This is a genomic window from Nakamurella sp. UYEF19 (assembly GCF_040546275.1).
Lineage (GTDB): Bacteria > Actinomycetota > Actinomycetes > Mycobacteriales > Nakamurellaceae > Nakamurella.
This window is the reverse complement of record NZ_JBEPNO010000003.1, coordinates 400,334-456,833: the sequence shown is the minus strand read 5'-3', so window position 1 is coordinate 456,833 and position 56,500 is coordinate 400,334. Positions and strand designations below refer to the sequence as shown.

The following is a 56,500-nucleotide window of genomic DNA, read 5'->3' as shown; positions in this document are numbered from 1 at the left end:
GGGCCCGAATCCGGCGACCACCGGGCTTCCGGTGGTCAATGCCAGCGAGCGCACCGACAGGGCCGCGTCGTACGGATGGCGGAAGGGCATCAGGGCGACACCGAGACCGACCGGTACCCGAAGTCCCAGCGCCGCGAGGTGTGCGAACGTCAGATACGGGTCGAGCAGCAGCGCCTGCCCCTGCCAGAGGGCGTGCGCCGGACCATGCTGGACGAAGGCGGCCAGCGGGACGACCTGCTCGGACCGCGTCGGCATGAACGGGATCAGTACGGAGATCTTCACCGGGCACCGGCCAGGACGGGATCGACGTCACCGTCGAGCATCTGCCACCGGACCAGCTGGGCGTACTCGGGAGAATGCGACAGCAGACTCTGATGGTTGCCACTGGCCTGGATGGTCCCGCCCTCGAGCAGCAGCACCTGATCGGCGTGCTGCACGGTGGACATCCGGTGCGCGACCACGACGACTGCCCTTGTCCGGGCCAGCTCTCCGACCACCTCGCGCAGGATGTGCTCGTTCCCGCCGTCCAGCTGGGAGGTCGGTTCGTCAAGCAACACGAGATCGGCGTCGGCCAACAGCACTCTGGCGAGTGCGAGCCGCTGACGTTGGCCGCCCGAGAGGTCCTGGCCCATACCGAGTGTCGTGTCGAGGCCGAGGGGAAGAGAGGCGATCACGTCGTCCAGACGTACCTGGGCGAGGGCCCGCCACAGCTGTCCATCGGTGATCGGATCCGTCCGCCCCAGGATCAGATTACGTCGGACCGTGTCCAACAGGAGGGTGGACGATTGGTCGAGCATGGCCACTCCCGTCCGCGCGTCGTGCACGGACCGACCGGCCAGATCGCGGCCGAAGAGCTCGATGCGTCCGGCATCAGGAGTGATCAGGCGGTCCAGCAGCATGAGCACGGTCGATTTCCCGGCTCCTGACGAACCGACCAGTGCGGTCATCCCGCGCGCAGGAACCTGGAGGGATAGTCCGTCCACGACGGTCTCGGTGCCGTAGGCGAAGTGGACGTCGGTCAGCCGGACCGCGGGCGGTCGCACTGTCCCTGTCTCCGCGACCTCGGGATGCCCGACACCGGAGCCGTTCTCGGTGGCTACTGTGTTCTCGGTGTTCTCGGTGTTCTCGGTGTTCTCGGTGTTCTCGGTGTTCTCGGTGTTCTCGGTGTTCCCGGTGGCTTCGGTGGCTTCGGCTGGCACGGCGAACACGTCGTCGAATCGGCCACGGGCCACCAGACCGGCCTGGATGGCCGAGACCCCGGAGGTCGCCATCACCAGCGGTGCGGTGAGCTGCAGCAGGTAGAGCAGGAAGGCCACGAACTCTGCGAGGGTCAGCCGGCCGTCCACCAGACGCGCACCGCCGCCCACCAGGACTGCGAGCAACGCCACCTGTTGGCCGAGCGTCACGACCGGGACCATCAGCGATTCGAGCCGCGCGGTCTGCACGCCAAGTCGATGGAGTCGGCCGGCATCCTCCCGCAGCTCGGCGGCCACGGCGGACTCCGCGCGGGCCGACTTGATCACGATCAACGATTCCATCGACGAGACGAAACGCTGGGTCAGCAGGCCGAGATCCTTCTGCAGGGATAGGTATCGACGTTTCAGACCGAGGATCACGAGGGCGATGACGACGATGGCCATGGTGAAGCCGCCGACGGTGATCAGCAGCAGCACCGGATCCAGCAGACCCATGATCACCAGGGTGCCGACCAGGGTGAGCACGGCCATCGGCAGCTGGATCGGCACCATGTTGACGGCGCCCTTGAGCTGCATGGCATCTGCGGTGATCCTGGTGCCGAGGTCGGCGGTGCCGATTCGGCTTGCCTCGCCGAGCGGCAACCGCAGGGCGTGATCCATCAGGCGGGATCTCAGGCCCAGCACCAGGTTCTCGCCCAGCCGGGACAGGAGGTAACCGGCCAGGGCCGAGGTGCCGGCGGACAGCAGGGCGGCGCCGATCATCAGGGCGGCAGCTGAGGTGAGGCCACCGCCGGACTGGACCGCGGAGATCAGACCACCCACGATCAGCGGCAGCACCAGCGTGGAGGCGACCGATAACAGGGCGCACACGGCGATCGCCGGCGCGGCCAGGCGGTGTCCGGCGACCAGTTCGGCTCCCAGCCGCAGATCCGTCGGCCGTCGGACGGGCCTGGTCCTCTTCGCCCGGGCCGCGGTCTCCCCGTTCGGCGCCGTGGGTACCTCGGTGGTCCGCGTGTCGGCGCCAGGTGTTTCGGTGTTCGGTGTCTCGGCGCCAGGTGTTTCGGCGCCAGGTGTCTCGGTGTTCGGTGGCTGGGAGTGCGGTGCGGTGATCGTCATGACAGACCTCTCTCCTTGGCAAGTTTCAAAGCGGATCGGGCGCGCAGCATGCGGCCGTGTTCCAGGGCCCCGCCGAGGTAGACCAGGCCGCCCAATCGCAGCAGGACGGCAATGGCGACCCCCATCAGGCCCAGTGACAGGACCATTTCCCACCAGGCCACGTCCTCCGAGACCAGACGGACGGGCATGGCGGCCCAGGACGTGCCGGGCAGGTAGGACAGCACCCGGCCGAGTCCGGGGCTGAAACCGGTGAACGGGACCAGCGCGGCGAAGATGCCGGCTGTCTGCAGCAGGCTCACCGGCCCGGCCGCGTGTTGCAGGTCCTCCGGACGGGAGACGAGGGCACCGGCCAGCGCCCACATGGTGGCGAACAGGAAGAAGCCCGGGACGAACCACACCAGCACGATCAGTCCGACGCCGAGCGCGTCGGCCGGGACGTCGATCACCCCGAACAGCGCGGCGCCGAGGATGCCGGCCCCCAGGATGACCGCCATCTGCGTCAGTACCACCACGCCGACGCCGAGCACTTTGCCGGCCAGCAGTTGTCGGGCCCGGACCTTGGCCAGCAGCACCTCGACGATCCGGCTCGTCTTCTCCTCGAGGACGCCCTGGGCGATGCCCTGGCCGTACATGAACATCAGGAAGAACAGCATGAAGACGGCAATGGCGGCGAGGTAGAGGCGTTGCTGATCGCGCACGGCGTCGGGGTCGAGGGTGTCGAAGACCAGCGGGGCGATGGTGAACGCGGCGCCCACCTGAGCCGGCGTCAGGCCGGCGGCACGCAGGTTCTCCACCGTGTCGGACTGTGCGTGGGCGCGCTGCAGGGACGTGGTCAGCGGTCCGTTCAGCGGCTCCTGCGACATCACCCGGCGATCCGCAGCGATCACGGCGTCCAACTCGCCTGCCTGCAGTTGCGCTCTGGCCTGTTCCAGGTCGGGGACCGCGAGGATCTCCAGATCCGCGCCCCCCGAGGCGGATTCGGCCTGCAGGGACGTGGTCAGGGACGGCTGGCTCCCGACCACTCCGACCTGGTAGGTCCTGGCCGAGCCGTCGAACAGCTGGGTCAGCCCCATCGCGCCGACCAGGACGATCACGGTGATGAGCAGGGAGGCCCACAACTCACGTCGGCGGAACTGGATGCTGATCTCCCGTCCGGCGATGATCCGCACGGCACGGCCGGCGCTGATGCCGACCGGGCGGTCACAGTCGGCCACCGGCCGCTGCGGGTCCGCGACGTCCAGGGTCGACGTCATGCCGCCACCGCCTGGTGGAAGATGTCGGTGAGCCTCTGCCGGAGCCGCGCGAACTGCTCGACCTCGCCGGCCCGCTGTGCGGCCGCCAGCACCGTCGCAGGCGAGGTCTCCGGGTGCAGCTCGACCACTACCCGGCTGCCGTCGTCGGCCAGCACACGCACCCCGGGTAGTCGGCCGGGCCACCCGGGAACTGCTCGCAGTACGGTGATCTCGTAGCGTCGCAGGCCGTCCGAGCGCAGGTCGGCGACCCGTCCGTCGGCGACCAGCCGACCGGCCGAGATGATGGCAACGCGGTCGCACAAGCGCTCGACGAGGTCCAGCTGGTGGGAGGAGAACAGCACGCCGACTCCCCGACGGGTGAACTCCGCGAGGCCGGCGGCGACATGGTCGGTCGCCACCGGATCAAGGCCGGAGAACGGCTCGTCGAGGATCAGCACCTCCGGGTCGTGGATGACGGCGGCGATCAGTTGGATCTTCTGCTGGTTGCCGAGGGACAGCTGGTCCAGCGTGTCGTTCGGGGCCATCGTGACCTCCAGTCGCTCGATCCATTCGTCCGCGCGGCGAGCGGCCGTCGCCGGCCTGATCCCCGAGAGCCTGGCCAGGTACACCAACTGATCCTTGGGACGCATCCGCCCGTAGAGCCCCCGCTCCTCCGGCATGTAGCCGATCCGGCGTCGGATGTCGTCGTCGACCGGCCGGCCCTGCCAGCACACCTCCCCGGAGTCGGCCCGGAGGAGACCCAATGCGATCCGCATCGTGGTCGTCTTGCCCGCGCCGTTGGCACCGCAGAAGCCCAGCATCTCGCCGGGGGCGAGCCTCATGGTCAGCTCGTCGAGCACTGTCTTGGTCCCGAAAGCCTTTGTCGCTCCGATGAAGTCGAGCATGATCAGCTCCTGCCGCGGAACGCGAGGACGGACCGGACCGGGTCCGACGGACCCTTGTGGTGCAGTTGCAGGCCGGCTGCGGCAGCCAGGGCCAGCAACTGGTCCTCGGTGCGCGACGGGGCGGGCAGCGACGCCGACAGCAGGAGATCGGTCGTCGGGTCGAGAGCAGGCAGGCTCACCTCGGCCAGCAGGACGATCCCGGTCGGGCCGGCCGCGTCAGCGCAGCGGCTCAGCAACCTGATTGCGTCGCCGTCCGCCCAGTCGGCCAGGATCGCGGACAGCAGGTAGACGTCCGAGCCGCTCGGTAGCGGCGCGAAGAAGTCGCCGGTGACCGCTTCCGCCCGATCGGCCAGACCCGCGGCTGCGATGGCCTTGTCTGCGGTCTCGGCCAGGTTCGCCAGGTCGAGAACCCGACCCGAGAGATGAGAATGGGCCTGCAGCAGACTGATCAGGAGCGTTCCGTTGTTGCCACCGATGTCGGTGACGTGGTGCGCGGTGGTCCAGTCGTAGCCGTGGATCACCAGATCGGCACCCCAACCGGGCCGGACGGCGCCTTCGCGCTGAATTGCCGCCAGATAGCGCGGATCACCATTGACGTCCTGCCAGTAGTCGCTGCCGAACGCTGCGCGGTAGCAGCTGCCGCCGGTGCGGACGGACTGCAGGAGTCCGGCAAGGCCAAGCTCCATCCGTCCGAAGAGTCCTTCGGCGGAGAGGTACTGGCCGACGCTCTGCGGGTGGCTCCGGTGCAGGGGTGCGCCGGCCTCGGTGACCGACCACTGGTCCGCCGACCGGCTCAGGACGCCGCGCAACTCGAGGTAGTTCAACAACTTCGCCAGCATGGCGGGGTCTGCGCCGGTGGCCACGACCAGATCATGGGTGGTGGTGGCACCCGCCTCGATGTGGTCGGCCAGCTCCAGGGCGGCTGCGGTCCGGATGGCGTGCGGACGCAACAGGTCTGCGGCCTCCAGCAGGGTGGTGGCCGGGTTTGGTGCGGTCATGGCTTCTCCCTCACGGGCGGGTGGGATCGGACAGGGCAATCGGACGGAGTAGTGGATAGGCATGGAGGGGAACGGATGGGAATGGTGGTGTATCGGGAGTGCGGCGCCGACCGCGGCATTGGTCCCCTGGGGGAACCGCCGCGATCGGCGCCGTGCCCTTGTTCGGGCGAGCTCTGCAGCAGGGACGGATCAGCCCGGCCCGAACGTGGTCACGTAGCTGAACGCGAAGCTGGCCACAAAACCGCAGAACGGCGTGGTGGCTGGAGCTTCGCCCGCCGCGCTGACGACCAGGTCCTCGGTATCGGCATACGACCGATAGCCGCCGATCATGTCCTCGAGTAACGAATCTTCCATTGGAGCACCTCCTTTCGTGGTGTCGATGTCACGGATCCGCCCGATGCCGGGCGGAGATCTTGGGCCGTGATCAGCGGCCCAGGTGGGATCAGCAGCCCAGGTGGTAGGTGGCGCCGACCGATGCGCCCGACACGGCGCTGGCGCACCACCACGAGCTGGCGACGCTGACCGCGACCGAGGCCACGCAGACCGGGGTGGTGGCCGGCGCATCGGCGGCGGCACGGACGTCCAGCTGGTCGGCCGAGGTGTACGCCTCATATCCGGCGACGAGCTCGAAGATGTTGGCTGTCTGGTTCATGGCAGATCTCCTTTGGTGGGTGAACTTGGTCTGGCTGGGCCGCCAGACAGGACGCACGCGCGCGTTCGTGTGTCCTGCACGGTGGCTCGGTCCGGTGTTCGGATTTTTCGGTCGGGCTTCCAGGTGCGCTCGGCGGGTTCTCAGAGGTGCGTGGCGGTGCCTGCAGAGGTGCGTGGTGGTGCCTGGAGAGGTGCGTGGTGGTGCTTTCAGAGATGCGTGGCGGCGCTTTCAGAGGTGCACGTGCGGAGTGTCGGTGTTTCGCCACGGGTGGTCGGGATCGATGCCGGCCGCGAGGGCCATTCCGGTCAGGACCGTGGCGAGATCATCGGTGTGATCGGCGGTCTCGATCAGGGCCCCGGCGGCAACCAGCGCCCGGTGCTGGCCGAAGCTCAGGCCGGGGCGGGTCGCGTCGGAGGGTTCGGCGGCCAGCGCGATGCCACGACCGAGGCGCTCGGCGAATCGGGAGGTAGCGGCACCCCGGAGCTCGTCGGGTGACCGCTCGACGGCAGCCACGAGTTCGGCAAGAGCCGGCCAGGACTCCTTCGGCAGGTAGACCACGATGGAGTCCTGCCGGGGGTAGAAGGCACTGCTGGACAGCACTTTCGCCCGGTAGGCCAGATCGGCCGCGTGCAGGTGGTCGATCGTCAGGCCCCAGAGTGTCACGGCGTCCTGTGCTGTCCGTGCGTGCAGGTACAGGCGGAGCAGCGGCTGGGTGCTGCTGGTGGCGCCCCGGGCTCCGTCGACCAGGTAGAACCCGGGCGACAGTGTGGGCCGATGAGCCGAGACCCTCAGCGGCACCACCGCTCCCACCGGCGAAGGACGACCGTCGTTGACGGCGTCGAGTGGAGCCCAGACGCGGAGTCCGGCGTGCTCGATGAGCACGGTCCCCTCGGGACCGGGGCGGGGAGCCGGCCGGACCAGGAGTGCCGGTCCGCTCGTGTAGCGGTGCCCGACCTCCTTCCCGAGCAGCGCTTCCATCGACTCGTCGCGCTGTGGCCGCTGATGTCCGGCGTCGTCTGCCGTTCGCCCCGCGTGCAGATGGTCGTACAGGGCCACCGAGAGTTGTGATCGCAGCTGACGTTCCGTCTCGGCGGTGATCCGATGACCGCCCACCGATGCGCCACGGCGGTCCTCGTCGACGGTGATGTCCTGCAGGGTGGCCAGGTACTGGCCGGCCCCGTTGCCGGGTGTGCTCCGGGTCGGAGCGTCCGTAGTCCGCCCACGGGCGGTGTTCCCCGCGGCGGTGTTCCCTACGGCGGTGTTCCCTACGGCGGTGCTCACCGCAGGTCCGTCAGGCCGATGACACCGGAGAATCGTTCGGGCTGCAGCAGAATCGATCGACCGACACCTGCAGCGGCCCGTTCGATACCGGCGAGTCTGGCCTGCCAGTGGCTGCCGGCCATCAGCCGGTCGAGCATGTGCCAACCGGCGAACGCGGCCGACCGGACGTGCAGCATCGGATCGGTCGGTGTCCGTTCGTCGCGATAGGCCCGCCAGAACGCGACGATCAGCGGGCGTAGTGCCGAGATCCGGCGGGCGCCCCGTTCGAGGATCTGCTGGTGGTCGAAACTACCCGCTGCATCGGTGAAGTCGCCGCGCGTGGTGACGATGTCCAGGATCGCGCGATACATCCACTCGCCGGCGAAGGCACCGATGTCCCTGGCCGGATCGGCGAGCCGGAATTCTTCCCAGTCGGTGATCCAGAGGGCGCCGTCGGTGATCATCACCTGGTCGACCCGGAAGTCGCAGTGGGCCGGGGTGCGAGGTGCGTCGCGCTCCCATCCGTCCAGCCGGTGCAGCGCGCCGATCAGATCCTGGTCCTGCTGCATCAGCCGCCAGGCCTCGATCTCGCCGGCCGAGAGCGTCTCGACGACGCCGAGCGGGAGGCCGTCGAGCCAGGGCAGCGGGGGCAGCAGGGGCCGGCTGGTGTCCGGTTCGTCGTCGGCGGAGTGGGCAAGGCCGTGCAGCCCGGCGAGCGCGTGCCCGACCAGGGCTGCATGGCCCTCGTCGAACTCCTCCAGGATCATCAGTTCGGCGCCGCTTCGTCCTTCGCTGATCTGCTCGAAGAGCACGACTGCCGGGTCGTCGTGGGTGGCCAGCAGCGCCGGGGTGCGGAAGCCCAGGGCGCCCGGGTCCAGGACACGCAACCGCTCGAACGACCGGATCCTGGCGAGCCGGGCGGCGACGTCCGTCCGGTGCCCCTCGAGGCGCTTCACGAACAGCGCGATGCCCTCGGACGTGCGGCCCGACCAGATCTGGTTCCGTCCGATCGGGCTGGTGATGGTGGCCGCGTCCAGGGTGCTGTACCCCCAGCCGGCCAGCATCGACTCGACCTGGGCCGGCAGTGGTGCGGTGGTCGGGGTGCTCTCGACCACCTGTCGTTCGAGAACGTCGGTCATCGCTACGCCTCCGGAGATGATCCCGGGCGGTGCCGACATCTGATTCGATCTGCAGTGCCCGAGAGTGGTTGATGAACAACCGATTTCGAATCTGCAGAGGCGATGGATGCTGGGCCGCCGGTGGTATGGAAGACGTTAGGGGCGGCCGCCGGGCCGGATCAAGCGTTTGGCACTTTGCTGCCAAAGGTCCCCATGTGACGCGTCGACCCGGCAGGCTGACTCCCACGGGCCGATCGAGGCCTCCGGACGAACGAGGGAGTGGGTTGTGATGGGACTTGCACAGAGCGCAGTTCAGTTGGTGGCCGGGGTCATTGCCGGAGGTGCCATCGCGATGGCACCACCCGAGGGTCCGGTGACCGGTGTGGAGGGTGCTGTTCAGGTGGTGGTGGAGCTGGACCTCATCAAGCATCCGATCTGTCTGATCTGTTGGCTCTGAACGTTTCGGCGATTCTCGGACCCCGCTCGGCAAGCCGAACAGGCGTTGCCCGGCCTACAGCCACCCGGCCTCTGCGGCTTTCACGCCGGCTTCGAAACGGCTGGATGCGTTGAGCAGTTCCAGGACGGCCGCCACCCGGCGGCGCACGGTTCGTAGCGAGACCCCGAGCTGGTGGGCGGCTGTCGCATCGGTGACACCGGACGTGAGCATTGCCAACGTTTCCCGGATGACCTCCTCCGACAGCGAGTCCGACCGGGCGTCTCCGATCGCCCGGCCGCTCTTCCACAAGGCCGCGAACTGGGCCACGAACGTTTCCACCATCACAGGTTCGGTGATGAACAGCGCCGCGCCGCCGGCCGCTCCCGGTTCCGCGGCCACCACCACCAGGGCCCGATCGATCACCACGGTGCGCGACGGCAGCAGTGGCCGGACCCGGACTGCCATCCCCTCCGCGGCGAGAGCCGCGAGATAGCCGAGGATCTCAGGTCGGCGGGCCGCCTCGGTGTGGTACATCGCCCTGGTGAGGACGCCCGAGGCCAGGATGGCCATGTCCGCGTCCCAGGAGCTCATCATCGCGGCCAACGGGATGTCGGCGCTGGGCACGATGCTCAGCAGTTCGCGGGACGGGCCGGCAAGATCGAGCCGCCGGGCGATCTCGGCGGGATCCTCCACCCGCTCCATGCCGACCCGTGGGCCGTGTTCGGCGGCCAGTTCGGCCAGACGTGTGAGCGGGTCAGGGCCCTGCTGATGGCTCTGCCTCTTGGTCACCCCGCGCTGTGTCCCCTCGGATGTCGTGGCACGGCCGGCCGCGCTCCTCGGAGAAGTCTACGGATAGCGACCATCGGTCCACGGATGTCGGCCGTGCAGAGGTGCGGTCATCCAGGTGGACCGGTGGTTCGGTCGAACCGATGGCTCGGTTCGATCGGCCGCTCAGGTGGCCCGGCCGGGCAGGCGGATGTCGTACTGGGCGATCTTGCGGTAGACGGTGGCCCGGCCCATGCCGAGTTTCGCGGCGGCCTGCGCCACCGTGGCGCCGGGCTCGGTCAGGCAGCGGATGATCTCGTCCCGTTTCATGCTGTCCAGCCGGTTCAACGGGCGTGCCGTCCCACTGAAGACCTCCGGCGGCAGGTGACGGGTGTCGACGATGTCGGTGCGGGCGGCAGCCTGTCGGGCCACCCGCTCGAGCTGGGTGACGTTGTCCGGCCAGTGGTAGGTCGTCAGGGCGCGGATGGCCATCGGGGTGAACACCACCTCTCGGTGACGTTCCTGACGAGCGAAATATCTTGCGAGCGGGAGGATGTCATCGGTACGGCTACGCAGCGGGGGAGCCTCGACGACAGTGTCGACCAGCGCCCGGAGGCCCTTCGGGATCGAGGCGAAGTCGGCGGCCGTCAGCACAAAACCCTGCGGCCTGCCCGGCTGCCGTCGGCAGTCGGTCAGTGCCGTCGCCAGTTCGTCGGCCGACCACGCCGGGAGGCTCTCGACATGTGCCACCAGGACGCAGGTGTCGGCATGGCGCAGCTCCGGAGTCCAGAGTGCAAGCCAGCTCTCGAGCTCCTCCGGGGCCGGGGGCCGCACGCTCAGCAGGCGCTCGCGGTGCGAGATCCGCCGCCGCGCCGTCGAGGCCAGCGCGGATTTTCCCGCCCCGGATTCGCCGACCACGACCACCACCTGCCCGGCCGACATGGCCCGTTCCGCCGCGGTGATGGCATCGTTCCAGGCTCGGGATCGGGCGCCATCGGTGCCGGCCGCATCGCCGCTGTCGGAATGGACGTGGGAACAGACCCTGGCGACCTCCCCGCGGGGTGCGGGCCGGGGCCGCCCACCGGTGGCCCGCAGCAACATCAGATGCGAGGTGTTGCTGGCCGCCGACTGGGCCAGGGCCAGCAGCAGCTCCGCCGAGGTGTCGGCCCAGGTCGTCAGGTTGACGCTGCCGGCGAGGTCCCCGGTCAGCGGGTCGAGGACCGGCACGGCAGCGCACGTGTAGCCCTGCAGGTCGCTGCAGTAGTGGTCGCTGCCCCGGACCAGGGTCGGAGCGCGGTCGGCCAGCGAGAGCCCGAGCCCGTTCGTGCCGGCGTTGCGCTCGGTGAAGAAGAAGCCGGGCGCGAGATGGACCTTGTCCAGCGATCGATTGATGGCCCGGTCGTTGCAGAGTCTGGTCAGCACCAGTCCGTCACGGTCGGCGATCATCAGGCTGACCGGTTCTCCTGCGAGGGTCGCGTGCAGCCCCTCGAGCACCTGCAGTCCGCACTCGTAGAGCAGCGAGCCGGTGTCGAGCGAGCCGGTGAAGATCGGCTCGACGTGCTCGGGGGAGACGCCGTAGCTTCGGCTCCGCTGCCACGAGGCCCTGACCCGCGACGCGACCGAACCCGACGCCACCGGACCGGTCGTCAGGTGATCGGAAGGCCCGGCCGAGGTGAACAGCCCGGATAAAGGCAGATCAGCGGCCTGCGCCTGATCGGCCATGTGCCTACCGGATGAGTTCCGGCGATCACCCACCACGAACCTCCACGAATGCCGACGGCGGCACCTTTTCGGCCACCGTACTCCGCCTGGCCTGCGGTCCCGGGGCCGGAATGACGAGGGATGTCCCGGGCGCGGTGGCCGCCAGGTTCTCAATTTGAGACACCAAAGGGGTGCCGGTACCGCCCGAACATGCCTACGGTCCAGTAAGGGCGTGATCCAGCTCACTGACCATGGAGGATTCATGTACAGCAAGGACGGCCAGGACTATTTCATCGTCGACAGCCACGTGGCGCTGTGGGACGCACGAGAAGCCAACCAGCGCAACATCCACGGCAAGCAGTTCATCGACTGCTTCTACGACTACCACCGCAACCTCAGCCCGGAGTCGGAGGTGTGGTCGTACGAGGAGTACCTGTACCAGGGCGGTCAGCGGTTGATGAAGGACCTGTTCACCGACGGCTACGTCGACCATGCGATCTTCCAGCCGGCCAACCTGGGCGAGTTCTACCACAACGGATTCGGCCAGACGCAGGAGGCCTTCGAGCTGACCCAGGCGAACCCGAAGAAGCTGACCTACAACCACCACTTCGACCCGCGCAACGGGGAGCAGGGCCTGATCCAGCTGCGCGAGGACGCTGCGAGGTTCAACCTCAGGGGCGTGAAGCTGTACACGGCCGAGTGGCACGGCGAGTCCCGCGGGTGGAAGCTAGACGACCCCTGGGCCTACCGGTACTTCGAGGCCTGCCGCGAACTGGGCATCAAGAACATCCATGTCCACAAGGGACCCACCATCCGGCCATTGGACCGCGATGCGTTCGACGTCGCCGACATCGACAAGGTGGCCACCGATTTCACGGATCTCAACTTCATCGTCGAGCACTGCGGTCTGCCCCGCCTCGAGGACTTCTGCTGGATCGCCACCCAGGAGCCGAACGTCTACGCCGGCCTCGCCGTTGCCATGCCGTTCATCCACAGCCGCCCGCGGTATTTCGCCCAGATCATGGGTGAGCTGCTCTACTGGGTCGGCGAGGACAAGATCATGTTCAGCTCGGACTACGCGATCTGGACCCCGAAGTGGCTCATCGAGAAGTTCGTCGACTTCGACATCCCGGCAGACATGACGGAGTACCCGGCGCTGACCACCGACGCCAAGAAGAAGATCCTCGGGCTCAACGCGGCGCGTCTGTACGACCTCGAGGTGCCGGCCGGCCTCGAGGTGCAGGTTCCGGCACAGCCGGAAGCAGAGGTTGCCGTCGGAGCCTCGGCATGACGGCGGTTCTCGCCCGGGACTCCACGCTGCTCGGCGCGGTGAACACCGCGCTGAACACGGTGATCGACCCCGAGTTGGACGAGCCCATCACCGATCTCGGGTTCGTGCAGTCGGTGGAGATCGACGGCGGCGACGTGATCGTGCACCTGCGGTTACCGACGTCTTTCTGCTCGCCGAACTTCGCCTACCTGATGGCGTCGGATGCCAAGGACGCGATCGGGCAGCTGCCGTGGGTGCAGCGGGTGGTCGTCCAGCTGGACGACCACCACGACTCGGACCTGATCAATCGCGGTCTGGCCGCCGATGCCGGTTACGTCGGCACCTTCGGCCACGAGGCGGAGAGTGATCTCGACGAACTGCGGACCACGTTCCGACGCAAGGCCCACACGGCGGCGATGGAGCGCTGCCTGACGGCGATCCTGCGGGCCGACACGTCGTTGACCGAGCAGGATCTCTGTTCGCTCACGCTGGCCGACCTGCCGGCGGAGGATCGTTTCGCCGTTGCGCTGCAGAGCCGTCGGGTGGCCATCGGCCTCCCGATGCATCCCGCCGCGCTGGTGTTCGTCGACGACCAGGGAAACGGGTACCCGCGGGAGGACGCCGTCCTGCGGCTGCGCCGTGCCCGCTCCACCCGGATCTCGGTCGACGGCAACGCTCACTTCTGCCGCGGTCTGCTCGTCACCCGTTATCCCGGTTCCGACGGGGACCAGACCCCGCGCGTACAGGGCGACGCACCGGATGATCCCGCCGGACTGTCCCGGCCGCCCGCCCGTTCACTCCTACCGCTGAAAGTGGTCTCGTCATGAAGGCAGTGCAGGTGGTCGGCTACCACCAGAACCTGGAGATGAAGGACGTCCCCGCGCCGGAGGTGACCGGCCCGCACGACGTCATCGTGAAGGTCGGAGGGGCCGGAGTGTGCCGCACCGACATCCACATCCTCGAGGGTCAGTGGGCCGAGAAGTCCGGCGTCGCACTGCCCTACACGATCGGTCACGAGAACGCCGGCTGGGTGCACGCGGTCGGCGGCGCGGTGTCGAACGTCGCCGAGGGCGACAAGGTCATCCTGCATCCGCTCATCACCTGCGGGTTGTGCCGGGCCTGTCGATTCGGCGACGACGTGCACTGCGAGCAGTCGGCGTTCCCGGGCATCGACACGTCGGGTGGCTACGCCGAGTATCTGAAGACCTCGGCGCGCAGCTGCGTCAAGATCGACGACTCGCTCGAGCCGGCCGACATCGCCGCGCTTGCCGACGCCGGACTCACGGCCTATCACGCCGCGGCCAAGGCCGCGCGGAGGCTGCATCCGGGTGACCGCTGCCTGGTGATCGGCGCCGGTGGTCTCGGGCACATCGGGATCCAGGTGCTCAAGGCCATCTCGGCGGCCGAGATCATCGTGCTCGACCGCAATCCCGACGCGGTGAAGCTGGCCGTCTCGATCGGTGCCGACCACGGCATCGTGGCCGACGGCACCCAGATCGCGCAGGTGCTCGAGCTGACCGGTGGTCACGGCGCGGAGGCGGTCATCGACTTCGTCGGTGAGGGCGGTTCGACGCACGAGGGTGTCCAGATGCTGCGCCGCGCAGGCGATTACCACGTCGTCGGATACGGCGAGGACATCGTCATCCCGACGATCGACGTCATCTCGACGGAGATCAACTTCATCGGCAACCTGGTCGGCTCTTACAACGATCTGGTCGAGCTGATGGCGTTGGCTGCCCAGAAGCGGGTCGAACTGCACACTGCCAAGTACTCGCTCGACGACTTCCAATCCGCTCTGGACGATCTCGGTGCCGGGCAGATCCGGGGTCGTGCGATCCTGGTGCCGTGAGTGCGTCTGGGCGAGAGGAAAGAAACAGATGATCTTCATTACTGCGAAGTTCCAGGTCCTGCCGGAGGACGCCGACACCTGGATGGACATCGCCGGTGAATTCACTGCGGCCACCAGGGCCGAACCCGGTTGCCTGTGGTTCGACTGGTCGCGCAGCATCGACGACAGCAACGAGTACGTGCTGGTCGAGGCGTTCCGGGACGGCGACGCCGGCGGCGAGCACGTCAACTCGGCCCACTTCCAGAAGGCCCGGGAGACCCTACCGCCGCACCTGGCCAGCACGCCGAAGGTCGTCAGCACCTCGGTGGACCAGGGCGACTGGTCCGAGCTCGGGGAACTCGCGGTCAACCGGTAGCGGTGATGCGCGAGGTCGGCGTGATGCGCGAGGTCGGTGTGGTCGACTACCACACGGCTGGTGAGCCTTTCCGGATCGCGATCAGCGGGGTGCCGCCGATTCCCGGGTCGACGATCCTGGAGCGGCGGGCCTTCGCGCAGACGTCGGCGGAGGTCGATGCGGTCCGGCAGCTGCTGGTGAACGAGCCGCGCGGTCACGCCGACATGTACGGCGGATTCCTGGTGCCGCCCGACGATGGCGGCGCCCATCTCGGCGTGTTGTTCTGGCACAAGGACGGGTACTCGACCGCCTGTGGCCACGGCACCATCGCCCTCGGCTGCTGGGCGGTGGAGAACGGTGTGGTGGCAGGGGATCCGGACGGTGACACCGAGGTCGTCATCGATGTCCCGTCGGGCCGGGTGACCGCCAGGGTGACCAGTCGCAGCGGTCGGGTGCAGGCAGTGGCCTTCCGCAACGTGCCGTCCTACGTGGTGGCCACCGGCGTCGAGGTCCAGACCGCCCGGGGCGTCGTGCGGGCCGACGTCAGCTACGGCGGTGCGCTCTATGTATCGGTATCGGCTGCATCCGTTGGCCTCTCGGTGACAGCAGCGCACTATCCGGAGCTGATCGCGCTCGGGCGCGAGGTCAAGTGGGCCCTGAACGACAGCGAGTGGGCCCGGCATCCCAGCGACTCCCGACTCGACGGCATCTACGGGACCATCCTGTTCGACGACCTGGGGCGCAACGAATCCGGGCCACACCAGCGCAACGTCACGGTCTTCGCCGACGGCGAGGTGGACCGATCACCGTGCGGCTCGGGCACTTCTGCGCGATTGGCCCTGCTGGCTGAGCGGGGCACGGTCGCCGACGGTGAGATCCTCACCCACGAATCGATTGTCGGGACCTTTTTCCAGGGCCGGATCGTCGAGCCGGTGACCAGCGACGGCCGGGCCGCCGTCGTCACCGAGGTCAGTGGCAGTGCCTACCGGACCGGCACTGCCACCTTCACCCTCGATCCTCGCGACCCGCTCGGCACCGGCTTCGTCCTGCGCTGAGAGCTGTTGCTGCGTCGACACATCGCCCTGACAGCTGGTGCCCTGCCCATCGCAACCTCTCAGTGGCCGCCGGGGTCCGGGGCGAAGTGGGCCATGGCGGGGAGCGGGCGACCCTTCCAGTCGAAGACGGCCTGGTTCTCCCACGCGTCGCCGGTGGTGGGATCGGTCGGGTCCCAGCCCGAGCCGACCACCGAGGTCCAGGCCGGCTCCCAGTAGACGGTCCCCAGTCCGCGGCCGCCGGGTGCCGAGGCGACGACATCCTGGATGGCCCGGAAGTTCGCAGCCTGCCCGGCCGGGGTGGCCGGGTAGCCGGGAATGAGCTCGGCGGCACTCTCGATGACGTTGGCGTACGGCGAGTTCGGGTTGTCCTCCAACGTCCACGGGTAGGCCGTCTCGAGGATCATCACGTCCCGGTCGTATCGGCTCGACAGCGTCGTGACGGCCGACTGGAGATCGCGCAGGCTGCCGTGCCAGTAGCTGTAGTAGGACAGCCCGATGACGTCGAACGGCACCTGCTGGGCAACGGCCTGGTCGAACCACCAGGTGAGCGAGTCGATCCCGTTGTTGATGTTGGTCAGGTGCAGCAGGACCTTGGTGCGCGGGCTGATCTTCTTGACCGCCGTCGCGCCGGCCGTCAGGAACGCACCGAGGTTCGCCCACTGGGCGCCGGTGACCGAATCAGTGGTGTCCACGTCCCAGGTCTGTCCGAGCGGCCAGAGCATGCCCGGGTTGATCTCGTTCCCGACCTGGACGAAGTCCGCGACGATACCCCGTTTCCGCAGAGCGCCCAACACATCGAGCGTGTGCTGGTGGACTGCGGCGGTCAGCTGAGCGGCGGTGAAGTTCTTCCAGGCGGCCGGCGGGGCCTGGTGGCCCGGATCGGTCCAGGTGTCCGAGTAGTGGAAGTCGACGAGCAGCTGCATCCCCGCCCGCTTGATCCGGCGTGCCATCGTGACGACGTGGGCCAGATCGTTGTAGCCGTCGGCCGGGTCGACCCAGACCTTGAGCCGCCCGACGTTGGCACCGGCCGCGGCCAGGATCAGCTCGGGTGCCCGGCGCCGGCCCTGTGCGGTGTAGTACAGGGCACCGTGGTCCTCGTTCTTGGGTACCGAAGACAGGTCTGCGCCGCGGATCTCGCGGGAGACCTTGCCGTACCGGGCGGTGACGTCGTCGATGGTCGCCCACGATCCGCCGGGCGCCCTGGTGGTCAGGCTGAGCGTGGCCGACCGCCCGCAGATCCGGGCGGAGACGACCAGATACACCCAGCCGTCGTCTTGTTCGGTGTTCGGGACGGTCACGGCGGCGTGGGATTCCGCGGCGTGGGTTGCGGAGGCGTGGCCGCGGGATCTGGGCAGGGGATCGGACAGACGCAGGGAGGTGGTGCCCAGGGCGCCGCCGGACTTGACCCAGGCTCCGACGGTGAGCCAGCCCGGCCGGAGTCCGGTCAGTTGCTGCGAGGTGGTTGCGGTGTAGGCGGTCTCGGACCAGTGGGTCAACCGGAACCCGGTGCCGTCCCGCCCGCCGGCGTCGAGGTGGGCAGCGCCGGCGGTGCCCGACGTCTTCCACCCCGTCAAACCGTTTTCGAAGGCTCCATTGACGACGGCCGGGGCTGGGGGTCCTGCGGGGGCCGTGCGATTCGTCGGAGTGGCCGGGGCCGCATCGGCCGCGTTGCCGCCGAACAGCACCAGGCCCGCTGCCGCGCCGGTGGCGCCCATGGCTCCGAGGAATTCGCGTCGACCGAATGTGGATCGTCTGCTGTGCATCTTCGTCCTCCTTGACGTCGTGCTGGGGTTGCGAGGTGCTGGGGTTACGTCCTGCAGAGTGATCGCTATAGCGATCACTCCGCAGGACGCAGCGGGGTGTGCGGGTGGGGTGTGCGGGTGGTGCGGTGGTGCAGGCAGTTCAGTGCTGCTGCCGGATGACGATCACCTGGGTGGCCGGCACCGGCACCGAGTGCTCGTGCCGTTCGCCGCTGATCACGTCGGTACCACTCAGCGGTACGTCGACGGGTTGATCCGTGTGGTTCAACAGGAAGTAGAACGTCTGGCTGTGGTCGCGGCGGGTGACCATCTCCAGTCCGTGGGGCAGACCGGCTACCGGGGTCACGCCGGCCGCCGCGTAGAGCGGATCCATCACCAGGGCAAGCGATTCCGGATCCAGCCGGGTGGCCAGGTACCACGCCGACCCCTGGCCGATCCGCCGGCGCGTCAGTGCCGGGCGACCGGCCGCCGGACCGTCGGTGAAGGTGCCCAGGATCTGGGTGGCCGGGTCCGTCAGGACGAGCCGATCCGCCCAGACGTCGGCAGAAGCGTTCTGGCCCCACAGATCCAGCGCGACATGTTGCCCCTGCGCGAGCGGCGCGAACTCCTGGACGCTGATCCCGAGCACCTCGCCCACCGGCCCGGAAAGACCTTGGGGGTGCACGGCGTCGTGGGCATCGACCACACCGGAGAAGTAGGAGACGAGCAACTGCCCCCCGCCGGTGACGAAGGTGTCGAGATTGTCCGCAGCGTCCTGGTCCAGCAGATACACCTGGGGCACGATCACCAGCTTGTAGCCGCTGAGATCAGCGGTGGGATGAGCGAAGTCGACGGTGACGTTGTCCTGCCACAGGCGGGTGTAGAACGCGATGGTGCGCTCGCGATGGTCGAGGTCGACACTCGGGTGCCAGTCCAGATCCTGCGCCCAGAACGATTCCCAGTCCCACAGCAGCGCGACCTCGGCGGTGACCGTCGTGCCGCGGACATCGGCGAGTGCCTTGATGGTGCGGCCCAGGTCGACCAGTTCCGTCCACTGCTCGCTGTTGGTGCCCGCATGCGGCAGCATCGAGGAATGGAACTTCTCGGCACCTGATCGAGAGCCCCGCCACTGGAAGAACAACGCGGCGTCGGCGCCACGAGCGATGTGCGCCAACGAGTTCCGGGCCATCTCGCCGGGTTCCTTCGCGAGGTTGCGTGGCTGCCAGTTCACCGCCGAGGTGGAGTGTTCCATCAGCATCCACGGGCGGCCGCCCGCCAGCGAGCGGGTGAGGTCGGCGTCCATGGCGAGCAGCACGTGCCGGTCCGTACGCTCCGCGGTGAGGTAGTGGTCGTTGGACACCACATCCACCTCGGGCGCCCAGCCCCAGAGGTTGACCGATGGACAGTTGGTGGCCATGAAGTTGGTGGTCACCGGCTTGTCCGCCGACCAGGTGCGCAGGATGTCCCGCTCCCGCAGGTAGCAGCTGAGCAACTGGTGATCGCAGAAACGCTGGTAGTCGAGCTGCTGGGCCGGGTTGATGACGGAGGCAGAGGCTGCGGGGGTGCGGATCTCGTCGAGCTCACCGTAGCGCTGGCCCCAGAAGTTCGTGCCCCACGCGTCATTGATGGCATCGAGGGTGTCGTAGGTGAGCAGAAGCCATTCCCGGAAGGCGATCTGGGACTGCTCGCAGTGACACTGCGACACCGGCGCTCCGTACTCGTTGTGCACGTGCCACATCAGCACGGCGGGGTGCGCGGAATAGCGCTCGGCCAGTGCGGTGGTGATCCGGGCCGAGGCCGCGGCGTAGGCCGGCGAGCTGGGGCAGCAGATGCCGCGGGAACCGGGGCCGAGGCGTCGGCCGTCGGCATCGACGACCCACGATTCGGGCTGGGCCCGGTAGAACCAGGCAGGGGGAGCCGCGGTGGGCGTTCCCAGGTCCACCGAGATGCCGCCGTCGTGGAGCAGATCGAGAATGCGGTCCAGCCAACCGAAGTCGAATACTCCGGGGCGTGGCTCCAGTCGGACCCAGGCGAAGATGCCGACGCTCACCAGGTTGACGCCGGCCGCCTGCATCAGCCGGATGTCCTCCGGCCACACGGATTCGTCCCATTGCTCGGGGTTGTAGTCGCCGCCGAAGGCGAGGCCGGCCACCTTCGGCCACGGGCGTTCGGACGGTGCCGCCTTCGCCGACACGTCGGCGTTCCGCCCGCCCGCCGGTTTCGCGCCACCGTTCTCGTGGGTGTCGCCGTCGTCCACGGCAATCCCACCGTCGTCGGCGGATATCGCCGGGATGGGTGGTACGGGCCGGATCGTCGTCTCGAGCGACATGGATCTCCTTCGATCATCAGGGTGTGGCGTCGGGGTCGGGAGGCGATCGCCGGGACGTCATGCAGCGCTCGTTCTGAACCGAGAATAGGCCAGGGAATGTGTTCGGTCCCAAGCCCCAAACCGGAGTGAGCCCCACTTAAACACGAAGAACTGGGGCTTGACAAGGACGGGTTCTTGTTCCAAAGTGGGACCGGTCACAGGCACATCGAGGTGCGGAAGCTACCTCTGCCCCCATGCGTCGCCGGTCCGGCGGCGTCTCGCTCCCAGGAGGACTTCCATGCGATTGATCCGGAAACCGCTGACGCTGGCGGTCGGTGTCCCCGCCCTCGCAGCCGTGCTGATTTTGTCGGCCTGCTCGAGCAGTTCGACCGGTTCCGCCGCCCAGAGCTCGGCGCCGGGTGCGGCCTCCTCAGGGGCCTCCAGTCCCGCAGCCCCGGCGGGAGGGACCGGCGCCAAGGTCGATCTGAACTTCTGGAGTTGGGCGCCGAACGTCGACAAGGTGGTGGCGATGTGGAACGCCAAGAATCCCGACATCCAGGTCACCGTCAACAAACAGGACGGCGGAGATCCAGCGGTCACCAAGTTGCTGACCGCCATCAAGGCCGGAAGCGGGGCCCCGGACCTCATGCAGGCGGAGTACCAGAAGATCCCCACCCTGGTGTCCGCCGACGCCCTCACCGACATCTCGAAGAACATCGACCCGGCACTCAAGAACGACTTCCCGGAGTCGGTCTGGAATTCGGTGACCCTCGGCTCGCAGGCCGTCTACGCCGTGCCGCAGGATTCGGGGCCGATGGAGTTCTACTACCGGGCTGACATCTTCGCCAAGTACGGACTGACACCACCGACCACCTGGGACGAGTACGCCGCCGCTGCCGAGAAGTTGCACGCGGCCGATCCCAAGCTCTACCTCGGCACGTTCTCGGCCAGCGACGCCGGATGGTTCACCGGTCTCACCCAGCAGGCCGGCGCCTCGTGGTGGGGCATCGACGGTGACTCCTGGTCGGTCGCCATCGACTCGGCCGCCAGCCAGAAGGTGGCCTCCTACTGGGGCGGACTCGTCGCCAAGGGCGTCATCGACAACAAGCCGATGTACACCCCCGCCTGGAATGCGGCGCTGAACAATGGCACGCAGGTCGGCTGGGTCAGCGCCATCTGGGCGCCGAGTGTGCTCGTCGGCAATGCCGCGTCCACCGCGGGCAAGTGGAAGATGGCACCGTTGCCGCAGTGGGACCCGGCGAAACCGGCCACCGGCAACTGGGGCGGATCGGCGACCGCGGTGACCAGTCAGTCCAAGCACGTCGCAGAGGCGGCCAAATTCGCCGCGTGGATCAACAGCGACCCGACCGCTACCCAGGCGCTGGCCAGCGTGATGGGTGTCTACCCGGCGTCCACCTCGGCCCAGAAGACCGCTCTGACCAAGCCGCCGGCGTTCTTCTCCAACCAGGCCGACTTCTACGCGGTAGCCAGCAAGATTGCCGCCACTGCAGCACCTTTCACCTACGGACCGAACGTCAACGTAGCCTTCAGCGCCTACAACGACCAGTTCGGCAAGGCAGCACAGGCCAAGTCACAGCAGGGGTTCCTCACCGCCCTCACTGCGATGCAGGCCGCGACTGTCGCAGACATGAAGAACACCGGCTTCTCCGTCAAGTAGCACCCGCTCCCCCGTGCCTGGACAGCCCAGTCCGAATAGCACTGTCCGAATAGCCCAGTCCGAATAGCACTGTCCGAATAGCACTGTCCGAATAGCACTGTCCGAATAGCACTGTCCGACCGTCAGGAGTTGTGATCATGGTTGCGCCTGCCCTTTCCGCCACACCGCTTCCATCAGAGGCGGTCTCACCCGCGATCGGCTCGGCTGCCGGCAGTTCCCGCCGCGGGCGGTGGCGCGGGGCGGGCGCACCCTGGGCCTTCCTGGCCCCGGCCATCGTGCTCTTCGTGGCCTTCCTGGCGGCACCCATCGGCTACACGCTGTACCTGAGCCTGCGGTCGAGCAAGGTCAGTGGGCTCGGTCTCGGGCTCGGCTCGCGGCGCGAGGTCTGGGCGGGGCTGGAGAACTATCGACAGGCACTGTCAGATCCGGATTTCCTGTCCAGCGTGGGGCGGGTCGCGCTCTACGGGCTGCTGCTGGTACCGACCATGATGGGGCTGGCTCTGCTGTTCGCGCTGCTGCTGGACTCCAGCCGCAGTCGGGCCACCGGCTTCTCCCGCATCTCGATCTTCCTGCCCTATGCGGTGCCGGCCGTCATCGCGTCACTGCTCTGGGGTTTCCTGTATCTCCCGGACGTCAGCCCGTTCGTCTTCGTACTGCAGAAGTTCGGCATCACGGCGCCGGATGTGCTGTCCTCCGGCGGGATCCTGTTCGCGGTGGCCAACATCGCCCTGTGGGGTGGCACCGGGTTCAACATGATCGTGCTCTATACATCGCTGAAAGCCATCCCGGCCGATCTATCGGAAGCCGCCATGATCGATGGGGCGTCCGAGGTCCAGATCGCCTGGCGCATCAAGATTCCGATGGTGATGCCCTCGCTGGTGATGACGTTCATCTTCTCGCTGATCGCCACCCTGCAGGTCTTCGCCGAACCGATGACGCTCAAGCCGCTGACGAACACCATCTCCAGCACGTGGACGCCGTTGATGAAGGTCTACCGGGATGCGTTCACCCGCAACGACATCTACTCCGCAGCGGCGACCTCGGTGATCATCGCCCTGGCCACGATCGCACTGTCCTTCGGATTTCTCAAGCTCGTCGGGCGACGGGCCTTCACCCAGGAGTCAGGACGATGACCACCCTCACCACCAAGGACGTGTCGGCCCCTTCGACCGTGAAGCGTTCCCGGCGCTCGTCACCGCTGGCCACCACCGCGCTGCTGATCGGGGCCGCCTACTGCCTGATCCCGGTGCTCTGGGTGCTCATCGCCTCGACCAAGAGCGCCAGCGAGTTGTTCTCCTCCTTCACCTTTGCCCCATCAACACACCTGTTCGACAACATCGGCGAACTGAGTTCCTATCGGGGCGGCCTGTACTGGCGGTGGATGGCCAACACGCTCCTCTACGCCGGCGGCGGTGCTGCGCTGTCGACGGTGGTGTCCGCGATGGCCGGGTTCGCGTTGGCGAAGTACTCGTTCCCCGGCAAGAACATCGTCTTCAACGTCATGCTGGCGGGTGTACTGGTGCCCGGCGTGATCCTGGCCATCCCGCAGTATTTCCTGCTGGCCAAGGTCGGCATGACGAACAGCTACCTCTCCGTCCTGCTGCCCAGCATCCTGAGTCCCTATGGCATCTACCTGGCCCGGATCTTCGCCGGGGCAGCGGTTTCCGACGATGTACTGGAGGCGGCGCGCGCCGAAGGGGCCAGCGAGGGAAGACTCTTCTACAGCATCGCGCTGCCGATGATGCGGACCGGAATGGTCACCGTCTTCCTGTTCCAGTTCGTCGGGATCTGGAACAACTACATGCTGCCCTACATCATGCTGGGTGACGACAGACTGTTCCCGATCACTGTCGGGCTGTCGGGGCTGCTGAACCAGGGGGCAAGCCAGCCGGCCCTCTACACCTCGGTGATCACCGGTGCACTGCTGTCCATCCTGCCGCTGATCGCGCTCTTCTTGGCGCTGCAGCGTTACTGGCAGGTCGACCTGTCGGCCGGTGCGGTCAAGGGGTGAACACCGGACGCGAGCGAGAAGGTCGTAATGTCAGTCGATGTGGAACCAGGCAAGGGTCGTAAGCGGCCGACGATCCGTGATGTCGCCCGTGAGGCCGGTGTCTCGCGTGGAACGGTCTCGCGTGTCCTCAACGGCGGCAACCTGGTCAGCCCGTCGGCGCTGGCTGCCGTCCGAGATGCTATGGCGCGCAGCGGTTATCAAGCCAACCCGCATGCCCGTTCGCTGAAATCGGGGCGAGCCGACTCGGTCGCGTTCCTGCTCACCGAGCCCCAGCACCTGCTGTTCGAGGATCCCAACTTCGCGGTGTTGCTGCGTGGCGCCGCGGCCGCCCTCGCTGATCGGGACTGTTCGCTCGTGCTGATGTTGGCCGGGACCAAGACCGAACGTCGGCGCACGGTCGACTACCTGACCAACGGCCACGTCGACGGCGTGCTGCTGGTGTCGAGCCACTCCGGTGACACGTTGGCGCGGGAGTTGCTCGCCGCTGGCGTGCCCGTCATCGCGTGTGGGCGTCCACTGGGTCTGGAACGTCGACTGGGCTATGTCGCGGCCGACGACCGGCAGGGGGCCAGGCACATCACCGAGCACCTGCTCGAACGCGGCCGCCGGCGGATCGCGATGATCACCGGCCCGATGGATACGTCCGGCGGAGTTGATCGGCTCGAGGGGTACCGATCGGCCCTCGGGTCGCAGTTCGACGATCGGCTGGTGGTGCACGGTGACTACTCGAGGGCGAGTGGCGCAAGGGGCATGGAGGACCTGTTGGCGCAGACCCCTGACCTGGATGCGGTGTTCGTCGGGTCCGACCTGATGGCCTCCGGAGCTCTCGCCGTGCTGGACGGGAAGCGGATCTCGGTGCCCGGCACGATCGCGTTGGCCGGTTTTGACGACTCCGGCCTCGCAGAGACGTTGAACCCGCCACTCACCACGGTCAATCAGCCGTTGGACACGATCAGCCGGGAGATGGTGCGTCTGCTGATGGATGTCGTCGGCGGAGGTACGGCACTGGGGATCACCGTCCCGACGACCGTGGTCGTTCGGGGGAGCACCTGACGGCGGAGCCTGGCCGCGCTTGAAGATCCGAGGAGTCTGGGCCGGGTCAGGCTGCGCGCTGATGAGGTTCTGGGCTGGTCAGACTGCGCGCTGGTCAGACTGCGCGCTGGTGGGGCTGTGGGCTGGTCAGACTGCGCGCTGGCTGCGGAACTGGCCCAGGTATTGGGCGGACCGCAGGGTGATGTCCCCGGTGGTGGGGCCGGTCGCGGTGGTGATGCCCCCGGTGGTCGTGCCGTGGGTCGATTCCCACCGCGCGAGGACCGTCTCGGCGCGAGCGTCGGCGTCCGCGCGGCGACGGTCCAGTTCGGCGAGGTGCGTGAGCAACTCTTCGCGACTGATCATCTGATCTCCATCGGGCCGGGTGGTGCATTGTGCGATCCGTCGACAGTGACGCTGGTTCATGAGATATTCGTGTCAACCTGTATGGCGGATGGGTGCATCAGGTCACTTTCTACCCGAAAGGAATCGACGGCTCCGTCAGATGCACTCCTATGCACAAAGTAGCAGGGCATCACTCGTCGTTGCGCGAACCCGAGGTCACGTCGAGAGACAGACCTGCGTCCATGTCGGAGCGGGTGCGCCGGCCTACCGATCAGGCCTGGAAATCTGTTCATCTTCGGTGGGTAGCTTGAGGCCGTGCAGCCGAGGCAACTTGATCAGACGTGCCCCATCTGCGGTGAGCCGTTGGTCGTCATGGAAGAACTTCACCCGTCGGTCGTCGATCTGGGCCGGTCGGTGTGGGTCGCGATGACCGCGCCCGTCTGTCGCAACGGGCACGAGTTCGCGCGAGTCCGACTGCACCAATTTCCGGCGGCCAGCTCACCCACGGCGGTGACGGCTGCGTCCGGACATCGCTGAGATCAGGTCTCACACGTCGGTAGCCGTGGCTGGTACCGCTCCGATACCGGTTCCGGGTCTCCTGGCATCACCGAATCCGTGGCCCGCCCGGTTGCCCGAACGGGGCTGTTCGGATCGGTTGGTGGTGTCGGGTCTGGTTCGGGTGTCGGGCCGGTTGGTGGTGTCGGGTCTGGTTCGGGTGTCGGGTCGGGCCAGTTTTCTGCCGGCAGGGGTGGGTCGGGGGTGGTGTAGGTGTGGCCGGTGGGGGTGGTCCATTGGTTGGTGTGCGGGGTGGTGCGGGTGCTGTGGTGGCCGGCGTGGGTTTTGGCGCGGTGGTCGCCTCGGCATTTGTTGTCCAGGTTGTGGGCGGCGGTCGGTCCTGATGGTGCGGGTTGCAGGTGGTCCAGGTCGCAGCGTCGGCCGGGGACGGTGCAGATGGGGTTGGTGCAGGTGCCGTCGCGGAAGGTGAGGGCGTGGCCGAGTGTGCGGGAGGGGAACCGGCCGAGTTCGGTGGTGGCCAGCAGGTTCCCGGCCTGGTCGGTGAGCAGCTGGTAGAACAGGGTGCCGGGTTGGTGGGCGTAGTCGCGGATGGTGTCGGCGGGGATGAGGGCGGAGCGGTCGGCGAGTTGGCCGGGGGTGTCGGTGTAGCCGAACAGCGATTGGATGGTGATGATGACGCCGATGGTGACCGGCAGCGGCCGCGCGGGGTGCGGTTGGGGGCAGGGGGTGATGACGGGCCGGCCGGGGCGTTCGGGGTCCCGCGGCTGGGTTGCCGGGCCGCCTGGACCGGTGCCGGGTAGCGCGGGGTCGGCATGGTCGGCATGGTCAGCGGGGTATGTGGTGGGTTGGTTGCGGGGGTCGGGGCGGAACGCCGACGGCGGCAGGTCCCACTCGTCCTGGACGGCAACGTCCTGCGCGGTCGTGTCTTCGAGGTCGGCACCTTCAGGCGCAGCGTCGTCGGGGACCTTGCCGGCGTCCGGGCCGTCGCTGCGCTCGTCGACTGCGTCCTCGGCCTGCCCGGCCTGCCCGGCCCGCTCGGCCCGCTCGGGGTCGTCGACCTCGACCTCGTGGGTCTCCTCCTCGTCGTCTTCGACAAATTCGTCGTCTTCCCAGGCGACGTGGCAGCCGTTGCTGACCCGACCCAACACCAGATCGACCAGCACATCGGCGCGGCGCTGCGCCCAGGTCCGCCGATCACCCGGCTCCGCCAACCCCGCCACCGCGTTCAACACCTGATCCACCGCATCGGCATCGACCGCCGAGATCGCCGCCGACAAGAACGAGATCCCATCGACATCGGGCCGGACCGAGACGTACCGGTCGGCGAAAGACCGCCGCAACCGCTCGTTCGTCTGATCCGGTTCGACCTTCGCGACGAACTCGTTCAACCAGCGACCCAGCAGCTCCGCGGTCTTGCACGTCGCCACCGGCACCACCAACAAATTCAACAACCGTTTCGAGGAGTCCCGGGTCAGCCGCAGCAACGCACTGCTGATCTTGCCCGCCCGGCGCAGGTCCACATCCCCGGCCAGCCACGCATCCCACACCTGCGGCGCCTCCTCCTGCAGCCGCCGGGTGATCCCCATCGTCCGCTGCACCGAAAACTTGGTGACCTTCACCGCCAGCCCGATCTCCGTCGCCGCGAACTCGCCCGGCTCGTACCGCGCCGAGATCCCCACCCCGGTGCGGTCGGCGATCCGCCGAACGTCCACATCGTGGCGCAACGCGGCGAACTGCACCATCAACTCCGCCTGCCGCGCCTGCGCACAGGCCAGAACCCGCTGCTGGCAGGACAACTCATCAACCAACGCAGCCGCCCGCTCGGCCTGCACATCGGTGGCTGTCCCCATACCAAAACCCTAGACCGGACCACCGACAGTCACTCCAAGTCAGCAACCCGATACGAACAGGCGTCTCGGGATCGTCACCATCATCTGCAGCAGCCAACGATGGCAGCGGCAGCCGACGATGGCAGCGGCAGCCGACGATGGCAGCGAGAGCGACGACCGGAGGAGAGCGACGATTCAACCGCGGTCCGCGCAGTTCGACGACAGTCGGCCGTCCGCCGGTTGCCCGGTGTTCATTCGCGGGGCGAACAGTGGCGGGGTGACCAACACACCTTCCCGCCGGACGTTCCTACAAGCGGCAGCAGTCACGGGGGCGTCAGCGGCGCTGACCCTGGCTCCCCTCCACTTCGCCGATGCGACTCCGATACCCACCAAGGGCACCAGGACGGCGACGATCTCCGGCCATCTGGAACCGGGTGCGGCGGACTGGGTCTACCTGCCGATCGAGGTTCCGTCCGGTGTGGCTGAGATCGCGGTTTCCTACCGCTACAGCAAACCCGCGGTCCCGTCCGGAACGCTCGGCAACTCCTGCGACATCGGGATCTTCGACCAGCGCGGCACCCGCTTGAACAGCCGTGGTTTTCGGGGGTGGTCCGGTGGGTTCCGAACCGAATTCACCATCGCCGCTGACGCGGCTACTCCCGGCTACCTCCCGGGGCCGGTCCGTCGCGGCACCTGGCACGTCATCCTCGGTCCATACCAGGTGAGCCCGCAGGGTTTGGACTACTCGGTGACCGTCACGCTCACCTTCGGCCCCGATCGGGCGCCGGCCTTCGCGCCTCGCTACCCACCGCAGTCGATCAGGGGGACCGGACCGGGTTGGTATCGCGGCGACAATCACCTGCACACGGTCTATTCCGACGGGAGGCGTACGCCGGACCAGGTGGCGGCCGGTGCTCGGACCGCGGGCCTCGACTTCATCTCCACCACCGACCACAACACGTCGTCCTCGCATCCGGTCTGGGGACCGCTGTCCGGTGACGACCTGCTGATCATCACCGGGGAGGAAGTGACCACCCGGAACGGCCACGTGCTGGCGCTGGGGCTGCCACCGGGCCAGTGGGTGGACTGGCGGTACCGAGCGGTCGATGACGACTTCGACGCAGTCGCCCGGATGGTCCGCCATGCCGGCGGCATCGTCGTCCCTGCACATCCCTACTGCCCCTACGTTGGTTGTCGATGGAAATTCGGGTACGCCTCCGCCGATGCCATCGAGGTGTGGAACGGACCGTGGACATTGGACGATGAATTGTCGGTCGAAACCTGGGATGCCCAAATGGTTTCCGCAGCGCACGGCCGAGGTGGTTGGCTGCCGGCGATGGGTAACAGCGACGCCCACAGCGAGCCGCAGGTCATCGGGCTCCCGCAGACTGTCGTGTACGCCGACCGGCTGTCCCGTGACGCGCTGCTCGCCGGGATCGCCGGTGGTAGAAGCTATCTGGCCGAATCCAGATCAGTCGTGCTGGCCATGACCGCCGCGTCCGGGCGCCGGTCCGCCGGCATCGGTGAGTACCTGGGCGCCTCCGCGGCGGCGGCGGTGACCGTCACGGTGCAGATCAGCGGGGTCCCGAACGCAACTGTCCGGCTGATCACCGACGAGGGACAGATCCTGCAGACTTGGCTGACATCCTCCGGGACCGGCACCATCACCTGGACGACCACACCGCAGAACTCGGCGTATGTGAGAGCCGAAGTGCGGCATCCACTTCCCGACGGCACCCCGGGTAGCGGCACCTCGATCGACACGGTCCCGACGCTCGGCCCGATGGCCGCCATGACCAACCCCGTCTGGCTGGGGCGTGCGACCTGACCCCCTCCGGACCCTCGAGCAACTGACCGCCCTATCCGGCCGGCTGGTAGAGCCGTGTGCCGGTCTCCAGGACAGACTTGAGGCCCGAGAGGATCGACACCCAACCGATTTCCAGGTCGGCCGCAGCGGCGGAGTCGGGAAGCTCGTCATGGGTGCACGAGAGAAAGGTGACTCCGGGCATCGGCATGAAAGGATCGAAGCCGGCGAAGGTGACCCTCGATTCCGGAAGCGCTGCCACGTCCGGTGCCCAGGGGCCATTGAAGCTGGTGCTCAGTCGCCTTCCCGGCTCGACGGAGAGGATTTGACCCGTGATCTTGTCGAAACCGCCTCCGGTGTAGCGATAGCTGGATGCCTGCTTCAGATGACCGCAGTCTGCGGAGAATCCGAGGTAGTACGCCGGAGTGGCCGCAGGGTCGGTCAGCGCATTCCAGACCTGCTCAGGCGTGGCTCGGATCGCGAGCTGGATCTTCTGGGCCGTCTGCGTCGCGGAGTGTCGACGAGAGGGGTTGCTGTGCAATACATGATTCTGGCGATGGGGGACCGGGCAGCGTTTGTCGACCGGGAGGATCCCAGTCGCGCGCCGGGCTACTGGGCGCCTGGTCGGGTTACCTCGCCGATCTCACCGCGGCCGGTCTGCTCGTCGATGCCGGCGGACTCCAGCCCCCGTCGTCGGCGACGACGGTCAGGGTGCGCGACGGGCGACGAGTGTTGCAGGACGGGCCCTTCGCCGACACCAAGGAACAGCTCGGCGGCTACTTCCTGATCGAGGTCGAGAATCTGGACATCGCCCTCGACTGAGCCTCCCGCTGCCTGTGTGCAGGGGAGGGATCGGTGGAGGTGCGCCCGCTGCTGCCGCCGCGGAGCGGCTGATGCACGACGCCTCCAGCCGCCGCGACACTGCAGGTGTGGCAGCTGCTGTCGCCCGGGAGTCGTCCGCCCGGCTGGTGGCCTATCTTGCGTCGATGACGGGGGACCTGGCGGCCGCCGAGGTTGCTTTCGGTGAGGCGTTGCTGTCCGCTCTGACCGTATGGGCAGAACATGCGTTCCCGATCGGCCGGAGTCGTGGCTGCTGACCGCCGCTCGGCACAACCTCATCGATGTGGCCCGCCATCGGGATGTCGCCCGCCGTGCCATGCCGGGGGTCGCCAGGCCGATCCAGGAGAGGGCAGCGATAGAAATCGACGAAATACCCTACAGGCGCTTACATCTCATGTTCGCGTGCGCCCACCCGGCGATCGATCCCAGCATGCACAGTCCCTTGATCCTGCAGGCAGTGCTCGGCGTCAGCGCCGACCGGACAGCGGAGGCCTTCCTGGTGCCGGGGAAGACGATGGGGCAGCGCCTGGTGCGGGTGAAGGCCAAGATCTTGCAGGCCGGCATTCCTTTCGAGCTGCCGTCCCGGTCCCGCTTCCCCGATCTACTTCCGGACGAACCGGAGGTGCGCGGGATGCTGGCGCTGCACCTCGGGATCGAGGCCCGGAGCGCGGCCCGGCGCGATGGCGACGGTCAATTCGTAGACGTCGGCGATCGCCGGTTTGTACGACGGACTGGCGGCGATCCATCCGACCGTCGGTGGGTTGGTCGCCCGGGCTGCGGCGCGCTGGGAAGCCTTCGGGCCGCAGGCTGCGCTCGATCTGCTCGGCCAGTTGCCGTCCGCGGATGTGCAGACCTGCCAACCGTGCTGGGGTCCTGATGACTCATTGCCGACGCGCTCTCGGGGATGAGGTCGGTGCCCACCCATTCACTGCGTACCGCTCGTTCGTTGACGCGCAGCGCGACGATCGACGAGTTCTCGGTCGAGGAGTTCACCGGACTGGAGAGGACGCCGAAGTGAGGAACTGCCCAGCAGTTCCGCTGCGGCTGAGGTGATGGCAGCGACGTCGATACCGTGCAGGCGATAGGCATCGGCAAGGTCGCTGGACTGGCCGAACTGGGTGACTCCCAGGCATCTGATCCGGTCGCCGCGCACCCCCGCGAGGAAGGAGAGCGTGTGGGGATGCCCGTCCAGCACCGTGACCATCGCCGACCGACCGCCTCCGGTGGACGCAGGGAACAGCACATCGAGGATCTCGTCGGCAGTGTCGCGCGCCCGGTCGTCGTCGGGGCCGCTTCGAGCCTGGAAGGCCCGGAACAACAGGTCGGCGCTGCTGACGCACACCACCCCTGCCCTGGTTCCGCCGGTGGACAACTCGGCGGCAGCGGTGATCACCTCGGGCATGATCGCCCCCATGCCGACCAGGGTCACCTCGTCGCCCGCGCCGCCGAGGATGCGGTATCCGCCCTGGACGCAGTGCTGCTGCCGCTGTGGATCGTCCCCGGCCAGATGCTGTGGAATCGCTCTCGTCGTCAGACGGAAGTAGGCGGACGATCCGCCCGGCCGGCCGAGTTCGGCCAACGCGGCGAGCATCGTCCACTCCAGGTCCTGGGTGAACGCAGGTTCCCAGGCCACGCACCCCGGCTGCTCCAACCCGATGGAAGGTGACGTGATCGACTGGTGCGCCCCGCCTTCCGCGGCCAGCGTGATACCGGACGGGGTGCCGACGAGGATGCTCTGCCCGCCGGCGTAGATGCCGAACGACCACGGCTCGAGGCAACGCGCGACGAACGGGTCGTAGAGGGTGGCGATGGGCAGCAGCGGCTCGCCCTCGCGACTCCAGGTCACCCCGAGTTCCCCGAGCAGCCCGACCAGGTTGGTCTCGGCGATGCCCAGTTCGATGTGCTGCCCGGCGACACCTTCCACCCAGCGGACCAGACGTTGGGTGTCGTCGGCGAACCAGTCACGGCGTTCGTCGACCGACCAGACCCCGGTGCGGTTGATCCAACCGCCGAGGTTGGTCGAGGATGCGACGTCCGGACTCAGGGTGACGACGCGGGCGGCCACCTCGGGCGCCGCCCGCCGGAGGTCCAGCAGGAACCTGCCGAGCCCGGCCTGGGTCGACTTCACTCCCTGATGACGCACCCCCAACGACGCCGGGACCGGCACCGGGGCCTTGAGGACGACGGGCTCGCGCCGCATCACATCGGCCCGGTGATCGACCACCGCTGCTGCCCGTGAGCCGAGGAACGGGGTCCACGGACGGCCTCGGTCCGCCCCGAGGTCGACTGCGAGCAGGTCCATCTGCTCCGGCGTCAGCAGCGCGGAGTGGTTGTTGGGATGCCCTTCCGTGGGGAGGCCCCAGCCTTTGATGGTGTACGCGAAGACGACCGTCGGCCGGTCCGGATCGACCTCCCCGTAGGTCTTCCCGAGCAGCGCCTGGTCATGGCCGCCCAAATCACGCAGAGCCGCGGCGAGTTCGGCCGGTGAGAGGGACTCGACCAGTCCGCGAAGCGCCGGCGTGCTCGGGCCGGAGTGAAGGATCCTGCCGTCCAGTGCCTCCGCCGACGTGCGCAGCAGCAACTGGTACTCCTCGTTGGGCATCGCCTCCAGCCGGTAGCGGAGTTCGTCACCGCCGCGACGGGCGAAGAGCGACTGCAGCACGCTGCCCCACTGGCAGGTCAGCACCTGCCAACCGGCGGCGCGGAACATCCCCTGCAGTCGGGCGATCTGGACGTCCGGGACCACTCGGTCCAGCGACTGCCGATTGAGGTCGACGATCCAGAGCAGCTCGCCGATGCGGCTGACCATCGGGTCTGCGACGGCCTCCCAGACGGCGCCTTCGTCGAGCTCGGCGTCACCGACGAGTGCGATCCACCGTCCCCGCGACCCAGTGTCGGCCGACCGCGACCGGAGATAGCGTCGCGAGATGGCCGCCCAGATCGTTGCGGTAGCACCGATTCCCACACTACCGGTGGAGAAGTCAACGGTATCTGGATCCTTGGAACGGCTCGGATAGCTCTGCAGGCCGCCCAACGACCGCAGGGTCGACAGCGCCTCCGCCGGCAGGTCGCCCAGGAGGTAGTTGATCGCGTGCAGCACCGGCGAGGCGTGGGGCTTGACCGACACCCGGTCGGCAGCCGTCAGTTCCGCGAACCAGAGACTGGTCATCACCGACACCAGGCTGGCGCTGGAGGCCTGGTGCCCGCCGACCTTCAGTCCGGAGGGATCGGAGCGGCCATGATTGGCAGCATCGACGATCGACGCCGACAGCCACAGCACCTGCCTCGAGATCTCCGTCAGCAGAACAGGATCACGCGGAGCTCCCGTGGAAGGGACAGCCATCGAGGTGACAGCCCTCGGAGGGACAGCCCTCGAAGGGACGGCTGCCGGAGGGACCGTCACAGCGCCTGCGTCACGAGCTTGACCCGGCCGTCCTGGGCGAAGGCACGGAACACCGGGACGGCGACCTTTGCCGGGGGCCCGTCGGGACGCCCCGTCCGCAGATCGAAAGTTGATGCGTGCAAGGGACATTCCACGGCGCAGCCCTCGATGAATCCGTCGGAGAGCCAGGCCTGCTGGTGCGAGCAGCGGTCCTGAATACCGAAGTACTCGCCCTGCGTGAAGAACACCGCAATGCGCCCGACCTCATCGATGGTGACGATCGCCGACTCACCGTCCGGCAGGTCGTCGATCCCGCAGACGTCGACGATCTGGGCGGTCTCGGCCGTCATGCGATACCCATCCGGTCGCGGTACCAGCGGTAGTACCAGTTGCCGATGATCTCCGACTCGGTGGGAACCAGCACGCCACCGTTCGCATACTGGCGGGAGTTCATGTTCGGCTGGCACCACTGCGCAGCGGCGAAGTCCTGCTCGTTGACCAGGTGGAAGAGCTCGACGGAGTCGGAAGGGTCGAATCCTTCGAGCCCGACCAGTTCGGCATCGAAGAGCCACTCGCACACCACCTTGGTGCGCTCGGCCGACACCGCCTCGAACCGGTGGATGATGACGTGATCCGGCATCAACGAGACGAAGCAGTTGGGCCGCAACACCATTCCGAAATATTTCTTGCTGTCGTCCGCTCCCAGCCCCGGTAATTCGTCGAACCGCGCCTGTCCCGAGAGCGAGAACCCATCCCGGCCGGCTGCGAACTGGTAGCCGCCCTGGTGGTAGGCGCCGTCCTTGAGCTCCTCGAAGCTCGCGAAGGTCGGGATCTGTTCCACCAGTTCGGGATGGATGGTGCCGCAGTGATAGCACTCCTGAAAGTTCTCCTGGATGATCTTCCAGTTGGCCGCCACGTCGTAGTCGATCCGCCTGGCCACCTTCAGCTCACCGATCCGGTAGCGGTCGATCCGCGATGCGTCGGTGCCCAGTCGGTATTCCAGGATCGGGTCGAGCTGGTCGGTCAGCGGAGCGGCGTCGGGATCCAGATTCACCCAGATCAGGCCCTGCCACACGTCCACCGACACCGCACCCAGGCTGTATTGCGCGCGGTCGAGGTTCGGCATCGCCTCGAAGTTCGGTGCGGCGATGAGCTTTCCGTCCAGCCCGTAGGTCCACGCGTGGTACGGGCAGCGGATGGCGCGGCCCACGTTCGCCGTCTCGGTGAGGCACAACTGCGCACCACGATGACGGCAGACGTTGAGGAATCCGCGGAGCACGCCGTCCCGCCCGCGGACCACGATGACCTGCTCGGTGCCGACGTCGGATCGCAGGATGTCGCCCGGCTTCACCAGCTCATCGGCACGCCCGACGTACATCCACTCGACCGAGAAGATCTTCCGCTGTTCCTGACGGAAGATCTCCGGATCGGTGTAGTAGTGCCCCGGCAGGGTCGAGGGCAGTACGGTCGGGGTGTACTCGGCAGGTGTGTGCCGGGCCTGGTCGAGACTCATGGGTGCTCCACTTCGAGGTCGTACGGTCGCAGCACGGCAAGTGTGCAAGAGCTTTCACAGCAATGGTTGTCGCGGTGGGACCCGGACATCTCAGGCCGCCGGAACGGCGTCGGGCAACAACCTGATGGTCGGGTCGAACCCGTGATCGGTGATTGCCGGACGGTCGTACCGGAAGCCCTGGATCGGGTAGTCGGTGCCGCCCTCGACCGCCAGGTCGGCCATGATGCGGCCCATCAGACTGGCGAACTTCGCTGCGTGCCCGGCCCCGACGAACACCGAGATCCGCGGATGGCCGGGTAGGAAGTCGAGCAGGAAATTGCGATCCGGCGTCAGGTCGTAGACACAGGTCTTCGTCATCAGCTCCGGCCCGAGTGCTGCCGGAAGACGACGGGACATGAAGTCCGTCAAGTGTCCCAGGTTCTCCAGATCCGCTTCCCAGCTGCGAGTTTCCTGGGTGACCACCCGCCCGGGCTCGTCCCGGCCGGCCTTGACCGCCACCTCGCCGTAGACCGGGAAGCCGTAGAAGGTGAAATCGTCGTCGTGGTAGACCCAGATGCCGAATCGGTCAGGGGCGAAGTCACGCAGGTTGACCGTCGACCAGTAGGTCACCTGCTCCGCCGTCAGGGTGATCGGCAGATCCACCCCCAGGGTCGACACGACCGGAGCGGTCCAGGAGCCCGCGCAGACGGACACCGTCTCCGCCTCGAACGTCCCCTTGTCGGTCGTCACCACCACCTTGTCCGGATAGGACTCGACCCGCAGCACCCTGGTGTTCTCCAGGAAGGTGACCCCGGCCGCTCTGGCCAGTGCGACGTGGGTGGCGTTGGCCTTGCGGATGTCCAGGATGCCGGACTCGGCCTGGTAGAGGGTGACCGTGTCGGGGTCGAGGTGCCATTGCGGCCAACGGCGCATCGTCTCGCCCGCGTCGAGCACCTCGTAGCGATGGCCCGCTGCGTCGAGGGCTCCGACGTAGCTGTCGATCCGGGACCTGGCCTGCGACCCGACGCTGAGGTTGACCCCGCCCGTGGTGTGCACCAGCTTCACCCCGCTGAGGTTCTCCACCTCCGTCCAGGTGTCGAACATCGATTGGGTCAGGTTCGTGTAGTCGGTCGAGTGGTAGGCATGCCGGATGATCCGGGAGTGATCCTCGGACGCACCCATCGAGTGACCAATCGAGAACTGTTCCAGGACGAGTACATCGGCGCCGGATGCTCCCAGCCAGTGGGCGGTGGCGCTACCGATCCCACCCGATCCGAGCACGATGTGTCGAAACCTGCCGTTGGCAGCCATTGATCTCCCAGGGAGCAATCGCGGCGGGCGGCCGCTGTCGTGGACGTACTGGTTCGGCACGTGTGGCGAGCATAGGAAGAAGTTCCGCTACGGGTCATCCAGCATGGTGCACGAATGGCGGACCCTCCGATGCGACACCGCAGTCGCCCGCCAGTCTGGCCAGCTTGACGGCCACATGCAGCAGCAGGCGATCGGCGCCATCGGACAAGGACAGACCGGTGATCGCCTCGATCCGGTCCAGCCGGTAGTAGAGCGTCGTCCGGTGGATGTTGAGTTCCTTTGCGGTGCGCTGCTTGTCACCGACGCAGTCGAGGAACTTCTCCACCGTCTCCACCAACTGGATGGACTTGCCGGAGCGGAGCAGGGTGAACAGGCCCAGCGGAAGCGAATCGTCCGAGAGCACGGAGGTGGGTAGCTGGCCGATCAGCGTGTAGGCGCCGAGTCGGTTCCACTCGGTGGTGGTCGGCGCGGTCGGTGCGGGTTGCAACCGGCGGGCCACCGAGAGTGCGACCATCGCCTGGCGTCGGCTCGCTGCGGCGCCGCCCAGCCCCTGGCTACCACCGCCGACAGCGATCCACCAGCCGCCCGGGGCGGCACCGAGGTTGGCGCTGATCCGCTCCGCGCCGGCCAGCATTTCGTCCTCGACCGGTCGCGGCCGTGCGACCAGCACCGTGGCCCGCCGCGCCGTGGTGGAAATCAGCCATCCTCCGGGACGGGCGCTGCGCGCAGCCCGGTGGACGGCCTCGCTCAGCGCGGCCGGATTGCGGCCCGACGTCTCCGCCGCGTCGATCACCAGCACCCCGACATGTCCGTCCTCGTCGAGGAATCCGTGCTGCAGCAGGTCGGTCGCGGCCTGGGCGGCGCTCTGCTGGTTCTCCGAGAGGACCTGCTCCAGGAGGGACGCACCGAACGCACTGTCCCTGTCCTGGATCATCAGTTCCTGCCGGAGCGAGACGGCGATCTCCGCCGCTGCCCCTTTCGCATCCTCCAGCTGGTCGGTGCCGAGAGAGTCCTCGCCGTCGATCAGCCACAGGAAACCCAACAGCGTGCCGTCGTGGCGGATCGGCACGCACACCCTTGCCAGCAGGCCGAGTTCGGCGTTCGGCTCGATCCGGATGGGATCGACGGACGTCCGCAGGCGGGCGTAGTCGATGTCCTCCGGGCGGGTGCGCCGATGGAGCAGGGACCACATCCGGGCCGGATCGGCATCACCGAAATGTTCACTCGCGGCCAGCATGTTGAGCATGTGGTCGTCGACGATCACCCCGCGGCGCAGACGCTCGCCCAGTGCGTCGACGACCTGCTGCACCCGGTTACGCATGCAGACCGGACCGTCGACGTGGATGCGGAGCGGTCAAGTCCATGGACGACAGTATGGCTGCCGTCCGTCAAAAGAGCCGGTCGGATCCGGGTCGATGATGTTTCCGGATGGCAACGTCAGGGCGGTCAGGCGTGCAGGGCCTGGTCCAGATCGTTGATCAGGTCCTCGACGCTCTCCAGCCCGATCGAGAGTCGGAGCAGGGACGCCGGGACCGACACCGCGGTTCCGCCGGTGGTGCAGTGCGTCATCTGCGCCGGGTGCTGGATCAGCGATTCGATACCGCCGAGGGACACGGCCAGGGTGAAGATCTTGGTGCGGGCGCACACCGCTGCCGCGTCGTCGAGCGTGCCGTCCACCTCCACCGACACCACCCCACCGAAGCCGTTCATCTGACGGGCTGCGATCAGGTGGTCGGGATGCCCGGGCAGACCTGGGTAGTGCACGGTGCGCACCCTGGGATGCCCGGCCAGGAACTCGGCGACCGCGGCAGCACTGGCGCAGATTCGTGACATCCGCACCGGCAGGGTCCGGATACCGCGGAGCACCAACCAGGCGTCGAAGGGGCCGGCAACGACTCCGATCTGCCCGGCCAGGCGCCTGATTCGGGCCGCCAGTTCCGGGCCCCTGGTCACCACCACCCCACCGGTCACGTCCGAATGTCCGCCGAGGTACTTGGTGGTCGAGTGGATCAGCAGGTCGGCGCCGAGCACGAGAGGCCGCTGCAGGGCCGGTGTCCCGAACGTGGAGTCGACGCCCAGCAGCGCGCCGCCGGCGTGCGCGATCGATCCGATCGCGGCGATGTCGGTGACCTTCATCATCGGATTGGACGGTGTCTCGACCCAGACCAGCCGGGTGCGCGGGGTGAGTGCGGCGGCTACCGCTGCGTGATCCCGCATGTCGACAGCGGTGTGATCGATCCCCCACGAGGGCAGCACCTCGCTGAAGAGATCCCAGGTGCCGCCGTAGATGTTGTCCGGGATCACCACGTGCGCCCCGGAGTGGCAGGTGCCCAGCACCGACAGCAGGGTGGCTGCCATCCCGGAGGCCGTCGCCACGGCGTCGCTCCCGTGCTCCAGCAACGAGAGCGCCTCTTCCAGGGCGGAGCGCGTCGGGTTGGCGATCCGCGAGTAGTCCCAGGTGCCGTCCAGCACCACCGACCGCTCGAAGGTCGCCGTCTGGTAGATGGGCACCGGGATGGAGCCGTTGTGGGCAGCGGGATCCATCCCGCCCCGGACTGCATCGGTGAAGACGGACGACGGAATGCCGCTGTCGGCAAGTGGAGATGCGGTCACCTGCCCGACGGTGCCAAACGCCGGGGACGAAAGCATCCGACACCCCCCATCAAATCGGTGCGATGTTTTACGACCTGGTGTCGGATGACGAGCAGTTGGCCGGCGGGGGAGAGTGACGTGGCCGGGACCTTTCCGAAGTTCGGCGCACTGATCCCGACCAGCCAGCCAATCAGCCGCCCACGGAAGGGAAATCCTGCAGATGGGACCCTCGATCTGGACTTACCTCGACAAGCAGTGGGTCCGCATCGAACCTCTGGTGTGGCAGCAGATCGAGTTGATCGCATTGTGCATGGTGCTGTCCGCGCTGATCGGAATTTCCGTCGGGGTGCTGGTCTGGGACAGACCGAAGCTCGCCGGTGCGGCCCAGTCGACCGCCAGCGTCATCCTGACCATTCCATCGCTGGCTCTACTGGTGCTGTTCATCCCGCCGTTCGGACTCGGTTGGCTCCCGACCGTGATCGCCCTAATCCTCTACGCCCAGCTCCCCATCATCCGGAACACCATCACCGGACTGCGGGGCGTCGACGCCGGCATGCTCGAGTCCGCCACCGGGATCGGGATGACGCGCACCCGCAGGCTGTTCCGGGTGCAGCTGCCGCTGGCCTGGCCGGTCATCCTTGCCGGACTGAGGGTCTCGACGATGATGACGTTCGGCATCTCGGCGATCGCGTCCTACATCAACGGGCCCGGACTGGGCAACCTGGTGTTCACCGGTTTGTCCCGTCTCGGCTCCGCCAATTCGGAGAACCAGGTGCTGGTCGGTGGTTTCGGTATCGCCATCCTGGCCCTGGTGTTCGACGGCCTGTTCCTCGTACTCCGCCGCGTCACCGTCTCGGGAGGCCTTCGTGTCTGACTCAACAAAGTCCCTGTCGCATTCCGACCAGCCCACCGCGCTCGGCATCGAACTGGAGAACCTCACCAAGATCTACCCCGGCCTGTCGATCCCGGCCGTGGAGAAGGTGAGCATGAACATCCCAGCGGGCGATCTCGTGGTCTTCGTCGGCCCGAGCGGTTGCGGCAAGACCACCACGATGAAGATGATCAACCGGTTGGTCGAGCCGACGAGTGGGGTGATCCGGCTGGGCGGCAGGGACGTCACCACAGGCAATCCGGTCGACCTGCGCCGCCAGATCGGTTATGTCATCCAGTCGATCGGTCTCTTTCCGCACCTGACGATCGAGGAGAACATCGGCGAGGTGCCGAAGATGTTGGGCTGGCCCAAGGGGAAGATCGCCGAGCGGGTCAGGGAGATGATGGCGATCGTCGGCCTGGAGCCGGGGCAGTTCGCCCGGCGCTATCCGCGCCAGCTCTCCGGTGGGCAGCAGCAGCGTGTCGGGGTCGCCCGGGCCTTGGCCGCGGACCCGCCGGTGTTGCTGATGGACGAACCGTTCGGTGCCACCGACCCGATCACCCGCCTGAACATGCAGCGCGAGTTCCGCAAGCTGCAGCAGGATCTCGGCAAGACCGTCATCTTCGTGACGCATGATTTCGAGGAGGCCCTGCTGCTCGGTGACCGGATCGCGGTGCTGGGCGACAGGTCCAGGATCGTCCAGTACGACACCCCGCTCGGTCTGGTCGGGAGACCGGCGGACGAACACGTCAGCGCGTTCGTGGGTGCGTCGGTGCACGTTCGCCTCCTCGGTCTGATCACGGCCGGCTCGGTCGCCGACACCTCCCTGGCGGCGCCCGGCACCCGTCTCGTGCCGGGGGCGGTGACGGTGGACGCAACCACGACGCTTCGTGACACGCTGGATCGGTTGCTCGGGGGGGCAACGGTGGTCCCGGTGGTCGATGCCACCGGAAAGGTGCTGGGCGGGTTGGACTATCCGGCGATCCAACGGGCGATCGTCAGTCAGATGGCCGCTCTGGAGCACAACACCGGATATCAGGGCGCGGTGCGAACCGGTGTCGCCAGACAACCGGTGGTGGCGTCGTGACGATCTCACTGGACAAGCCTGGCCCGCCGCCGCTGGATGATCATCCGCCGGCGCAGGTGATGGAACCGTCTCCGTCACACCGTCGAGGGCTGATCCATCTGCTGTGGCCGCCGGCCGGCATCATCGCGATTCTCGTCGTGCTCTGGCTCTGGGTGCACAGCCGGACGCTCGACTCGATCGAACAGCGGACCCTCAACCCGCAATTCATCACCGACGCGGTGCTCAGCCATCTGAAGATCACCGTGATCGCCACCGTGCTGATCCTCGTGATCGCCATTCCACTGGGCGTGATCCTGAGCCGCCCGTCCACCAGGTGGATCGCGCCATTGTTCCTCGGTATCGCCAATCTCGGACAGGCTTTTCCGGCGATCGCCCTGCTGGTGCTGCTGACGATGTGGCTCGACATCGGACTGACCCCGGCGATCATCGCTTTCGTTGCCTACGGCGTCCTTCCGGTACTTCGCAACACCATCGTCGGTCTGCAGCAGATCGACAAGGGCCTGATCGAAGCAGCGAAAGGCATGGGTTTCACCCCTGCCCGCATCCTGTTCCGCGTCGAGTTGCCGCTGGCGGTGCCGACCATGTTGGCCGGTGTGCGCACGACGCTGGTGCTGACCGTCGGCGTCGCCACCCTCGCCACTTTCGTCAGTGCGGGCGGGCTCGGCGACATCATCGTCGCCGGTCTCAAATTGAACCGGCTCCCGGTGGAGGTCACCGGGGCGGTGCTCGCCGTCTGCATGGCCCTGGCCGTCGATTGGCTGGCCCGTATCGCCGAGGATGTGCTTCGACCCAAAGGTCTCTGACGACAGAGCCTGCCATTCCGCTGCTCCATTCTGTGCAGCCACAGATCCACACATCGAACGCCGGGGTAATTCCGCCTCAGGCGTCAGCACACCGTTTCTGGAGGACCAATGAAGAAGAGATTTCTCGGCCCTGTTGCGCTGGCAAGCGCAGGCCTGTTCCTCCTCGCCGCCTGCGGGAGTTCCTCGACCGCCTCGGCCCCCGCTTCGTCCGGCAGTCCGGCGGCCGCGCCGTCGGCCGGTAGCCCGTCATCCGGGTCGGCCTCCAGCACCGCCCCTGCCGCACCGTCTGGATCCTCCTCCGACGGGCCCGCACCTTCGGGCGCCGTCGTCCCCTCGGCCGGCCGAGATCCCGCTTCGGTGAAGTTCGACGGGGCCACCTTCGTGGTGTCCAGCAAGGACTTCACCGAGAGCATCCTGCTGGGCAAGATCACCGGATCGGTCCTGAAGTTCCACGGCGCCAATGTCACCGACAAGACCAACCTCAAGGGTTCCGTCACCACGCGGACGGCGTTGACCAGTGGCGACGTCGACATGTACTGGGAATACACGGGTACCGGCTGGATCACCTACCTGAAGAACACCAAGCCGATCTCGGACCCGACCGCCCAGTACACCGCAGTCAAGACCGCCGATGCGAAGAACGGCATCGCCTGGCTCGCCCCGACCCCGATGAACGACACCTACGCCATGGCGATCCGTTCCGGGGTCAGTGGTCCGGCCGGCAGCGTCAAGACCCTGTCGGAGCTGGCGGCACTGACCAAGAGCAGCCCGGCTGATGCAACCTTCTGCCTGGAGAGCGAATTCGCCACCCGTGACGACGGTTTCCCGGGTATGACCAAGGCCTACGGAATGACGGTCCCGGCCTCGAACGTGAAGACGCTGGATACCGGCGTCATCTACAACGAGACCGCCAAGGGCAGCAGCTGCAACTTCGGCGAGGTCTTCGCGACCGACGGCCGGATCTCGGCGCTCAAGCTGACCGTCCTGGAGGACGACAAGCACTTCTTCCCGAACTACAACGCCGCGCTGACCCTGAAGGCAGGCCTGCTGGCCAAGTACCCGGGCATCGCCACCGTGATGGATCCGATCGCGGCCAAGCTCGACAACGCGACGATGACCAAGCTCAACGCGGAGGTCGACAACGACGGGAGCGACCCGCAGGACGTGGCCGACGCATGGCTCAAGGCCCAGGGTTTCATCTCCTGACCCGCTGAAGCCGGAGGTCAGGTGCGGTGGAGAACGAGAAGGGCGGCGGTGAAAGGGAAGTGCGGTGGGGAACGGGAAGGGCGGTACCGCGGGAAGTTCCGCGGTACCGCCCTCGTGGTATTACCTCGATGACTCGCGCCCGATCGCGGGCGCGAACGACGTCACCCGGTGAAGACGCCCAGCGCCCTGGTCATCGTGTAGAACAATTCGGTCTGGTCGGTGACACCGAGGACGTTGGCCGCCTGCGGGCCGCCCGCAGCGATCCGGACCTGGGTGCCGGTGTGCTCCTGGGACGAACCGGCCGGTGCGGTGCCGTAGCTGATGGTCATGTTCGCGCCGTCCTTGGTCACCAGAGTGGCGGTGAGGCCGGGGGTGACCGAGCCGGCTTCGACGATCTGGCTGGTGTGGCCGTGGTCGGCGGTGACGATCACCAACGTGTCGGGGTGGCGCTGCTGGTAGCGCAATGCGGTCTGTACGGCCTTGTCGAATTCGACGGTCTCACCGATCTGTCCACAAGGGTTGGCGGCGTGGTCCTGCTTGTCGATCGAGGCACCCTCGATCTGCAGGAAGAAGCCCTTGGACTTTCCGTTGGACTTCTTGTCCAGTGCGGTGATGGCGGTCTGGGCCATCACCGACAGGTGGGGTTGCGTGTTGGCCCGCGCGGCGTTGATCTGGCAGGTCGACGGGACGGTTCCGGTCAGCGTCGGGGTCGGCCCGACGTATTCCAGGTCCATGTTGCCGGCAGCGAAGGTGCCAAGGATCGGCTTGGCGAGGTTGGCGTCAGCCAGCGCATTGGCGTCGGTGACCACCTGGTATCCAGCGGCAGAAGCCTGCTGCAGCACAGTCTTCCCGGTGAACGGCCCGGCTGCGATGGTCTCGTCGAAGTACTTCTTGCCGCCGCCGAGGAGGATGTCCGGTCGGGTCTGGACGAGCTGCTCGGCGATGGAACCCTTGCCCCCGTTCTGCTTCGCGTTCGCCGGGCACAGCGTCAGCGTGGCCGCCGGTCCCTTGCAATCGCGGTTGACGACGTGCGCGCCGAGCACCGCGGGTGTTGCGTCCTGCAGTTCGGCGGTGGTCACGTCGCCGGTGGCGTAGCCGGCCATGCGGGCCAGTTCCAGCACCGTCGGAACCGCCTTTCCCGACGGAAGAACGGAAATGGCGCCGTTGTAGGACTTGTGGCCGGTCGCCCAGCCGGTGCCGGACGCGGCCGAGTCGGTGACGTAGTCCGGCAGGGACGGGTTGTCCTTCTGGACCGAGTAGGTCGTGTACGCCCCGGTCAGCGGCAGGGTGTCCATCGACAGCCGGCCGGCTGCGCCCTTGGCGTAGTTGCGGGCGATGGTGATCTCGGAGTCGCCCATCCCGTCACCGATGAGGAGGATGACGCTCCGGGCCTTGCCGCCCTTGATGGCTTCACGTGCGGCCTGTGTGTTGTCGCGGTGCTTGCTGGTGACGACGGCCGCAGTGGCGATACCCGCCGCTCCGATCGTCACGGCGGTGACCATCAGAACCACACCCGCTCGGCGGGACATTCTCGATCCGAACATCAAATTCACTCCTGCTCGTCTGCTGTGGTGCCGGGGGTCGACATCTCAGCTAGAGCACAGACGAGCCAGATTAAAGTCGCAGTAAACCCCTGCGTACGGGAAGTGTCGCCGTGGTGAACACTGCGTCGCAAGTGGTCGAACGGTGAGGATCGGGACGGGCCCACAGAGCCCCCTGCCTCGAGGTGCAGGAGATGAACGGCGAACCAACGTTGGGCGTTCTGTTCATGAACGACAGGTAGCTTCGAGGATCTGTCCGCGACCGCGGGCTCCCTGGAGGTTGTCGATGCCCGCCCCGATACGTCTCTGCCTGGTCCACACCGATGCTGCGGCGGGCGGAACGTGCTGAACAGGGTATTGATCGTCGACGCCGAACTGTCGGTCACCGAGCCGCTCAGCTACCTGCTCGAGCAGGCCGGATTCCAGGTGGCCCTGGCTGATTCAGGCCAAGGAGCGGAGGCATCGATCACCGGCGCCGGGGCAGATCTGGTGCTGCTCGATCTCGAACTTCCTCGTGGCAATGGGTTCGACGTGTGTCGGCGGCTGCGGTCGCTCGGTGCCGTGCCGATCATCATCGTCACTGCTCGCGACAGTGAATCGGACAAGGTCTCAGCGCTGGAACTGGGAGCCGATGACTATGTCGTCAAGCCGTTCTCGAGCCGTGAACTCATCGCCAGGATCGGAGCGGTGCTGCGTCGGTACGACCTGCAGGACGAGGACAGGCCGGACTCGGTGCTGACGGTCGGGACGGTACGGATCGATGTGGACCGCCATCGGGTGAGCGTCGACGGCGTCGCTATCACCCTGCGGCTCAAGGAATTCACCGTGTTGGAGTTGTTGATGCGCAACCGCGGACATGTGGTGAGCAGGGGCCAGTTGATCGAACGGATCTGGGGTGATGACTTCGACGGTGATCCGAAGCGTGCGGACGCGATCATCAATCGGTTGCGGCGCAGGCTGGAGCCCGATCCTGGCGAACCTCGTCATCTGCTCACCGTGCGGGGGCTCGGCTACCGATTCGAGTCGTGATCCGTGCGTGTTCGGCCGATGTGGCTGGCGCTGGACTGGTCGCCGGGTGGTCACGGGTGGCCACCCAGACCGTCCGGGTCGCACGTGGGTGCAACTCGACGTCGGAGAACCGCTCCAGCAAGTCACCGACGGCGTCGCGGTCGTCCCGCGTCAGGGTCGTCAGGTGCGAGAACCGCTCGAACCACCCCTGGGCGTACTCCTTCGCAGAAGGGGTCACCGGCGCGACGGTCGTCACCTCGGATCTGGTGACGGCGAACCCCGCGGCCTCGATGATCGGCGTCCAGTCGGGATGATGGTTCCAGCCTTCGGTCGCCGCCGCTGCGTGGCAGCGCTGCTCCAGCGCACGGAGCGGATCGCCAGGACTCGGATTGCCAGGACTCGGGTCGGCGAAACTCGAGTCGCCCGGAATCGGATCACCGAGGAAGCTGGGCAGGTCGGCGAGCTCGACGACGACCAGGACCCCACCTGGCGCCAGCGCCCTGCGGACGCCCGACAGCAGTCGGGCCGGGTGGGCGACGTGGTGCAGCGAGGACGACGCCCACACCAGGTCGACCATTCCCGCGGCCACCGAATCCTCCGTGCCCGAGGATCGGGTGTCCATCGGAAAACCGTCATCGAGGTCAGCCTCGACAACAGCAAAACCCTGCCGGCGCAACAGTTCCAGCATGTGCAGGTCGTTGTCGACGCACGTCACCGCTGCGTCGGGGAACCGCCGGTGCAGCAGCCGACTCCCGACACCGGTGCCGGCGCCCAGGTCGAAGACCTCGCGTGCGTCAGCCACTCCGGTTCGGTCGAGAACGGCCGCGAGCTGGTCGCCGAACACCTCGGCGTCGAGGTCGAGGAAGCGCTGGTGTCCATCTGACCCCGGGTGGGATTGGCGGTCGCGATCCGGCGACTGCCGTGCCTGGTGGTCGTGATGGTGGCTGTGCGGGGGATGGTGTTCCATGCTTCTACGGTAGACACACTATGCGCGATAGGCATAGCATCTTGCGTATGAAGCAAGACATCGACGGGCTCATCCGGCAGCGCATCCGCGCCCTCCGACTGGCCCGTGGATGGTCGCTCGACGTCCTTGCCGGGGCCTGCTTCCTGAGTCCGTCCACGCTGAGCCGGATCGAAACCGGGGACCGGCGGATCGCTCTGGACCAACTGGTGCCGATCGCCCGCGCCCTGGAGACCACCCTGGACGAACTCGTCAGTTCCGAGGAGGACGAGGACGTCATCATCCGGCCTCAGCCCGCGCACCGTGCGAACGTGACCACCTGGCTGCTCTCGCGCGACCGGGCGGCCGCAGGAGTAGCCGTGGTCAAGACGCGCGTGAGTGCCGGAGGGGCGCTGGCGTCCGAGAGCCAGGTCCACCCGGGGTGGGAGTGGTTCACCGTGCTGACCGGCCGGGCCCGACTCGAGCTCGGCGACCGGGTGCTCGTCGTCGAGGCCGGCGAGGCCGCGGAGTTCTCCACCATGGTGCCGCACCGGATTGTCGCCGTCCCGGATTCCGGAGACCTGGAGATCCTGTCGATCTTCAACCGCGACGGGGAACGGGCGCACCTGCACCACTCATGACCGACCCAGAGCGGCAGGGCCCGCCGGCGACTGCCGACGGGCCCTGCCGGGAGTCCGACAACGGTGCTACAGGCCGGGGAGAACCCTGGTGTGTTCGATGCGAACCGCCTGCAGGGCTCGCGGATTCAGCCCCAGCAGCGCCAGGATGGTCGGCGCGATGGAGGTGGTCTGGACCGCTGTGCTGTTGACCGCGTGGTGGGTGACAGCAGACCCGGACACCACGAGTGCGACGTCGCGGTCGGCAGCGGAATTGCCGCCGTGTTCCGCGATCTTCTTGACCCCACCGGTGTAGACGACGCCGGGCTGGGCGATCCCGATCAGGTCAGGAGCGTGCGGGTCGCCGGCCTTGGCGCGGACGAGCGTGTCGGCGGCGGCGCCGGTGTAGACCCTCGTCAGGCCGGAGGCTCGGACCGTGGTCGAATACGTCCCCTTCGGGTCGGTGATGCGGTTCGCCGGCACGGTGTGATCCAGCAGGAAATTCCTGGCGAAGCTCAGGGCTGCAGCCGACCGTTCGGACAGCCACAGCAGCATGCCGTCGTCGTCGACCGAGAAGGTCACCAGCGCAGCAGCTCCGGGGTGGTGCGCCGCCCAGGCGGCGTTGAGTCCGTCGATGATCTTGCCGTCGTCGACCCGTCGGAGGGCTGATCCGTCGATCGGCGCCTGTCCGTGCTTGGCGGACAGGATGATCGTCGTGTTCCCAGCCATCCCCTGGTGTCGGATCGCCGCGCGAAAGATGCCGACCTGGGCGTCGACGAAGTCCAGTGCGCGCCGCAGCAGTGGACCAGGGGTTCCGTCCGTCCGGTATCCGCCGGCGAGACCGTCCGACAGGGGCAGTTTCTCGGCAGTGGACACGGTCTGGAAGTTCATGCCGAAGATCGCCGGGGTCCCCACCCGGTGCGTCCCGGAGTGATCGAAGCCGTTGATCTCGTTGACCACCGCGGCCACCTTCGTGCCGTCGTACACCTGGGTCAGCGCGTTGTCGGTGGTCCAGTCGTCGCCGACAGCGTCGGCCACGCTGTTGATCTCGGGGGTGAACAGGTCCTGGATCCCCGTACCGGACGGTCCGTCGAGGATTTCGTAGGCCGCGTGCTTGTCCGACCAGGCGGTCCGGAGGCCGTGGCTGCGGGCGACTTCGAACACGGTGTTGACCCGCAGGTACTGGGATGGGTAGACGGGCAGGCACGTTGCCGGGTCCACCGGCAGCGCGGCAGGGTCGAGCAGCGTCTGCGGGGTGGGGGTCATCTTCAGGATGGCTGCGGTGATGGCCGGCGCGGTGGCCACGGTCCGGGCGAGGGTGTTGGTCGGAAGGGCCTTCAGAGCAGCGGCGGTCAGCCCCTGGCCCGCATCAAGAGTGATGGGATTCTGCGAGCGGTCGGCAGCCTCGGTCCAGGAGACCTCGGTACCCGGATGGGCTGTGCTGCAGTCGATCGTCCCGGGAGCCAGCAACTGGTGATTGAACGTGTCGTCGTAGAAGACGCCGGTGGTGCCGGGTCCGCCACCGGTCAGCTGAGCGACCATGCCGGGGAACGAGTCCGACGGAAAGGTCGTCTTGGCATGCGTGTATTCGGTGCCCCCGGCGACCAGGGCGGCGAGGGCCGAGCGTGGATGGTTCCTGATGTACCAGACCAGGTCCGACTGGTGGAGCCCGTCGACCGACAACAACAGGACGTGTGTGGTCCGGGCGGGAGCTGCGTCCTGTCCCCGGCCCGCACGTCCATCGATTGCCGAGTTGTCGACTGTTCTGGCGATGCCGGTGACTGCCGCCTTCTCCACGGTGCCGGGGTGGGCAGCCGATGCCTGCCCGACCGCGAGGGACGTGAGGATCAGCCCGGTTGCCGCTACCGCGGCACCGAATCGATATCGGTTGCGAATGAACATGTGTGCCTTTCCGAGTCGACCCACGTCGAGCTCGGATCCAGGTCTATTACTAATATTCGAGTAGTACCACCACATCGCGGGTAACAGCAGATTAACGTCGGGTGAACCCAGCGTCACCCGGACCCGCGACGGCATGCCGGCCGCCGATCGACCGAGACCTGTTCGACTGCAGAGTGTTTACCCCCTCTTGACTCTTCCCGGCTTTTGCACAGCTGGCCATGTTCTGTTCACCGGATGTTCGGGGTCGGTGCGGCGTGTGACAGCTCCGCAGCCACCGTGAACAGCCACTCGAACTCCTCGAGCGGGCTCAGCGATCACGCCATTCTCGGAGCTGTTCGGCAATCCGAGTGGACCACAGCACGACAAATGCTGCGTCGGCTGCTGCTCCCCTTGACTGCTGCAGGGCATGGAGACGCCCGACGGTGAAGGGGTTGTCGCCGTCGGCGAACATCTCCACCCCGATGGCGCGCAGCGTGACGCGCAGCACCACGCTGTCCTGGTGCTCGCCGAGGACCTCCTGCAACTCCTCGGCTGCCGCGGCCAGGGCGCCGGCCGGCTTTCCCAAAGCGGGTCGGGCTGCTTCGGCCGCATACCGAACCCGTTTCGCGGCCTTTCGGATCTCATGGAGCCACACGTCCCGGTTCTCCCCGACTTCCGGTTCACCGAGTGACACCAGCGCATAGAGGATGTGGCAGGCGTGGCGGACCCGTTGCCTCAGCAGGGTACGAGCCTTGTGGGACGCTGCTGCGGTGAAGGGCGGCCCGGCAGCCAACAGGTCCAGCTTTCCGAGAAGCTCGAAGTAGCGGTCCGAGTCCAGGGCAGCCGACAGTTCGTCATGAGTGGTTCGGAACGCTGACTGCAACTCGACCCGTATTCGTCTCCCTACCGGGCCCAGTACGAGGTCATCGGGTTCGGCGACCACTGCGGTCAGCAGATGGTTCCGCTGCACCTCGGAGTCACGGGCCCGGCCGAGTGCTGCTGCCAGCCACTTCAGCTCTTCGCGAATCGGGTCGGTGACGTCCCGATCGAACAACGGGCGAAACGTGGACAGGGCACTGCGCAGCCGCCGAGTGGCCACCCTCATCTGGTGCACGCTGTCGGGTTGCGCATGACGCACGCTGCTGTCGTTCGCCAGAATCATGGCGATCTGGGTCGCCAGGTAGGTTGCGACGACGTCGCCGGCTGGACTCTTGTCGTGCAGTCGTGCCGATCCATTGACGGCGGAGCCGGGTTGGAGTCCGAGAGCGTGGTGGAGTTTGGACGGCCAGGCCGACGGCGCCGCACCGGAGCGGGCGAAGAGCTCGTCGGCGGCCGCCAACAACTTCCGGGTTCCCCCGACCAGTTCGATCTCCCACTCGCGCCAGGTGGTCAGGACCACTTCACCTTGCTGGGGAGTGGCCTGTGCCGTCACCACATCGTCACTGATCTCGGCCAGTACCTTCCCGCTCTCGCTGATCAGCCGATGGACGATCCGACTGGTCGACAACGTCGCCATTGGCCGCAGCTCCCGGCGCCGCGCCCACGCGCGCACCTTGTTCACCAGCGCCTCGGGTACTGTCCCGTCGTCCTCGCTCAGCGGTTCGGCAATCTCGGAACGGTCGTCCCCACCGTGGGGAAGTTTCAAGTGCCAACCGGCATCCGATCCTCCCGTCCACCGACGGATGGTGATGCCGGCACCGGCCAGGGCGAGGTCGTCGGTATCGCTGTACACGGCTTCCAGGTTCGACTGCAGAGCAAGCTCGACCCGGGCAACCTTCGGCAGATCGGTGAGCAGCGGCAAGCCCGTGGCCGGCTCGACTTCGTACTTTCGTTTGATCTCGAGATGCTCTGCGGTCATGGTGCTGGTCTACCAGAGTCGATGGAACGGTGGGAGTTGCGATGGTGGGACCGCCCGATGATCGGTGCGCCTCGGGAACGGCCGGGAAACCTCAGCCCAGCGTGTCGACGAGATACCACCGTCGATGTAGAGCGTGATGCCGGATCATCTCGGCCGCATCGCTGACGAGATAGACGACGCCGGCGGCGATGTCGTACGGCCGAACGACCTTTCCAGCCGGGGTGGTGGTCGTCATCTGGTCCAGGACCGCACGGGATTCGGCATTGCCGGGCGTCAGGGTGGCGCCGGGAGCGACAGTGTTCACGCGTACTCCGCGGGGGCCGTACTCGGCCGCCCAGCTGCGGGTCAGTTGCTCGTCGGCGGCCTTCGTGGCCGTGTACATCGCGCCGACGGGTTGCCCACCTGCGCCATCCAAGAACCGATGTCGACGATCGCGCCGCGACCGCACCCGGCCATCACCGGAGCAATCTCGCCGACCAGGACGTGGGGAGCTCGGATGTTGATGGCGAGCATGGCATCCAGATCGGCATCCGGCAGATCCTCGGTCAGGGTGACCGGATAGACCCCGGCATTGTTGACCAGGATGTCGATCCGTCCGCCGAGGGGCTGGACGAGGTCGAGCACGCCCACCTGCTCGACCTGGCGGCGCCGACGTCGCGTCGGCCTGCGCCGGTCCGCGAGGTGCCGCAGCGCCCGGACGGCCGCTGGCACCGGGTACGTCCTTCATGCGCTTCCTGTTCCTGGATCCGATGGCCCGCGCACGCATCGTCAACTGGTCCGTCTTCGCCCAGGCAGCAGTGGCTTCACTGCGGATGGAAGCCGGCCGACGGCCGAACGACCGGCACCTGCTGGATCTGATCGACGAATTGCGGCTGGCCGACCAGGATGTCGCACGGTGGTGGGACGACCGGGCCGTCCGCGACTACGCGTCCGTCGCCAAACGGATCCGGCACCCGGCTGCCGGTGATTTGTTCGTCCAGACCTTCGTCGGGGTCCAGAGGAACATCGTTCGGCTCAGGTGCCGGGCCGGGTGGCTCCGATGTAACCGCCGGAGAACTTGGCGCTGACGATCTGCACGTACGCACCGGAGTAGGGAGCCTCCACCATCTGCCCGTTACCCATGTACATGGTGACGTGATGGATGGTGCTGGGGTCGGAGGTGTCGTTCGCGTAGAAGAGTAGGTCGCCCGGCATCAGGTCCGACTGGGATACGTGCTGTCCCAACGTGTACTGGTAGACGGAGTAGCTGGGGATGTCGACACCGACCTGGGCCCACCCGTAGGACGTCAGACCGGAGCAGTCGAAACCGACGATGTTGCAGTCATTCTCGGCACCGTTCGGTCCGCAGATACCGGTGGTCGGTCCGCTCGAGTTGCCGCCGCCCCAGGAATACGGGGTGCCGACCCAGCGGATGGCGGCCTGGACGGCGCGCTGGCCCTTGTCCGCCGACCAGGCGCCCGGGCTCGACCCACCCGGGTTGTCACGGGACGCCGGCACCCCGCTGCCACCGGTGGAACCCGTCGATCCGGTGTTCCCGACGGGTTTGTTCAGAATCTCGCAGGCGATACCGTTCCTGTTGGTGTCCAGGCCTATTCGGTAGCCCGGCGAGCCCTTCCTGATCGGGATCACACCGGCCAGCTCGGCCTCGGCGCAGCTGGCGTAGTAGACGGTGACTGGCTTCACGACCGGGGCCGGCTTGGCCACCGGCTTCACCACGGGAGCCGGTGTGCTGCCGCCGTACAGAGCGGCGGAATCGGGCAGGACTTCGCAGGCGATGCCGTTGCCGTTGCGGTCAAGGCCGATCCGGTACCCGGGTGTCCCACGGCGGAGCGGGATCACGCCCGCCTTCTCGGCGTCGGCGCAGGACGCGTAGTACTTCTTCGCCTCGGCCTTCTGGCGGGCGAGCCGGTCCTGGGCCTCCTTGGCCGCTTTGAGCGACGCGGCCCGGTCGGCGGCGGCCCTGCGCGTCGCGGCCTGGTCGGCCGCCGCTTTCGCTGCCGCTGCTCGCTGTGCCGCGGCTCTGGTACCGGCGGCCCTGGCGTCAGCGGCACGCTGGTCGGCCGCCTTCTGCGCTGCGACCCGATCGGCGGCGGCGTTCTCGGCTGCGGCCCGGGCGGCGGCGCGTTGGGTGGCCGCCGTCCGGTCTGCGGCGGCTCTGGCTGCCGCCGCCTTGGCAGCCTGTGCCTTGGCGGCAGCGATCCGGTCCGCCTGGGCCTTCGCCTGGGCGGCGAGCTGGGCAGCATGATCCTCGGCGGCCTGTGCCGCGGCCGCCTGTGCGACGGCTGCGCGCTCGGCTGCCGCCTGTGCTGCGGCGGCGGCGGCGGCCTCTGCTCTGGCCTCGGCCTCCTTCCGGAGTCGCTCCTCCTCGGCCTTCTTGGCGGCCAGCCAGTCGTCGTACTGCTGGCGCTGGCCCTGCAGCTCGGCGACCTTCGCCAGAGCCTGACCGTACTGGGCGTTGCGTTGGTCGAGCTGGGCCTGCATCGACACCAGCTGCGTCTGGCCGGCGGTGAAGGCGGCGGAGGCGGATTGCTGGGCGTTCTCGGCGTCGACCTCGATCTGCTGGGCGCGCTCGCGTGCGGCCACTGCCTGGTCCTGCGCGGCGCGCGCGTCCGAGTCGAGGTTGACCTTCTCGTTGCGGCTGACCTGGAGATGCTCGATGACGGCGAGCTGCCGTCCGGAGATGTAGTGGAGCATCTGATCGCGGGAGAGCAGATCCTGCACGCTTGCCGAGTCCATCAGGGCCGTCACGGAGCCGAGGACGGACCCCTGCCGGAACGATGCGGCAGCGAAGGCAGCGGCCCTGGCCTTCGCATCGACGATCGCGGTACCGGCCTGATCGGCGATGCGGGCCGATTCGACTGCATCGGCCTCCGCGGCATCGGCATCGGCGCGGGCCACCTGGACATCGATCAATGCTTTCTTGACCATCTCGCCTTTGAGCTCGAGGTCGTTGCGCAACCGCGTCATGTCGCCCTCGGTGGTGGTGACAAGAGCGGCCAGCCGCCCGGCCTGGTCGGCGGTATTCGAGGCGGCGGACTGCGAGTCGGAGATGTCCTGGTCGGACGGATTGAGCGGGGGAGCAGGTACCGCCCCGGCCGGGCCGGCGCTGAGTACCAGCAGGGCTGCCACGAGCACCGCAGCGACGCCGCCGACCAGCGACACGCGCCTTCTACCTCTGGAATCCACTTGATCTCCCCTTCGCCGCGCCCGTGCCGTACTGGTAGTCGTCCGGGCTGGCAGAGGTATTCACCGTCAGCTGTCAAGACGACACGCCCAGTAGCACTATGTCACTTAGTACTAACTGGCACCAGTGGTAACTGCAAGCTCGTGAGTCCCACCCGTGACATCTGGCACCAATGGGCCCTCGGTTCACGGCGAAGAGGGTGTCAGGCGCACCGTCCCGCAAGGGTGCGACCGGATTGCTGAATCCGGTGATCAGAGCCATCGCAACGACTCTCGGTCGACGACTTGGACGATGCGGGTGCCTGCTTCTGCACACACCCGCCCCGTCCGGACCAGCGTTGCCGAAGCAGCCGGGGGAAGTCGTTGACCAGAACTAGACGCAACCGATGCGAAACCGTAATCTCTAGCTACGATCCTCCGTCGCAAGCGCCCGCCGGGCGCACCGGAGGACGACCGCCGAATCGATGCCTTCGCATCGAACCGGGGAACCAGGTTTGTCTTTGGGGTGAATCCCCGCCCGAGGTACTCGCATGCGAGTACCTCGGGCGGGGTAGGGCTACTTCCCGGTCCGAATCCGTCAGCTAACCCGGTAGGCGGCGAAGAGGAAGGGCGCCTGTCTTGGCGACGCCACATCTGCTCCCGCTTGCCCGGACGACCCGGGGTTTCACCGGGTTGATCGTCGGCATCGTCCTGATGCTGGTGCTGGGTGTGATGGGGGCGACGCCCTCGTGGGCAGCTCCGACGGGGGATCCTTCCACCTCCAAGGACGCCAAGCAGGCTTGGGAAGACAGCTCCCACCAGGCGGAGATCGCCGCCGAGAAGTTGAACGGTGCCCGGGTGGATCAGACGCGTGCCGCGGCTGTCGCAGCCGCGGCCACGGAAGCACTCGCCACGGCAAAGTTCGGTGTGGTCAAGGCCACCGAGCGGGTCACCGCCACCGACAAGGCCGTCGCCGGTTACCAGACCAGGCTCGACGCCTTCGCCTCGGCCAGCTTCCGCGGTGCGCGGCTCAGCCCGCTGGCCACCATGCTCACTTCTCAGTCGGCCAGTGACTTCCTGGATCAGGCCACCATGGTGGCGAGGGTCGCCGAGGATTCCCGGCACACCATGAACGACGCCTTGGCCGCCAAGACCGCCGCGGCCGCAGCCCGGGGGGATGCTCAGTCGGCGCAGGCCTCTGCCACGCAGGCCAAGACCGCTGCCGACGCTGCCGATGCCGCTGCCGTCAGTGCCACCGCATCGGCCGCCGCCCAGAAGACCGCCCTCGACGGAGCGGTGGTCAAGTACAAAGCCCTCTACGGCAAGCTGTCCGAGCAGGAGCGCCAGGCCGCCGCAGCTGCCGCGGCCAAGGCGAAGGCAGAGTCCGAGGCTGCCGCGCGCGAGGTCCAGCGTCAGGCCGAGCTGCAGGCGGCGGCGGAAGCCTCCGCGGCCGCCCAGCAACGTGCAGCGGTCGCCGCGGCACTGGTGCCCACCACATCAAGCACGTCCACCACATCTACCTCGTCTACCTCGGCCCCGGACCCGACCACCTCCACTGCGTCCGTGGCAGCGGCCCCCAGCGATTCCTCCAGCAGTTCGTCGTCCGCGGCCGGATCGTCGTCCTCGTCGGCATCCTCGACAGCGTCGACCTCCACTGCGCCGTCGACCGGCGGCGGTGACGATCTCGGGCGGATCGCGGCGCAGGCGGCCCTGACCAAGGTCGGCGGCGGATACTGCTACGCGTGCGACGGCCCCAGCTCCTTCGACTGTTCCGGCCTCACCACCTGGGCCTGGGCCCAGGCCGGGATCTCGATCCCACGGGTCAGCTACGAGCAGGCGAACTTCCCCGAGGTACCGCTCGACCAGCTCCAGCCCGGTGACCTGGTCACCTACTACTCGCCGGTCAGTCACGTAGCCATCTACGTCGGGAATGGCATGGTCGTCAGTGCGGTGGACGAGTCGTCCGGAATTCTGCTGCGGCCTGTCACGCGTGGCGGCCCCAACGCCACCGGCCACCGGGTACCGCGCGGCTGACCCTGGTCGACCGTCGGCATCCAGGGCGCTCGGGGTCGTCATCTGGCCAACGATGGTGCACTTTTGAGCCATCCGGTTTGGTGCGTCCCCTCATCGGCAACAGGTTCACCGTCTGGGCCGGTGGCGGCGCAGGTTGACCCCGTCAGCTGGAGGCAACATCGTGAACAGGAAACCCGCGCTGCTCGCGGTGGCAGCCACGGGTCTGCTCGCCGGCTATGCCGCCACCACGGCGAAGGGCACCGCGGAGTCGGTGCTGCAACCACGGGCCGAGAAGATCTGGCCGCCCACCGAGGACGACAAACTCGTGCCCGGCGCGGATCCCGCCGATCACCCGGACCGCATGCCGCCGACGGTGATCGTCGATCGCGTGGTCCGCAAGGTGACCGGGAAGAAGCCGGCCGACGACACCCGCGATCGAGCCGCTGCGGGCGTGCACTGGGGCCTGGGTCTGTCGTTCGCCGTGGGGTATGCGCTGCTCCGAGCACGTGCGCCGCGGGTCGGGCTCGCTCTGGGGGTGCCGGCCGGACTGGCCCTGTATGCCTCGACGCACGCGTCCACGGTGCCGGCGATGGGGGTCCAACCGCCGCCGTGGCGGATGCCACCAGCCGCGGTGGGCTGGGAGGCGGGTTCCCATGTCGTCTACGGCATCGTGATGGAGGCCAGCCTCCGGGCTCTCGGCGTGATGGCCTCGCACCTGCGGTAAAGGTCGCACCTGCGGTGGCAAAT

At 67.5% G+C, this 56,500-nt stretch carries 50 protein-coding genes, 1 pseudogene and 1 riboswitch (1 of these 52 only partly in view); of the genes and pseudogenes, 23 read left to right on the top strand and 28 right to left on the bottom strand.

From position 1 onward, the window contains the following. The 9 genes from ABIB25_RS08245 to lxmK form a co-directional block, all read right to left on the bottom strand. Positions 1–282, bottom strand: the 5' end (the start) of a protein-coding gene (locus tag ABIB25_RS08245; protein WP_354527940.1) for an LLM class flavin-dependent oxidoreductase. The gene continues 699 nt to the left of window position 1, outside the view; 282 of the gene's 981 nt are visible here — the first part of the coding sequence; it begins with the start codon at positions 280–282; the stop codon falls past the left edge of the window. Beyond that, positions 279–2,312: an ABC transporter ATP-binding protein gene (locus tag ABIB25_RS08240; protein ID WP_354527939.1), complete on the bottom strand. Its 2,034-nt coding sequence runs from the start codon at positions 2,310–2,312 to the stop codon at positions 279–281. Before ABIB25_RS08240 ends, ABIB25_RS08245 begins: the two co-directional genes overlap by 4 nt. Next, the gene (locus tag ABIB25_RS08235) at positions 2,309–3,565 is read right to left on the bottom strand and encodes an ABC transporter permease (protein ID WP_354527938.1); all 1,257 of its coding nucleotides are present in this window, start codon (positions 3,563–3,565) and stop codon (positions 2,309–2,311) included. Before ABIB25_RS08235 ends, ABIB25_RS08240 begins: the two co-directional genes overlap by 4 nt. Further along, entirely contained in the window at positions 3,562–4,449 is an 888-nt protein-coding gene (locus ABIB25_RS08230) for an ABC transporter ATP-binding protein (protein WP_354527937.1), read from the bottom strand. Before ABIB25_RS08230 ends, ABIB25_RS08235 begins: the two co-directional genes overlap by 4 nt. 2 nt (positions 4,450–4,451) lie before the next feature. Beyond that, positions 4,452–5,447 (bottom strand): methyltransferase, encoded by a 996-nt coding sequence (locus ABIB25_RS08225; protein ID WP_354527936.1) that lies wholly within the window; start codon positions 5,445–5,447, stop codon positions 4,452–4,454. A gap of 189 nt (positions 5,448–5,636) precedes the next feature. Then, positions 5,637–5,801, bottom strand: a complete 165-nt coding sequence (locus ABIB25_RS08220) for an LxmA leader domain family RiPP (RefSeq protein WP_354527935.1) — start codon at positions 5,799–5,801, stop codon at positions 5,637–5,639. An 88-nt stretch (positions 5,802–5,889) separates the two neighbouring features. Beyond that, positions 5,890–6,099 carry an LxmA leader domain family RiPP gene (locus ABIB25_RS08215; protein WP_354527934.1) on the bottom strand — a complete coding sequence of 70 codons (210 nt, stop codon included), beginning with the start codon at positions 6,097–6,099 and terminating at the stop codon, positions 5,890–5,892. Positions 6,100–6,327: 228 nt separating this feature from the next. Beyond that, positions 6,328–7,380, bottom strand: coding sequence for a T3SS effector HopA1 family protein (locus ABIB25_RS08210; protein WP_354527933.1), 1,053 nt, complete (start codon positions 7,378–7,380; stop codon positions 6,328–6,330). After that, positions 7,377–8,498 (bottom strand): class V lanthionine synthetase subunit LxmK, encoded by a 1,122-nt coding sequence (gene lxmK, locus ABIB25_RS08205; protein WP_354527932.1) that lies wholly within the window; start codon positions 8,496–8,498, stop codon positions 7,377–7,379. The genes ABIB25_RS08210 and lxmK overlap by 4 nt, the downstream gene beginning before the upstream one ends. Positions 8,499–8,766: 268 nt before the next feature. On the opposite strand from lxmK, the gene ABIB25_RS08200 reads away from it, so the two are divergent. Next, on the top strand, positions 8,767–8,934 hold the full coding sequence (locus ABIB25_RS08200) for a hypothetical protein (RefSeq protein ID WP_354527931.1): 168 nt from the start codon (positions 8,767–8,769) through the stop codon (positions 8,932–8,934). Between the two features lie 54 nt (positions 8,935–8,988). Here ABIB25_RS08200 and ABIB25_RS08195 read toward each other — a convergent pair whose 3' ends face one another. Then, a complete protein-coding gene (locus ABIB25_RS08195; RefSeq protein ID WP_354527930.1) occupies positions 8,989–9,702 on the bottom strand; it encodes a hypothetical protein in 714 nt (237 codons plus the stop codon). 162 nt (positions 9,703–9,864) lie between these two features. Continuing rightward, positions 9,865–11,400, bottom strand: a complete 1,536-nt coding sequence (locus ABIB25_RS08190) for an AAA-type ATPase lid domain-containing protein (protein WP_354527929.1) — start codon at positions 11,398–11,400, stop codon at positions 9,865–9,867. Positions 11,401–11,641: 241 nt separating this feature from the next. On the opposite strand from ABIB25_RS08190, the gene ABIB25_RS08185 reads away from it, so the two are divergent. Genes ABIB25_RS08185 through ABIB25_RS08165 form a run of 5 tightly spaced genes read left to right on the top strand, consistent with a single transcriptional unit; the run spans position 11,642 to position 15,887 of the window. Next, entirely contained in the window at positions 11,642–12,670 is a 1,029-nt protein-coding gene (locus ABIB25_RS08185; protein WP_354527928.1) for an amidohydrolase family protein, read from the top strand. Further along, positions 12,667–13,476 (top strand): iron-sulfur cluster assembly protein, encoded by an 810-nt coding sequence (locus ABIB25_RS08180; RefSeq protein WP_354527927.1) that lies wholly within the window; start codon positions 12,667–12,669, stop codon positions 13,474–13,476. Before ABIB25_RS08185 ends, ABIB25_RS08180 begins: the two co-directional genes overlap by 4 nt. Further along, on the top strand, positions 13,473–14,498 hold the full coding sequence (locus ABIB25_RS08175; protein WP_354527926.1) for an NAD(P)-dependent alcohol dehydrogenase: 1,026 nt from the start codon (positions 13,473–13,475) through the stop codon (positions 14,496–14,498). Before ABIB25_RS08180 ends, ABIB25_RS08175 begins: the two co-directional genes overlap by 4 nt. A 28-nt stretch (positions 14,499–14,526) precedes the next feature. Next, positions 14,527–14,853: a putative quinol monooxygenase gene (locus tag ABIB25_RS08170; protein ID WP_354527925.1), complete on the top strand. Its 327-nt coding sequence runs from the start codon at positions 14,527–14,529 to the stop codon at positions 14,851–14,853. A gap of 5 nt (positions 14,854–14,858) precedes the next feature. Next, entirely contained in the window at positions 14,859–15,887 is a 1,029-nt protein-coding gene (locus ABIB25_RS08165) for a proline racemase family protein (protein WP_354527924.1), read from the top strand. A gap of 59 nt (positions 15,888–15,946) precedes the next feature. Here the strand turns inward: ABIB25_RS08165 and ABIB25_RS08160 are convergent, their stop codons facing one another. Together ABIB25_RS08160 and ABIB25_RS08155 are read right to left on the bottom strand one after the other, a co-directional pair. Next, a complete protein-coding gene (locus ABIB25_RS08160) occupies positions 15,947–17,650 on the bottom strand; it encodes a glycoside hydrolase family 53 protein (RefSeq protein WP_354527923.1) in 1,704 nt (567 codons plus the stop codon). A 139-nt stretch (positions 17,651–17,789) separates the two neighbouring features. Then, entirely contained in the window at positions 17,790–19,955 is a 2,166-nt protein-coding gene (locus ABIB25_RS08155; RefSeq protein ID WP_354527922.1) for a beta-galactosidase, read from the bottom strand. 277 nt (positions 19,956–20,232) lie between these two features. Between ABIB25_RS08155 and ABIB25_RS08150 the strand changes: the two genes are divergently transcribed. From ABIB25_RS08150 to ABIB25_RS08135, 4 genes are all read left to right on the top strand, one after another. Beyond that, a complete protein-coding gene (locus ABIB25_RS08150) occupies positions 20,233–21,612 on the top strand; it encodes an extracellular solute-binding protein (protein WP_354527921.1) in 1,380 nt (459 codons plus the stop codon). Positions 21,613–21,749: 137 nt separating this feature from the next. Then, positions 21,750–22,745, top strand: a complete 996-nt coding sequence (locus tag ABIB25_RS08145) for a carbohydrate ABC transporter permease (RefSeq protein WP_354527920.1) — start codon at positions 21,750–21,752, stop codon at positions 22,743–22,745. Beyond that, the gene (locus ABIB25_RS08140; RefSeq protein ID WP_354527919.1) at positions 22,742–23,623 is read left to right on the top strand and encodes a carbohydrate ABC transporter permease; all 882 of its coding nucleotides are present in this window, start codon (positions 22,742–22,744) and stop codon (positions 23,621–23,623) included. Before ABIB25_RS08145 ends, ABIB25_RS08140 begins: the two co-directional genes overlap by 4 nt. A gap of 27 nt (positions 23,624–23,650) precedes the next feature. Beyond that, the gene (locus ABIB25_RS08135; protein WP_354527918.1) at positions 23,651–24,676 is read left to right on the top strand and encodes a LacI family DNA-binding transcriptional regulator; all 1,026 of its coding nucleotides are present in this window, start codon (positions 23,651–23,653) and stop codon (positions 24,674–24,676) included. 126 nt (positions 24,677–24,802) lie between these two features. Here the strand turns inward: ABIB25_RS08135 and ABIB25_RS08130 are convergent, their stop codons facing one another. Both ABIB25_RS08130 and ABIB25_RS08125 read right to left on the bottom strand, forming a co-directional pair. Then, positions 24,803–25,018, bottom strand: coding sequence for a hypothetical protein (locus ABIB25_RS08130; RefSeq protein WP_354527917.1), 216 nt, complete (start codon positions 25,016–25,018; stop codon positions 24,803–24,805). Positions 25,019–25,536: 518 nt separating this feature from the next. Continuing rightward, positions 25,537–27,363 (bottom strand): DUF222 domain-containing protein, encoded by a 1,827-nt coding sequence (locus ABIB25_RS08125; RefSeq protein ID WP_354527916.1) that lies wholly within the window; start codon positions 27,361–27,363, stop codon positions 25,537–25,539. Between the two features lie 256 nt (positions 27,364–27,619). On the opposite strand from ABIB25_RS08125, the gene ABIB25_RS08120 reads away from it, so the two are divergent. Beyond that, positions 27,620–29,170: a CehA/McbA family metallohydrolase gene (locus ABIB25_RS08120; RefSeq protein WP_354527915.1), complete on the top strand. Its 1,551-nt coding sequence runs from the start codon at positions 27,620–27,622 to the stop codon at positions 29,168–29,170. Between the two features lie 31 nt (positions 29,171–29,201). Here ABIB25_RS08120 and ABIB25_RS08115 read toward each other — a convergent pair whose 3' ends face one another. Further along, positions 29,202–29,687 carry an SRPBCC domain-containing protein gene (locus tag ABIB25_RS08115; protein WP_354527914.1) on the bottom strand — a complete coding sequence of 162 codons (486 nt, stop codon included), beginning with the start codon at positions 29,685–29,687 and terminating at the stop codon, positions 29,202–29,204. On the opposite strand from ABIB25_RS08115, the gene ABIB25_RS08110 reads away from it, so the two are divergent. From ABIB25_RS08110 to ABIB25_RS08100, 3 genes are all read left to right on the top strand, one after another. Then, positions 29,687–29,968, top strand: a complete 282-nt coding sequence (locus tag ABIB25_RS08110; RefSeq protein ID WP_354527990.1) for a YciI family protein — start codon at positions 29,687–29,689, stop codon at positions 29,966–29,968. The two genes, ABIB25_RS08115 and ABIB25_RS08110, sit on opposite strands and share 1 nt — an antisense overlap. Positions 29,969–30,075: 107 nt before the next feature. Beyond that, the gene (locus ABIB25_RS08105) at positions 30,076–30,243 is read left to right on the top strand and encodes a hypothetical protein (RefSeq protein ID WP_354527913.1); all 168 of its coding nucleotides are present in this window, start codon (positions 30,076–30,078) and stop codon (positions 30,241–30,243) included. 173 nt (positions 30,244–30,416) lie between these two features. After that, positions 30,417–30,863 carry an RNA polymerase sigma factor gene (locus tag ABIB25_RS08100; protein ID WP_354527912.1) on the top strand — a complete coding sequence of 149 codons (447 nt, stop codon included), beginning with the start codon at positions 30,417–30,419 and terminating at the stop codon, positions 30,861–30,863. Positions 30,864–30,911: 48 nt separating this feature from the next. Here ABIB25_RS08100 and ABIB25_RS08095 read toward each other — a convergent pair whose 3' ends face one another. The 6 genes from ABIB25_RS08095 to ABIB25_RS08070 all read right to left on the bottom strand — a co-directional run bounded on the left by ABIB25_RS08095 (position 30,912) and on the right by ABIB25_RS08070 (position 38,784). Further along, positions 30,912–33,329 carry a thiamine pyrophosphate-binding protein gene (locus ABIB25_RS08095; protein WP_354527911.1) on the bottom strand — a complete coding sequence of 806 codons (2,418 nt, stop codon included), beginning with the start codon at positions 33,327–33,329 and terminating at the stop codon, positions 30,912–30,914. A gap of 56 nt (positions 33,330–33,385) precedes the next feature. Further along, entirely contained in the window at positions 33,386–33,718 is a 333-nt protein-coding gene (locus tag ABIB25_RS08090; protein ID WP_354527910.1) for a bifunctional 3-phenylpropionate/cinnamic acid dioxygenase ferredoxin subunit, read from the bottom strand. Then, complete coding sequence (locus ABIB25_RS08085) at positions 33,715–34,881, bottom strand: aromatic ring-hydroxylating oxygenase subunit alpha (RefSeq protein WP_354527909.1); 1,167 nt, start codon at positions 34,879–34,881, stop codon at positions 33,715–33,717. The genes ABIB25_RS08090 and ABIB25_RS08085 overlap by 4 nt, the downstream gene beginning before the upstream one ends. A gap of 90 nt (positions 34,882–34,971) precedes the next feature. After that, a complete protein-coding gene (gene solA, locus ABIB25_RS08080) occupies positions 34,972–36,171 on the bottom strand; it encodes an N-methyl-L-tryptophan oxidase (RefSeq protein ID WP_354527908.1) in 1,200 nt (399 codons plus the stop codon). 94 nt (positions 36,172–36,265) lie between these two features. Further along, on the bottom strand, positions 36,266–37,492 hold the full coding sequence (locus ABIB25_RS08075) for a PucR family transcriptional regulator (RefSeq protein ID WP_354527907.1): 1,227 nt from the start codon (positions 37,490–37,492) through the stop codon (positions 36,266–36,268). 125 nt (positions 37,493–37,617) lie between these two features. Next, positions 37,618–38,784 carry a trans-sulfuration enzyme family protein gene (locus ABIB25_RS08070; RefSeq protein ID WP_354527906.1) on the bottom strand — a complete coding sequence of 389 codons (1,167 nt, stop codon included), beginning with the start codon at positions 38,782–38,784 and terminating at the stop codon, positions 37,618–37,620. 199 nt (positions 38,785–38,983) lie between these two features. On the opposite strand from ABIB25_RS08070, the gene ABIB25_RS08065 reads away from it, so the two are divergent. The 4 genes from ABIB25_RS08065 to ABIB25_RS08050 all read left to right on the top strand — a co-directional run bounded on the left by ABIB25_RS08065 (position 38,984) and on the right by ABIB25_RS08050 (position 42,730). Next, a complete protein-coding gene (locus ABIB25_RS08065; RefSeq protein WP_354527904.1) occupies positions 38,984–39,637 on the top strand; it encodes an ABC transporter permease in 654 nt (217 codons plus the stop codon). Next, positions 39,630–40,721, top strand: a complete 1,092-nt coding sequence (locus ABIB25_RS08060; protein ID WP_354527903.1) for an ABC transporter ATP-binding protein — start codon at positions 39,630–39,632, stop codon at positions 40,719–40,721. The genes ABIB25_RS08065 and ABIB25_RS08060 overlap by 8 nt, the downstream gene beginning before the upstream one ends. 59 nt (positions 40,722–40,780) lie before the next feature. Beyond that, a complete protein-coding gene (locus ABIB25_RS08055; protein WP_354527989.1) occupies positions 40,781–41,524 on the top strand; it encodes an ABC transporter permease in 744 nt (247 codons plus the stop codon). 108 nt (positions 41,525–41,632) lie between these two features. Then, a complete protein-coding gene (locus tag ABIB25_RS08050) occupies positions 41,633–42,730 on the top strand; it encodes a glycine betaine ABC transporter substrate-binding protein (protein WP_354527902.1) in 1,098 nt (365 codons plus the stop codon). 161 nt (positions 42,731–42,891) lie between these two features. Here the strand turns inward: ABIB25_RS08050 and phoA are convergent, their stop codons facing one another. Continuing rightward, positions 42,892–44,274 (bottom strand): alkaline phosphatase, encoded by a 1,383-nt coding sequence (gene phoA, locus ABIB25_RS08045; protein WP_354527901.1) that lies wholly within the window; start codon positions 44,272–44,274, stop codon positions 42,892–42,894. Positions 44,275–44,616: 342 nt separating this feature from the next. Between phoA and ABIB25_RS08040 the strand changes: the two genes are divergently transcribed. Next, entirely contained in the window at positions 44,617–45,300 is a 684-nt protein-coding gene (locus ABIB25_RS08040) for a response regulator transcription factor (RefSeq protein ID WP_354527988.1), read from the top strand. On the opposite strand, the gene ABIB25_RS08035 is transcribed toward ABIB25_RS08040, so the two are convergent. Next, a complete protein-coding gene (locus tag ABIB25_RS08035) occupies positions 45,263–46,246 on the bottom strand; it encodes a class I SAM-dependent methyltransferase (protein WP_354527900.1) in 984 nt (327 codons plus the stop codon). The two genes, ABIB25_RS08040 and ABIB25_RS08035, sit on opposite strands and share 38 nt — an antisense overlap. Before the next feature lie 47 nt (positions 46,247–46,293). Here ABIB25_RS08035 and ABIB25_RS08030 point away from each other — a divergent pair, with 47 nt between their 5' ends. After that, positions 46,294–46,863: a helix-turn-helix domain-containing protein gene (locus tag ABIB25_RS08030; protein ID WP_354527899.1), complete on the top strand. Its 570-nt coding sequence runs from the start codon at positions 46,294–46,296 to the stop codon at positions 46,861–46,863. A gap of 66 nt (positions 46,864–46,929) precedes the next feature. On the opposite strand, the gene ABIB25_RS08025 is transcribed toward ABIB25_RS08030, so the two are convergent. From ABIB25_RS08025 to ABIB25_RS08015, 3 genes and pseudogenes are all read right to left on the bottom strand, one after another. Continuing rightward, positions 46,930–48,741 (bottom strand): alkaline phosphatase family protein, encoded by a 1,812-nt coding sequence (locus tag ABIB25_RS08025; protein ID WP_354527898.1) that lies wholly within the window; start codon positions 48,739–48,741, stop codon positions 46,930–46,932. Positions 48,742–49,048: 307 nt separating this feature from the next. Further along, a complete protein-coding gene (locus tag ABIB25_RS08020; RefSeq protein WP_354527897.1) occupies positions 49,049–50,578 on the bottom strand; it encodes a CYTH and CHAD domain-containing protein in 1,530 nt (509 codons plus the stop codon). Between the two features lie 99 nt (positions 50,579–50,677). Then, a pseudogene (locus tag ABIB25_RS08015) lies at positions 50,678–51,187 on the bottom strand (SDR family NAD(P)-dependent oxidoreductase); the annotation flags it as partial. Between the two features lie 116 nt (positions 51,188–51,303). On the opposite strand from ABIB25_RS08015, the gene ABIB25_RS08010 reads away from it, so the two are divergent. Continuing rightward, positions 51,304–51,645, top strand: coding sequence for an MmyB family transcriptional regulator (locus ABIB25_RS08010; RefSeq protein ID WP_354527896.1), 342 nt, complete (start codon positions 51,304–51,306; stop codon positions 51,643–51,645). On the opposite strand, the gene ABIB25_RS08005 is transcribed toward ABIB25_RS08010, so the two are convergent. Then, positions 51,593–53,740: an excalibur calcium-binding domain-containing protein gene (locus ABIB25_RS08005; protein ID WP_354527895.1), complete on the bottom strand. Its 2,148-nt coding sequence runs from the start codon at positions 53,738–53,740 to the stop codon at positions 51,593–51,595. The two genes, ABIB25_RS08010 and ABIB25_RS08005, sit on opposite strands and share 53 nt — an antisense overlap. 465 nt (positions 53,741–54,205) lie before the next feature. Next, positions 54,206–54,372: riboswitch (cyclic di-AMP (ydaO/yuaA leader) on the top strand. A gap of 7 nt (positions 54,373–54,379) precedes the next feature. Here ABIB25_RS08005 and ABIB25_RS08000 point away from each other — a divergent pair. Then, positions 54,380–55,774, top strand: coding sequence for a C40 family peptidase (locus ABIB25_RS08000; protein WP_354527894.1), 1,395 nt, complete (start codon positions 54,380–54,382; stop codon positions 55,772–55,774). 160 nt (positions 55,775–55,934) lie between these two features. Then, on the top strand, positions 55,935–56,477 hold the full coding sequence (locus ABIB25_RS07995) for a DUF1440 domain-containing protein (protein ID WP_354527893.1): 543 nt from the start codon (positions 55,935–55,937) through the stop codon (positions 56,475–56,477). Positions 56,478–56,500 lie beyond the last annotated feature (23 nt).

What these genes read in the sequence shown, in the direction of transcription:
- ABIB25_RS08240 (WP_354527939.1), bottom strand. Translation starts at nt 2,312, where the DNA reads ATGACGATCACCGCACCGCACTCCCAGCCACCGAACACCGAGACACCT.
- ABIB25_RS08235 (WP_354527938.1), bottom strand. Translation starts at nt 3,565, where the DNA reads ATGACGTCGACCCTGGACGTCGCGGACCCGCAGCGGCCGGTGGCCGAC.
- ABIB25_RS08230 (WP_354527937.1), bottom strand. Translation starts at nt 4,449, where the DNA reads ATGCTCGACTTCATCGGAGCGACAAAGGCTTTCGGGACCAAGACAGTG.
- ABIB25_RS08225 (WP_354527936.1), bottom strand. Translation starts at nt 5,447, where the DNA reads ATGACCGCACCAAACCCGGCCACCACCCTGCTGGAGGCCGCAGACCTG.
- ABIB25_RS08220 (WP_354527935.1), bottom strand. Translation starts at nt 5,801, where the DNA reads ATGGAAGATTCGTTACTCGAGGACATGATCGGCGGCTATCGGTCGTAT.
- ABIB25_RS08215 (WP_354527934.1), bottom strand. Translation starts at nt 6,099, where the DNA reads ATGAACCAGACAGCCAACATCTTCGAGCTCGTCGCCGGATATGAGGCG.
- lxmK (WP_354527932.1), bottom strand. Translation starts at nt 8,498, where the DNA reads ATGACCGACGTTCTCGAACGACAGGTGGTCGAGAGCACCCCGACCACC.
- ABIB25_RS08200 (WP_354527931.1), top strand. Translation starts at nt 8,767, where the DNA reads ATGGGACTTGCACAGAGCGCAGTTCAGTTGGTGGCCGGGGTCATTGCC.
- ABIB25_RS08190 (WP_354527929.1), bottom strand. Translation starts at nt 11,400, where the DNA reads ATGGCCGATCAGGCGCAGGCCGCTGATCTGCCTTTATCCGGGCTGTTC.
- ABIB25_RS08185 (WP_354527928.1), top strand. Translation starts at nt 11,642, where the DNA reads ATGTACAGCAAGGACGGCCAGGACTATTTCATCGTCGACAGCCACGTG.
- ABIB25_RS08180 (WP_354527927.1), top strand. Translation starts at nt 12,667, where the DNA reads ATGACGGCGGTTCTCGCCCGGGACTCCACGCTGCTCGGCGCGGTGAAC.
- ABIB25_RS08175 (WP_354527926.1), top strand. Translation starts at nt 13,473, where the DNA reads ATGAAGGCAGTGCAGGTGGTCGGCTACCACCAGAACCTGGAGATGAAG.
- ABIB25_RS08170 (WP_354527925.1), top strand. Translation starts at nt 14,527, where the DNA reads ATGATCTTCATTACTGCGAAGTTCCAGGTCCTGCCGGAGGACGCCGAC.
- ABIB25_RS08165 (WP_354527924.1), top strand. Translation starts at nt 14,859, where the DNA reads ATGCGCGAGGTCGGCGTGATGCGCGAGGTCGGTGTGGTCGACTACCAC.
- ABIB25_RS08160 (WP_354527923.1), bottom strand. Translation starts at nt 17,650, where the DNA reads ATGCACAGCAGACGATCCACATTCGGTCGACGCGAATTCCTCGGAGCC.
- ABIB25_RS08155 (WP_354527922.1), bottom strand. Translation starts at nt 19,955, where the DNA reads ATGTCGCTCGAGACGACGATCCGGCCCGTACCACCCATCCCGGCGATA.
- ABIB25_RS08150 (WP_354527921.1), top strand. Translation starts at nt 20,233, where the DNA reads ATGCGATTGATCCGGAAACCGCTGACGCTGGCGGTCGGTGTCCCCGCC.
- ABIB25_RS08145 (WP_354527920.1), top strand. Translation starts at nt 21,750, where the DNA reads ATGGTTGCGCCTGCCCTTTCCGCCACACCGCTTCCATCAGAGGCGGTC.
- ABIB25_RS08140 (WP_354527919.1), top strand. Translation starts at nt 22,742, where the DNA reads ATGACCACCCTCACCACCAAGGACGTGTCGGCCCCTTCGACCGTGAAG.
- ABIB25_RS08135 (WP_354527918.1), top strand. Translation starts at nt 23,651, where the DNA reads ATGTCAGTCGATGTGGAACCAGGCAAGGGTCGTAAGCGGCCGACGATC.
- ABIB25_RS08130 (WP_354527917.1), bottom strand. Translation starts at nt 25,018, where the DNA reads ATGATCAGTCGCGAAGAGTTGCTCACGCACCTCGCCGAACTGGACCGT.
- ABIB25_RS08125 (WP_354527916.1), bottom strand. Translation starts at nt 27,363, where the DNA reads ATGGGGACAGCCACCGATGTGCAGGCCGAGCGGGCGGCTGCGTTGGTT.
- ABIB25_RS08100 (WP_354527912.1), top strand. Translation starts at nt 30,417, where the DNA reads ATGCACAGTCCCTTGATCCTGCAGGCAGTGCTCGGCGTCAGCGCCGAC.
- ABIB25_RS08095 (WP_354527911.1), bottom strand. Translation starts at nt 33,329, where the DNA reads ATGGCTGTCCCTTCCACGGGAGCTCCGCGTGATCCTGTTCTGCTGACG.
- ABIB25_RS08090 (WP_354527910.1), bottom strand. Translation starts at nt 33,718, where the DNA reads ATGACGGCCGAGACCGCCCAGATCGTCGACGTCTGCGGGATCGACGAC.
- ABIB25_RS08085 (WP_354527909.1), bottom strand. Translation starts at nt 34,881, where the DNA reads ATGAGTCTCGACCAGGCCCGGCACACACCTGCCGAGTACACCCCGACC.
- solA (WP_354527908.1), bottom strand. Translation starts at nt 36,171, where the DNA reads ATGGCTGCCAACGGCAGGTTTCGACACATCGTGCTCGGATCGGGTGGG.
- ABIB25_RS08075 (WP_354527907.1), bottom strand. Translation starts at nt 37,492, where the DNA reads ATGCGTAACCGGGTGCAGCAGGTCGTCGACGCACTGGGCGAGCGTCTG.
- ABIB25_RS08065 (WP_354527904.1), top strand. Translation starts at nt 38,984, where the DNA reads ATGGGACCCTCGATCTGGACTTACCTCGACAAGCAGTGGGTCCGCATC.
- ABIB25_RS08055 (WP_354527989.1), top strand. Translation starts at nt 40,781, where the DNA reads ATGGAACCGTCTCCGTCACACCGTCGAGGGCTGATCCATCTGCTGTGG.
- ABIB25_RS08050 (WP_354527902.1), top strand. Translation starts at nt 41,633, where the DNA reads ATGAAGAAGAGATTTCTCGGCCCTGTTGCGCTGGCAAGCGCAGGCCTG.
- phoA (WP_354527901.1), bottom strand. Translation starts at nt 44,274, where the DNA reads ATGTTCGGATCGAGAATGTCCCGCCGAGCGGGTGTGGTTCTGATGGTC.
- ABIB25_RS08035 (WP_354527900.1), bottom strand. Translation starts at nt 46,246, where the DNA reads ATGGAACACCATCCCCCGCACAGCCACCATCACGACCACCAGGCACGG.
- ABIB25_RS08030 (WP_354527899.1), top strand. Translation starts at nt 46,294, where the DNA reads ATGAAGCAAGACATCGACGGGCTCATCCGGCAGCGCATCCGCGCCCTC.
- ABIB25_RS08025 (WP_354527898.1), bottom strand. Translation starts at nt 48,741, where the DNA reads ATGTTCATTCGCAACCGATATCGATTCGGTGCCGCGGTAGCGGCAACC.
- ABIB25_RS08020 (WP_354527897.1), bottom strand. Translation starts at nt 50,578, where the DNA reads ATGACCGCAGAGCATCTCGAGATCAAACGAAAGTACGAAGTCGAGCCG.
- ABIB25_RS08010 (WP_354527896.1), top strand. Translation starts at nt 51,304, where the DNA reads ATGCGCTTCCTGTTCCTGGATCCGATGGCCCGCGCACGCATCGTCAAC.